The 57437-nt window shown below is 62.4% G+C and carries 51 protein-coding genes and 4 pseudogenes (1 of these 55 running past the window's edge); 19 read left to right on the forward strand and 36 right to left on the reverse strand.

Features of this window, described 5'->3' with window-relative positions:
* Positions 1 to 89: 89 nt before the first annotated feature.
* A pseudogene (locus IWX78_RS15315) lies at positions 90 to 326 on the forward strand (transposase); the annotation flags it as partial.
* 454 nt (positions 327 to 780) lie between these two features.
* On the opposite strand, the gene IWX78_RS15320 reads toward IWX78_RS15315, so the two are convergent.
* Together IWX78_RS15320 and IWX78_RS15325 are read right to left on the reverse strand one after the other, a co-directional pair.
* Positions 781 to 1512, reverse strand: coding sequence for a response regulator transcription factor (locus tag IWX78_RS15320; protein ID WP_196834510.1), 732 nt, complete (start codon positions 1510 to 1512; stop codon positions 781 to 783).
* Positions 1509 to 2258 (reverse strand): sensor histidine kinase, encoded by a 750-nt coding sequence (locus IWX78_RS15325; protein WP_196834511.1) that lies wholly within the window; start codon positions 2256 to 2258, stop codon positions 1509 to 1511. The genes IWX78_RS15320 and IWX78_RS15325 overlap by 4 nt, the downstream gene beginning before the upstream one ends.
* Positions 2259 to 3398: 1140 nt before the next feature.
* Between IWX78_RS15325 and IWX78_RS15330 the strand changes: the two genes are divergently transcribed.
* From IWX78_RS15330 to IWX78_RS15340, 3 genes are all read left to right on the forward strand, one after another.
* Complete coding sequence (locus IWX78_RS15330) at positions 3399 to 4043, forward strand: hypothetical protein (RefSeq protein WP_196834512.1); 645 nt, start codon at positions 3399 to 3401, stop codon at positions 4041 to 4043.
* Positions 4044 to 4169: 126 nt separating this feature from the next.
* Positions 4170 to 4493, forward strand: a complete 324-nt coding sequence (locus IWX78_RS15335; protein WP_196834513.1) for a hypothetical protein — start codon at positions 4170 to 4172, stop codon at positions 4491 to 4493.
* 179 nt (positions 4494 to 4672) lie between these two features.
* Entirely contained in the window at positions 4673 to 5554 is an 882-nt protein-coding gene (locus IWX78_RS15340) for a ParA family protein (protein WP_196834514.1), read from the forward strand.
* A 607-nt stretch (positions 5555 to 6161) separates the two neighbouring features.
* Here IWX78_RS15340 and istB read toward each other — a convergent pair.
* The 11 genes and pseudogenes from istB to IWX78_RS15395 form a co-directional block, all read right to left on the reverse strand.
* Positions 6162 to 6941: an IS21-like element helper ATPase IstB gene (istB, locus tag IWX78_RS15345; protein WP_196834515.1), complete on the reverse strand. Its 780-nt coding sequence runs from the start codon at positions 6939 to 6941 to the stop codon at positions 6162 to 6164.
* Positions 6941 to 8198, reverse strand: a pseudogene (gene istA, locus IWX78_RS15350) (IS21 family transposase). The gene istB and the pseudogene istA overlap by 1 nt, the downstream one beginning before the upstream one ends.
* Positions 8199 to 8407: 209 nt before the next feature.
* A pseudogene (locus IWX78_RS15355) lies at positions 8408 to 8859 on the reverse strand (IS1380 family transposase); the annotation flags it as partial.
* A 121-nt stretch (positions 8860 to 8980) separates the two neighbouring features.
* Positions 8981 to 10081 (reverse strand): Gfo/Idh/MocA family protein, encoded by a 1101-nt coding sequence (locus tag IWX78_RS15360; RefSeq protein ID WP_196834516.1) that lies wholly within the window; start codon positions 10079 to 10081, stop codon positions 8981 to 8983.
* On the reverse strand, positions 10068 to 11129 hold the full coding sequence (locus IWX78_RS15365; protein WP_196834517.1) for a Gfo/Idh/MocA family protein: 1062 nt from the start codon (positions 11127 to 11129) through the stop codon (positions 10068 to 10070). Before IWX78_RS15365 ends, IWX78_RS15360 begins: the two co-directional genes overlap by 14 nt.
* Positions 11126 to 12013 carry a sugar phosphate isomerase/epimerase family protein gene (locus IWX78_RS15370; protein ID WP_196834518.1) on the reverse strand — a complete coding sequence of 296 codons (888 nt, stop codon included), beginning with the start codon at positions 12011 to 12013 and terminating at the stop codon, positions 11126 to 11128. Before IWX78_RS15370 ends, IWX78_RS15365 begins: the two co-directional genes overlap by 4 nt.
* Positions 12014 to 12038: 25 nt before the next feature.
* Positions 12039 to 12890 (reverse strand): ATP-binding cassette domain-containing protein, encoded by an 852-nt coding sequence (locus IWX78_RS15375; RefSeq protein ID WP_196834519.1) that lies wholly within the window; start codon positions 12888 to 12890, stop codon positions 12039 to 12041.
* Positions 12883 to 14655 carry a dipeptide/oligopeptide/nickel ABC transporter permease/ATP-binding protein gene (locus tag IWX78_RS15380; protein WP_196834520.1) on the reverse strand — a complete coding sequence of 591 codons (1773 nt, stop codon included), beginning with the start codon at positions 14653 to 14655 and terminating at the stop codon, positions 12883 to 12885. The genes IWX78_RS15375 and IWX78_RS15380 overlap by 8 nt, the downstream gene beginning before the upstream one ends.
* Positions 14652 to 15593, reverse strand: a complete 942-nt coding sequence (locus tag IWX78_RS15385; RefSeq protein ID WP_196834521.1) for an ABC transporter permease — start codon at positions 15591 to 15593, stop codon at positions 14652 to 14654. Before IWX78_RS15385 ends, IWX78_RS15380 begins: the two co-directional genes overlap by 4 nt.
* An 81-nt stretch (positions 15594 to 15674) precedes the next feature.
* Positions 15675 to 17162: an ABC transporter substrate-binding protein gene (locus IWX78_RS15390; protein WP_196834522.1), complete on the reverse strand. Its 1488-nt coding sequence runs from the start codon at positions 17160 to 17162 to the stop codon at positions 15675 to 15677.
* A 78-nt stretch (positions 17163 to 17240) separates the two neighbouring features.
* Positions 17241 to 18446: an ROK family protein gene (locus IWX78_RS15395; protein WP_334684787.1), complete on the reverse strand. Its 1206-nt coding sequence runs from the start codon at positions 18444 to 18446 to the stop codon at positions 17241 to 17243.
* A gap of 584 nt (positions 18447 to 19030) precedes the next feature.
* On the opposite strand from IWX78_RS15395, the gene IWX78_RS15400 reads away from it, so the two are divergent.
* Positions 19031 to 19684, forward strand: a complete 654-nt coding sequence (locus IWX78_RS15400) for a Mu transposase domain-containing protein (protein ID WP_442929261.1) — start codon at positions 19031 to 19033, stop codon at positions 19682 to 19684.
* Positions 19684 to 20451 carry an ATP-binding protein gene (locus IWX78_RS15405; RefSeq protein WP_196834567.1) on the forward strand — a complete coding sequence of 256 codons (768 nt, stop codon included), beginning with the start codon at positions 19684 to 19686 and terminating at the stop codon, positions 20449 to 20451. Before IWX78_RS15400 ends, IWX78_RS15405 begins: the two co-directional genes overlap by 1 nt.
* Before the next feature lie 55 nt (positions 20452 to 20506).
* On the opposite strand, the gene IWX78_RS15410 is transcribed toward IWX78_RS15405, so the two are convergent.
* From IWX78_RS15410 to IWX78_RS15425, 4 genes are all read right to left on the reverse strand, one after another.
* The gene (locus IWX78_RS15410; RefSeq protein WP_196834524.1) at positions 20507 to 20740 is read right to left on the reverse strand and encodes a transposase; all 234 of its coding nucleotides are present in this window, start codon (positions 20738 to 20740) and stop codon (positions 20507 to 20509) included.
* Between the two features lie 338 nt (positions 20741 to 21078).
* A complete protein-coding gene (locus IWX78_RS15415; RefSeq protein WP_196834525.1) occupies positions 21079 to 22128 on the reverse strand; it encodes an ABC transporter ATP-binding protein in 1050 nt (349 codons plus the stop codon).
* Positions 22125 to 23612, reverse strand: coding sequence for an ABC transporter permease (locus IWX78_RS15420; RefSeq protein WP_334684788.1), 1488 nt, complete (start codon positions 23610 to 23612; stop codon positions 22125 to 22127). Before IWX78_RS15420 ends, IWX78_RS15415 begins: the two co-directional genes overlap by 4 nt.
* Positions 23613 to 23681: 69 nt before the next feature.
* Positions 23682 to 24698, reverse strand: coding sequence for an iron ABC transporter substrate-binding protein (locus IWX78_RS15425; RefSeq protein WP_196834526.1), 1017 nt, complete (start codon positions 24696 to 24698; stop codon positions 23682 to 23684).
* Between the two features lie 315 nt (positions 24699 to 25013).
* On the opposite strand from IWX78_RS15425, the gene IWX78_RS15430 reads away from it, so the two are divergent.
* The gene (locus IWX78_RS15430; protein ID WP_196834527.1) at positions 25014 to 25661 is read left to right on the forward strand and encodes a recombinase family protein; all 648 of its coding nucleotides are present in this window, start codon (positions 25014 to 25016) and stop codon (positions 25659 to 25661) included.
* Complete coding sequence (locus IWX78_RS15435) at positions 25658 to 25864, forward strand: hypothetical protein (protein ID WP_196834528.1); 207 nt, start codon at positions 25658 to 25660, stop codon at positions 25862 to 25864. The genes IWX78_RS15430 and IWX78_RS15435 overlap by 4 nt, the downstream gene beginning before the upstream one ends.
* A gap of 61 nt (positions 25865 to 25925) precedes the next feature.
* Here the strand turns inward: IWX78_RS15435 and IWX78_RS15440 are convergent, their stop codons facing one another.
* Complete coding sequence (locus IWX78_RS15440) at positions 25926 to 27044, reverse strand: ATP-binding protein (protein ID WP_334684789.1); 1119 nt, start codon at positions 27042 to 27044, stop codon at positions 25926 to 25928.
* 207 nt (positions 27045 to 27251) lie between these two features.
* Between IWX78_RS15440 and IWX78_RS16475 the strand changes: the two are divergent.
* Positions 27252 to 27473: pseudogene (locus tag IWX78_RS16475) on the forward strand (IS30 family transposase); the annotation flags it as partial.
* A 46-nt stretch (positions 27474 to 27519) separates the two neighbouring features.
* Here IWX78_RS16475 and IWX78_RS15445 read toward each other — a convergent pair.
* Positions 27520 to 28767 (reverse strand): IS256 family transposase, encoded by a 1248-nt coding sequence (locus IWX78_RS15445; protein WP_196834529.1) that lies wholly within the window; start codon positions 28765 to 28767, stop codon positions 27520 to 27522.
* 137 nt (positions 28768 to 28904) lie between these two features.
* Between IWX78_RS15445 and IWX78_RS15450 the strand changes: the two genes are divergently transcribed.
* Positions 28905 to 29471, forward strand: a complete 567-nt coding sequence (locus IWX78_RS15450) for a hypothetical protein (RefSeq protein ID WP_196834530.1) — start codon at positions 28905 to 28907, stop codon at positions 29469 to 29471.
* Positions 29472 to 29528: 57 nt separating this feature from the next.
* On the opposite strand, the gene IWX78_RS15455 is transcribed toward IWX78_RS15450, so the two are convergent.
* The gene (locus IWX78_RS15455; RefSeq protein ID WP_196834531.1) at positions 29529 to 29825 is read right to left on the reverse strand and encodes a hypothetical protein; all 297 of its coding nucleotides are present in this window, start codon (positions 29823 to 29825) and stop codon (positions 29529 to 29531) included.
* Between the two features lie 276 nt (positions 29826 to 30101).
* Between IWX78_RS15455 and IWX78_RS15460 the strand changes: the two genes are divergently transcribed.
* The 3 genes from IWX78_RS15460 to IWX78_RS15470 are packed head-to-tail and all read left to right on the forward strand — an operon-like array spanning position 30102 to position 33011.
* Positions 30102 to 30494: a plasmid mobilization protein gene (locus IWX78_RS15460; RefSeq protein WP_196834532.1), complete on the forward strand. Its 393-nt coding sequence runs from the start codon at positions 30102 to 30104 to the stop codon at positions 30492 to 30494.
* A 26-nt stretch (positions 30495 to 30520) separates the two neighbouring features.
* Positions 30521 to 32131, forward strand: coding sequence for a relaxase/mobilization nuclease domain-containing protein (locus tag IWX78_RS15465; protein WP_334684790.1), 1611 nt, complete (start codon positions 30521 to 30523; stop codon positions 32129 to 32131).
* Positions 32132 to 32141: 10 nt separating this feature from the next.
* On the forward strand, positions 32142 to 33011 hold the full coding sequence (locus tag IWX78_RS15470) for a hypothetical protein (protein ID WP_196834534.1): 870 nt from the start codon (positions 32142 to 32144) through the stop codon (positions 33009 to 33011).
* A gap of 481 nt (positions 33012 to 33492) precedes the next feature.
* Here IWX78_RS15470 and IWX78_RS15475 read toward each other — a convergent pair whose 3' ends face one another.
* From IWX78_RS15475 to xylA, 11 genes are all read right to left on the reverse strand, one after another.
* Positions 33493 to 34668 (reverse strand): AAA family ATPase, encoded by a 1176-nt coding sequence (locus IWX78_RS15475; protein WP_196834535.1) that lies wholly within the window; start codon positions 34666 to 34668, stop codon positions 33493 to 33495.
* A gap of 114 nt (positions 34669 to 34782) precedes the next feature.
* Positions 34783 to 35484 carry a cation transporter gene (locus IWX78_RS15480; RefSeq protein WP_196834536.1) on the reverse strand — a complete coding sequence of 234 codons (702 nt, stop codon included), beginning with the start codon at positions 35482 to 35484 and terminating at the stop codon, positions 34783 to 34785.
* The gene (gene cmtR, locus IWX78_RS15485; protein WP_196834537.1) at positions 35463 to 35816 is read right to left on the reverse strand and encodes a Cd(II)/Pb(II)-sensing metalloregulatory transcriptional regulator CmtR; all 354 of its coding nucleotides are present in this window, start codon (positions 35814 to 35816) and stop codon (positions 35463 to 35465) included. The genes IWX78_RS15480 and cmtR overlap by 22 nt, the downstream gene beginning before the upstream one ends.
* A 275-nt stretch (positions 35817 to 36091) precedes the next feature.
* Positions 36092 to 37318 (reverse strand): DUF6880 family protein, encoded by a 1227-nt coding sequence (locus IWX78_RS15490; RefSeq protein WP_196834538.1) that lies wholly within the window; start codon positions 37316 to 37318, stop codon positions 36092 to 36094.
* A gap of 4 nt (positions 37319 to 37322) precedes the next feature.
* Complete coding sequence (locus IWX78_RS15495; protein WP_196834539.1) at positions 37323 to 37535, reverse strand: hypothetical protein; 213 nt, start codon at positions 37533 to 37535, stop codon at positions 37323 to 37325.
* Entirely contained in the window at positions 37532 to 38647 is a 1116-nt protein-coding gene (locus tag IWX78_RS15500; RefSeq protein WP_196834540.1) for a hypothetical protein, read from the reverse strand. The genes IWX78_RS15495 and IWX78_RS15500 overlap by 4 nt, the downstream gene beginning before the upstream one ends.
* A 356-nt stretch (positions 38648 to 39003) precedes the next feature.
* A complete protein-coding gene (locus tag IWX78_RS15505; protein ID WP_334684799.1) occupies positions 39004 to 39336 on the reverse strand; it encodes a helix-turn-helix domain-containing protein in 333 nt (110 codons plus the stop codon).
* On the reverse strand, positions 39333 to 40442 hold the full coding sequence (locus IWX78_RS15510) for a tyrosine-type recombinase/integrase (RefSeq protein ID WP_334684791.1): 1110 nt from the start codon (positions 40440 to 40442) through the stop codon (positions 39333 to 39335). The genes IWX78_RS15505 and IWX78_RS15510 overlap by 4 nt, the downstream gene beginning before the upstream one ends.
* 763 nt (positions 40443 to 41205) lie before the next feature.
* The gene (locus tag IWX78_RS15515) at positions 41206 to 41565 is read right to left on the reverse strand and encodes a ThuA domain-containing protein (RefSeq protein ID WP_334684792.1); all 360 of its coding nucleotides are present in this window, start codon (positions 41563 to 41565) and stop codon (positions 41206 to 41208) included.
* Between the two features lie 286 nt (positions 41566 to 41851).
* A complete protein-coding gene (locus IWX78_RS15520; protein WP_196834542.1) occupies positions 41852 to 43363 on the reverse strand; it encodes a xylulokinase in 1512 nt (503 codons plus the stop codon).
* A 19-nt stretch (positions 43364 to 43382) separates the two neighbouring features.
* Entirely contained in the window at positions 43383 to 44573 is a 1191-nt protein-coding gene (gene xylA, locus IWX78_RS15525) for a xylose isomerase (RefSeq protein ID WP_196834543.1), read from the reverse strand.
* A 229-nt stretch (positions 44574 to 44802) separates the two neighbouring features.
* On the opposite strand from xylA, the gene IWX78_RS15530 reads away from it, so the two are divergent.
* The gene (locus IWX78_RS15530; RefSeq protein WP_196834571.1) at positions 44803 to 46062 is read left to right on the forward strand and encodes an FAD-binding protein; all 1260 of its coding nucleotides are present in this window, start codon (positions 44803 to 44805) and stop codon (positions 46060 to 46062) included.
* Between the two features lie 79 nt (positions 46063 to 46141).
* A complete protein-coding gene (locus tag IWX78_RS15535) occupies positions 46142 to 47302 on the forward strand; it encodes an ROK family transcriptional regulator (protein WP_334684793.1) in 1161 nt (386 codons plus the stop codon).
* 147 nt (positions 47303 to 47449) lie between these two features.
* On the opposite strand, the gene IWX78_RS15540 is transcribed toward IWX78_RS15535, so the two are convergent.
* From IWX78_RS15540 to IWX78_RS15560, 5 genes are all read right to left on the reverse strand, one after another.
* Positions 47450 to 48424, reverse strand: coding sequence for an acetylxylan esterase (locus IWX78_RS15540; protein WP_196834545.1), 975 nt, complete (start codon positions 48422 to 48424; stop codon positions 47450 to 47452).
* A 565-nt stretch (positions 48425 to 48989) separates the two neighbouring features.
* Positions 48990 to 49925 (reverse strand): aldo/keto reductase, encoded by a 936-nt coding sequence (locus IWX78_RS15545; protein WP_196834546.1) that lies wholly within the window; start codon positions 49923 to 49925, stop codon positions 48990 to 48992.
* Positions 49926 to 49965: 40 nt separating this feature from the next.
* Positions 49966 to 50829 (reverse strand): aldo/keto reductase, encoded by an 864-nt coding sequence (locus IWX78_RS15550; RefSeq protein ID WP_196834547.1) that lies wholly within the window; start codon positions 50827 to 50829, stop codon positions 49966 to 49968.
* Positions 50830 to 50920: 91 nt separating this feature from the next.
* On the reverse strand, positions 50921 to 51934 hold the full coding sequence (locus tag IWX78_RS15555; RefSeq protein WP_196834548.1) for an aldo/keto reductase: 1014 nt from the start codon (positions 51932 to 51934) through the stop codon (positions 50921 to 50923).
* Between the two features lie 31 nt (positions 51935 to 51965).
* On the reverse strand, positions 51966 to 52727 hold the full coding sequence (locus IWX78_RS15560) for a class II aldolase/adducin family protein (RefSeq protein WP_196834549.1): 762 nt from the start codon (positions 52725 to 52727) through the stop codon (positions 51966 to 51968).
* A gap of 142 nt (positions 52728 to 52869) precedes the next feature.
* Between IWX78_RS15560 and IWX78_RS15565 the strand changes: the two genes are divergently transcribed.
* The 4 genes from IWX78_RS15565 to IWX78_RS15580 form a co-directional block, all read left to right on the forward strand.
* Positions 52870 to 53628: a DeoR/GlpR family DNA-binding transcription regulator gene (locus tag IWX78_RS15565; protein WP_196834550.1), complete on the forward strand. Its 759-nt coding sequence runs from the start codon at positions 52870 to 52872 to the stop codon at positions 53626 to 53628.
* Positions 53629 to 53724: 96 nt separating this feature from the next.
* The gene (locus IWX78_RS15570; protein WP_196834551.1) at positions 53725 to 54615 is read left to right on the forward strand and encodes an NAD-dependent epimerase/dehydratase family protein; all 891 of its coding nucleotides are present in this window, start codon (positions 53725 to 53727) and stop codon (positions 54613 to 54615) included.
* A complete protein-coding gene (locus IWX78_RS15575; protein WP_196834552.1) occupies positions 54612 to 56744 on the forward strand; it encodes an ADP-ribosylglycohydrolase family protein in 2133 nt (710 codons plus the stop codon). The genes IWX78_RS15570 and IWX78_RS15575 overlap by 4 nt, the downstream gene beginning before the upstream one ends.
* Positions 56745 to 56773: 29 nt before the next feature.
* Positions 56774 to 57437 carry the start of a rhamnulokinase gene (locus IWX78_RS15580; protein ID WP_334684794.1) on the forward strand. 752 nt of this gene lie beyond the right edge of the window, so only the first 664 of its 1416 coding nucleotides appear in the window; the start codon lies at positions 56774 to 56776; its stop codon lies off the right edge, out of view.

Here is a 57437-nt window from a genome sequence, read left to right on the forward strand (position 1 = left end):
ACTCGCTCGGGTAGGGCTTAGGCACAATGCCATCCTTCCAGGCCGCCCTCCCGGGCAAGCCAGATCAGATGTCACCTTTCCGTGCAGCAGACCCGAACGAGCGTTTGAACCGGGAGATCCGCCGCCGCACCGACAGCGTTGGGATCTTCCCCCACCGCGACGCGATCACCCGCCTCGTCGGCGCCGTCCTCGCCGAGCAGACCGACGAGTGGGCTGAAGGGCGCCGCTACCTCGGCCTCGACATCCTTGCCAAGAGCCGCCTCACTCTCGTCTCCAAAACGAACGAGGAGGTGGCCGACCAGCTCACCCTCGAACTCAGCGCCTAACCCCACCGACCGAAGGAAACATGGCTACACCACTCCACGGGACTTGACCGGAAATGCAAATACCGCCAGCTAACGCAAAGGTGGTCTCCCAACTTGTTGGGACAGTGAGCTCTTGCCCTTCCGCCGACCGGAAGGTGCAGGACACGCCTAGAGGCAGGTAGGTGACCTCCCCGGTTGCCCCCGCTTCGACCGGTTCGATAACCGCTACAGGTGCCGGCGCCAGCGCTTGGCAATAGTAGTCAGGGTTTCGAGTATCGTTCACGAATGGCTGCAAAGAGGAGAGCAAGGACGATGCCGCCGAAAGCTAGCAACGCACCGACCAACCTCAAAGCTAACCGCCCTCTTTTAGTCGACGGCATGTTTCTCCCCTTGCATATTGAGCTACTGCGCAAGAAGTCGTTAAGTTTCCAAAGCAGTGGCACTGCGCAGCTTGTACAGATTCCCTCCGCGCAGGTTATGTCTGATTGAGGCTTGAAGAATATGTGTCTTTCGGCCCATCTTCCGGACGCTCCAACCTGCCGAGTTGGTCCTCGTTCCCATGAGGGACGGTCGCCCCAGCGGCTCTTGATCGCGGGGGCTCCCCAGTGAGTCCAATCCGGGTAGCCCTATTCAACGCATCTATCCGCGATGTAGCGCCAAGTTTTGAGTAGAGATTACTCACATGGCGTTTGACTGTTCCAACTTGTATTGACAAGCTCTCCGCTATTGCAGCATTTGTCATCGCCCTACCGAGCATTTGGAGTACTTGATCCTCCCTCGCAGAGAGAAGTCTCCGCCGCTCAGGTCTTTCCCTATTGCCGCCCCCCTCGGGTCGGCGAACCTGTCCCATGCGCTGCAACGCCAAGATGAGATCGGAGCTGCGAAGCGACTTTGTGAGGTAGGCGGAAGCGCCTGCTTCGACCAGTTCGGCCTCAAGCACGCGATCCGCGTGCATTGTAAGGATGACTACGTGGGTTGCGGGGCTTGTCCGTTTCAGAGCTCGCACCGTCGTGTAGGCCGATGGTCCCGGCATGTCGATGTCGAGGAGAACTACGTTTGGAGTTGTCGCTCGTGTCATCGGCACAGCATCCCAAGAGTTGTTGGCCTCACCAACTACGACGATCTCCGAGCTCTTTTCCAGGAGTGCCACCAGGCCTTCCCGGAAGAGATCGTGGTCGTCGAGAACGATCACCCGCAGAGAGGTCACGTCCCGTCCACCTTCGAAGACAGTGGCAGGTGAATGTGGACCGCTACTCCGGACTTGGTTGAATGCACGGACATATCGGCGCCTATGGCGCCGGCTCGCTCCTCCATCCCGATGATTCCGAGCGATTTGGCACTGGTCGCGTCTTTTGGGATTCCGGGACCGTCGTCGACCACGAACAAGCTCAAATCCGCATCTCGCCAGACAAGCGAGACCATCACCCTTGACGCGGGCCCCGCATGGCGGCGGGAGTTTCGGATCGCTTCGATAGCGATCATGAAGAGCTCTTCAGCTTGCGCAGAGGGTAAGAGGCGGGGTGAGCCCTCCGAGACGACCACTATTTCCGATTCTGTCCCGATGACGTTGTCGACATATTTCCTTATGGCGTCGTCGAGAAAGTCTGTCCCTACGCGTTGTCGCAGGTCAAAGGAGATCGACTGCACGTCGGTGAGTGCGGTCCGGATTATGCACGCCGCGGCGTCGAAATGTTGGGAGCCCTCAGCCCCATCCAAATCTAAGACACCGAGTTCGATTCGTTGGATCGAGGCTGCGAGGTTGTGAGCAACGCGGTCATGCAGCTCGCGCGCGACATAGTTGCGGCTCTCCTGATTCGCGGTGCTGATCTTCTGACGGAGAGCTTCCGTGTACGCGATCGCGCCGGGAGGGAATCGACGCCAAACTGCGTGATGGAGGATTTGAGCTACGGCTATGGTTGCGCTCTCGGTTTCTGTTTGTGCGTACGTGACCACGAGGGCAATGCAACTCCGAAAAGCGCCTCTGCAGCCATGAGGCTGTCCGCAGGATGACGGTTCTGAGTTGCTCGAAGCAATCCAGTGTTGGTCATGCTCGCGCGGTCACCATACTCGACCGACACCGGAGATGGGTTGAACCCGCCGGTCTTCAGGGCGAGTAGCGCCTCATCCAGGATGGACTCCGCTTGTCTCCGAAATTCGGAGTCAAGCCCAGTCGTTGTCGCCAAGGGGCTCGACCGTGCCCAGAGTAAAGCTTGAACCTCAATGAGGATCCGAGCAATCAGGGTGGCTTCGATGGTCCCCTGATGGGCGCCGCTTATGGGCTCGGCCATCGCATCTGCCCCCATCAGTCCGTCGCGGATGGTAACCGTGACGCACGCTCTACTAGTCCGCTTCGCTCCACCGTAGCGGGCGAGCGGCTCTCGCGTCGAATGGCGCTGGTCGCCGTCGCAGTGCTGAATGTTGGTGCGGTGGCTTGGTGCAGGAGTCACCCATCGTGGTGTGTCCGACTGGCCCTTCAAGATCTCACGAAAGTCTATCTGGAGGAGGAAGGCGTCGTTGGGCGTGCTCGGTACCCCCCACTGCGGTCTTCGGCAACGCTTTGGCTCTCGGTGTCTACACCGAAACCGGCGGAAGCCTCAGCCTCACCGACCACCAGGTGGCGCTGATCACCGCAGCAGCAAGCCGCAAACCCGAGCCCAAGATCCTGGACGAGGTGTGCCGTCCCGCTCCCCCGCGTCGTTGCCATGCTCCGCCGCCTATAGACCGGGCACGGCTGGCCTGGGACACGCTCAGGCCAGCCGTGAGGAGGCCGGCGCCCCCTCACACTCCCCCACCAGGCGACAGCCAGTCACCAGAGTCACGGTTCCACTCCGTTCTGGTTCGTTTCGCGGAGCAGCGGCGTAGCCGCTGCAAAGCCCAACCCGTCGGAGCCGCTGCACGGCGCTGTTTGCTGAGCCTTTGTGACCATTCCGGCCGGTCATCGTAGCTCCCTCCGCACCTGCGTCACCCACAATCTCGGACGCGGTCGCACGCTCCCTTATTTCGCCCGAGATTCCGGGCACTGCGGTACTCCCGGTCGCTATCGATTTCTCTCGCCGGAAGGCAAAAAAACAAGTTGTCCAAGGGGAGAGAGACATGACCACCACGACCACAGGCCACCTCACGTTGAGGACCAGCCAGGAAATCGCACAATCCCGAAAAGCAGCATCAGCGTTCTTCCACGGCCTCGCCACAGCCTCTACAACGCGGATCGAAAAAATCAGGGCAGAAGGAGCACGGTCCCCCAACCTTCACCTGCTGCTGTTCAATGTCTCCCAATGGCAGAACCCTGCCACGGCTTCGCGCGAAGCAGCCAGAAAGCGCTGGGAACGAGTGGAGGAGAACCTGAAACCGTACGTCGGCCGCGAGACCGCACGTCGCATGCCAGCTCACCGATTCCTCAGCCCGGAACCGGGCAACACGGCCGCACTTCGAAAGGAACGGAAAGCATGGGCCGCGAGGATGCACCGGCCGTCTCCGCGGCTGATCAGCAGACCGACCAGGGAACAGAACGCGCATTACAGGCTGTGGATCCTTGAGAACGAACGACTCAGCACCCCCGTTCTCGCTGGTGGGCTGAGCGTCGCCCGTTCAACCGAGAAAGCGCCGCTGACGACCCGCTACATTCCGGGGAAGGTCAACCCGGCAGGAATGACACCCGAGCGTGCCCTCGAAATCGCAATGGCCGCACTCGAACACCTATATCCGGCGGGGCGGGGCGGCCAGGGCGGCCCGCCGTGAGGGGTGATTCCCCTCACACTCCCCCGCCAACCAGAACTTCTCCACAGCTGGACGGGATCCGTCCGGCCGGAGTCGACAGAAAATTACGCTCAAGCCAACCCCCACAAGTCGGACAGGAGTGCACCCATGAGCAATTTCGTGAAACTCGTTATCACGGAATACGACAGCGATGGCAGACCGGCGATCGGCGCAGACGACCAATGGTTGAACATCGACGCCGTCACTCACGTCGAAGAACATCTTGGCAACAACCTGTTCAGTCGCGGCCCCGGCGAGCGAGAAGAGCACTATCCCTGCCTCCTCATCACCAGCGCGGACGGAAAAGATCGACTCGTGTCGCTCGGAGCCACTCCCGACCCCACGTCAGGGATGCAGCGCATCGAGAACTTCATGACTCTCTTGCAGACGCGGCCCATCCGCCCGCACTCAGATCTTGGCCTCAAGCGCTAAGAATCGCAAAATGCAATAAAAACAAGTCTTGTAAGACAAAGAAGTATTGTATTCATGGTATTTATTGCCTTCCGCGTGTCGATCAATGCAATAAACCATTGCAACGCAATACTTGATTTGCAAGTAATCCAGTAAACACAAACAAGTATTGTTTACCGGCTCGAAGAAAGGGTGCGCAGTTGGCACATACAACGGTTGTAGCGAATAACAAGGGCGGCGTGTCCAAGACAGAGCTGACTGTGCAACTCGCTGCGGCGCTTGCCCGCGCAAATTGGCAAGTACTTGTGGTTGATATGGATCCCCAGGCAAACGCCACTCGACGCCTAGGCGTGGATTGGGATCCAACCGAACCAATTGTCACGATGTCGGAAGTGATCAAGGCGGACCAGGTTGGTGTCGCAGAGGGTGCCGTGGTCGGATGCCGATGGACGCTCCCAGATGGAACACCGACGGTGGAAGCCGGAAATATCGACGTGCTCCCTTCACGGTTTGACCTAATCAACAGGGAGACCGAGGCTGGTGTTGTAGGCGCGGTACGAAGGCTTAAGAAGGCGCTCGAGGGCTGGAGTGAGGATTACGATGTCATCCTCGTTGACACCCGGCCTGACCTCGGGCATCTCGTCCAAATGTCGATGGCAGCTGCAGACACGATCATCATTCCTACCGACCCAAATTATGACTCCGTTGAGGCTGCAATCCGGGTGAATGACTTCGTCACTCGTCACGCAATGGATATTGGTAACCCAGACCTCAGTGTGGGCGGCGTCGTAGTAACGCGGAGGAAGGCGACCAGCGAACACGACTACCAAATCGAAGGGCTACGCGAGCAATTCGGCGATCTCGTCTGGAACCTCGGGGGAGTGGTGAAACTCCCGGACGGTTCCGATCTCCTGAACCCGCCCTATATACCCGAGTGGTCCCGTTTCGCAGAGGCGGACGCTGCCGCGGTTTCCCTATCGGACTGGCACGACAGGAACGGACGTAAGACCGTTGCCATCTACGACGCAGTCGCTCGCGCCTACCAAGCCCGGTTCCTCGCTCCTAAGGGAAAAGCAGCATGACTACACCAAGCCGCCGACGGCCAGGGAGCGCAAGCCCCATCAAACTCTCGCCCCAAGTAGAAGAAGTGCGCACCTCGACCACAATCGATCCTCCGGCTGTCGTCCCCTCGGTCGATAACGAACCAACGATCGCCCCAACTCCCCAGACTCGTGAATCGAATCGGCCGCGCAGAAGCCCAGTCGAGACCGACGAGAAAAGGCCTGTGACCTTCGGGCTCCGTGTCTCGCTCAAGAAGCGAGCCGAAACGGCTGTGCTTCGAACGGCCGGGTACGAAGGAGGGTACAGCTCGATGGCCGCGCTCGTTGATGGGGCTCTCGAGCGGGAACTCGAACGGCTCGCGGTCGAGTTCAACAACGGAGAACCATTCCCACGAAATCCCGGAGGATTCCGACAGGGACGACCGCTGGGAAGTTAACTGCCCCGATTGGAGCTGTTATGCGCCACATCTTGGATCCAAAAAGCCGGCACGGAGGCCGGCCACTGATCGAGCCGCTGCGCGGCGCCGTTGAACCCTTTCCTTTTTCACCTTTTGTCAACGTCGGCCGAAAAATGACCCTGTATCGTCATCTGAAAATTGACCCCCTCTGTTTGGTTTTGCTGTGTTGGTTAGTTGCCGTTGCCAGCGTTTGTCGCCGCGATAAGGTCGCGGCGGGCCCGGGTGCGGTAGGACTCTCCGGACAAGCTGAGGACCTCCGCGTGATGGACGAGACGGTCGATCATGGCCGCGGCGACGATGTCGTCGGAGAAGATCTCGCCCCACCGCCCGAAGGGCATGTTCGAAGTGACCAAGATCGAACCTTGCTCGTAACGAGACGCAACGAGTTGGAAGAACAGATTCGCTGCGTCCGCGTCGAACGGTAGATAGCCGACCTCGTCAATCAGCAGGAGCCGGTAACGTCGCAACCGTTTCAGCTCCGCGTCGAGCCGGCCCGCCGCGTGCGCAGCACCAAGCCGGGCCACCCACCCGGTCGCGGTGTCGAAGAACACCGGGTAACCGGCTTGGGCGGCCTTCACGCCCAGGCCGATCGCGAGGTGGGTCTTCCCGACCCCGGGCGGGCCGTGCAGGACCACGTTCTCTGCCTTCGCCACGAACGTTGTAGTGGCCAGGTGAGCGAGCACGTCGCGGCGCAGCGAGGGCTGATGGTCCAGAGTGAAGTCCTCCAACGTCTTCACCTGCGGGAAGTGTGCCCCCGCGATCCGCAGGCTCGTGCCGTTGGCCTCCCGGTCGGCGACCTGGCGTTGGAGGACCGCGGTGAGGTATTCCTCGTGGGACCAAGCCTCGTCGCGCGCCTGATCGGCCAACGATTCGCAGACGCGGCCGATCGTGGGCGTCTTCAACGCCCGCACTAGGTAACCCATCGTCGAGGCGATCTTCTCGGCAGCCATCAGTCGAGGACCTCTCCAGTGGCCAGGTTCACCGGGAAATCGATCCCGAACAGGGCGTCGTAGTCCGGTAACGCCCGGAAAACGACGGTGTGCTCCCGGGGTTTGGTGTGTGCTCTGTCCCGAGCACGCCGGTCATCGGCAAACGAGCGCCGCAGACTCTTCGCCGCGGCGACGTGGGCCGGGTCGGTGACGACGACCCGGTCCGCCCAACACCTTGCATGGTCGGCGACGACTTGACCGCCGCAGGTGACGAGGACCCGGGTCAGGGTCGCGGTCACGTCCACCAGGCGGCCAATCACTCGCGGGTCGACCAAGTAGTCGACCGAATCGATACGCACGTAGTAGTCGCGGGCCAGACGCACCCGGCTACGGAGCCCGGTCACTGGCGGCATCGGCGGCAACGCGGTCATCGCGGCCCGGTCCCGCTCGAGCACGTCCACCGGCCGCCCGGCCAACGACCGCACCGTCCTGGTGTTAGCCCTCGGTAACCAAGCCGCCAGTTGTGTGTTGAAGTCCTCCGGTGAGGCGAAGCTGCGCCCGGGAAGGAACGAAGTCTCCAGGAACCCGTTATTGCGTTCAACCATGCCCTGAACTCTGGATCTCGCGGCGGCGCCAACACGATCCTGGTCGCTAACGTGCCCGCGAACGACGCTGCCGGCACCGTCACTTTCCCGGTCCCACCGATCGCGGATTCCCGATCCCACACCAACGTTTTCGAGACTGCGCCGATACCCGCGATCAGCTGCCACATGCCCGCCAGAATGTCCCCGGCCTGCCGGGAAGGGATCATCACCGCGGTGAGCATCTTCGAGAACGTCAACGTCATCACCAACACCGGCAGCATCAACGACTGCCCGTGCCCGACCGGAATCTTTGGCTCGGGAAACCACAGATCGCACTGCGTCGCGGCCCCGGGCTCGTGCACGATCCGGTCCGCTGGATCGACGCCCGCATACTCGGGTCGGATCTGGCGGATGCGGTCTTTCAAGGTCGTGATCGAGTGCTCCCAACCGATGCGCTCCGCGATGACCGTCGCTGGCATTCGCGGGAAATCACGCAGCAGCTTGCGCACCTCGCCCTCGACAGCGTCGACCAACGACCCTTTCGACGAACGCGAGTACCCCGGTGGCTCGTCCGACGCCAGCGCTGCGCGCACCGTGTTACGTGCCACCCCCACCGGCGCACGATCTCCTTGATCGGAACCTGCTCGGCCCGATGCAAACGACGAATCTCTGCCCAATCTTCCACTGAAATCACCCTCCAAGGATGTCGGAGGGGTCAATATTCATCCGACGCTATGGGGTCAGTATTCACCCGTCGTCGACAGGAGTAGACCGCCCTCACCAGCGCTTAACAATCGGGCCGAGAGCCAGTGGCTCCCCACCACACCACCACTGGCTCTCTTCCGCACGATCGCTGGCTCTAAACCGCACGATCGGGTGGCTCTCAAGGCACCAAATACTCATCTGATAACCGTGGACTTCCTTGATGGTGTCATCGATATCGACGATGGCGTACTCGTCAACACCCGTCGTGATCGGAGTCGCGGCCGCTAACCGTTGGAGCCAGCGGGAAGCGACCGCGTCGAGTTGGCGGACGTGACCGAAGGTGAAGGCTCGCAGGAACGAACCCAGGGTCGAGGGTGCGTAAGCACCGATAAAAAGCTCATCCCGCCGTGGCGCAGCACTGCCATATCGTCAATCGAATCGGCTCCGGCGACCATCCCAGCCACCAAGGCGGTGACCTTCAAACCTGCGTTCGCGCCGAAGTACCCTGGCAGGCTCAACCGCTGATCAGTCAGGTCACCCAAACCGGTTCTCACCGCCAACGCAATCGCGGGCACCAGCCCGGCGGCCGACACGAGATTCGATTCATCGAACGTTGCTGACAGCGCCGCGGAGGTGTGAGAAAGTTGCATCTACGAGATGCCTTCCTTTTCGGTGAAACAGAACTCTAGACAAGCTCTATTTTTCCCGATCAGTAAGGCATTCTCGGTTTAACTCGCCGTCAGACTCACAACCGAACCGGTGGATTGAGGCTTAGACGGCGCCAGTCGATACTTCTTCCGTCGTGGAAGTGACATCGATCAGTACTCCGCCTCTGCGGGCTGATTCCGAGATAGCTGTAAGAACCTCCAACACGTGGAATCCTCGCGTCCCGCTCGCCTGGTGAGGTCGACATTCAACGATACTTGCGGCCAGATCGACAAGCCCCATCCCCATATACCCATGCTCGGCGTCCGCGCTAAGAGGCACCTCAACGAAACTCGCATTCTCTCCAGTAGAGATGAAGATCGGACCACCCCATGAATTGGCTTGTGGAGCCGAAATCGTCCCCTGTACGCCATAAATTTCGAGGTTGGGCATCCCGGTCTGCACAACGTCGAAACTGGTCGTTAGCGTCGCGGTACTCCCGTGCCGAAACTGCAAGATTGCGGTGACGTGGGTCGGAGTCTCCACCTCGAAGCGTTCTCCGGTGCGTGGCCCTGTGAGTATCTCGCGTTCCTTACGCCCCGACACTGCGAACGCCGCGGCACGCGCCACTGGCCCGAGCATTGCTGTGAGGACGGTTACGTAGTACGGGCCAATATCAAAAAGCGGGCCGGCTCCGTTCTGATAGAGAAAATCGGGATGCGGGTGAAACCGCTCCGGCCCGGCGTTCAGTACGGCAGCGCTGACAGAGATTGGGGTCCCAATCGCGCCGTCTTCAAGCAACCGGATATTTCTCTGGGTTCCGGCGCCAAGGAACGTGTCCGGGGCGACCCCGATCCGAAGCCTCGCCACCTCGGCCTCCCTTACGAGCGCGCGCGCATCGTCGAGAGTCGTGGCCAGGGGTTTCTCCGAGTACACGTGCTTACCGGCTCGGAGAACAGCCATGCTGACGTCGAAGTGCGCCGCCGGAGCGGTCAGATTCAGAACGAGATCGATATCACTCGCGAAGAGGAGCTCCTCGACGTTGCACGCCCTCATTCCCGGATATTGCGAAGCCAGGGTCTCTGCACGTGTCCGGTCAGTGTCGGCGCAGGCAACAATCCGGATGCTCGGACGGCCAATAAGATTCTTGAGGTACTTCGTGCTCACATTTCCGCAGCCAATGACGCCGACCCGCACGACGACGCCGTCTGCGTCATGCCAGGTCAACTTCAACACCCATTCGCGCCGAATCGTAGATTCCGCTGAGAATGCGCATCATTTCGACACCGTGTTCAATAGGAGCGATGTCAAGGGCGTCGCCCTGACAAAGCTTCACAAAATGAGCGATCTCGTTGGCAAACCCCTCCGCGAAGTCGAACGTCGAGTGATCGATCTGAGGAACGATATTCAGGACGGTATCGAGATCCTCGGTAACGAGACGCAGTTCAGGTTCAAGCTCCGCTCCACCTCGGTCTCCAAATACCGAGACTGAGAGCTGGTCGGACGAGGCATGCAGTGAGTAGCTCGTGTCCAGCGTCAGCGATGCACCATTCTCGAAGCGGATGAGAGCGGTGACGAAATCTTCCACATCGTTAAGCGCAGGATCGTAGTCGGCCACCTTGTAGCGCGAGAGTGACGTAACGTTCGCACGGTTGCCGAGAACGCTGTGCGAGACAGCGCTCACCGTCGTAGCACGTGGGCAGCCCATCAGAAACCAGCACAGGTCGAGCACGTGTATCCCGATGTCGATCAGCGGGCCGCCACCGGACCGGCTGCTGTCCGCGAACCAGCCACCTGGATTGCCGAGCCGTCGGATATTGACGGCGCGAGCGTGATAAATCGTTCCCAGTCGACCGGCATCGATGAACGATTTCAGGGTTACGGCGTTGCCGCCGAACCGACGCACGAAACCTACCTGAATCCGCTTGTCGCTGCGCTTGGCTGCGTCGGCAATAGCTTCAGCCTCGTGGTATTCGCGACTGAGCGGCTTCTCGACAAGAACGTGCTTGCCCGCCTCCAACGCCGCAATGGAGATGGCTGCGTGGCTGTCGTTCCACGTGCAGACGCTGATCGCGTCGATTCGCGGGTCAGCGAGCATCTCCTCCAAGCTGTCGAAACTGTACTCCGCACCGAAGCTCGCTGCTTTTTGCGCGGCACGCTCGCGGTTCTGGTCATAGACACCGACGAGCTGCACGTTTGGGTTTGCCGCGTAGGCACCGAGATGCATCTCTGCGATGCTGCCAACCCCAACTACTCCGACTCCAAGTTTCGTCATTTCGCGGCCACCGCCTCAGCCATGAGGCGTTTGGCGTTGGCGAGTCCGATAGGAGCCGCCGTCAAGCACTCTTCTATCCCCTCGAATTCGATCGAGATGAAGCCGTCGAATCCGGAATCCACGATGCCACGCATGATCCCCCGCATGTCCAGGTCGCCGAAACCGACGATCGACCCGAGCAGGTAAGACCCACCGGGGGTATGGTGCCACCCGTCACCCGGGAATTGACTGCGAACGTAGAAGTCCTTCAGGTGAATGATCGATGCAAACGGAGCGTTGGCAGCGACCGCCACGACGGGATTTTCATCGACAGACATGAAATTACCGACGTCGAGAGTCGTCTTGAAGTTGGGGGCGTCGACCAGGTGGATCAGCCGACGTACCCGCTCGCTGCCGTTCATCCATAGACCGTGGTTTTCCACACTGGTTGTTATGCCGTATTGCGCCGCGTACTGAGCCAGTTCGCGGCATGCGTCGGCGGCGCGCAACAGCAGGGCCTCGTGCTCTGCAATGCTCGCGACGGTGAAGCCCCACTTGGCAACGTCGTGTCTGAAAAGGCAAATCCCCAATTCTGCGGCTACGTCGATATGCCGCTTGAGCCGTTCGAAGTCGGCGCTGCGATTCTCGCCGACCAGGTCAGCGGGAACGACCAGGTTCGACAGAACCACGCCGTTATCGGCGGCCCGCTGCTTGATCGCACGGACGAGGTCAGGCGAACGGTCGAGGGCCGAGGTGTCGTTGGATATCTCTGGAGACAGTGACACGGTCGCAATTTCCAGATGAGTCGCGTCGCTTGCGGATACCCAGTCGATGACATCGAGAAGGGTCATATTGCCTGCCCTGAGCTGCTGGTAGAAGGAGTACGAACTGAAACCAAAATGCATTGAGAACACCTTTGCTTTGTCTGAGTTAGAAGGTAGGAAGGGCGAGGTACTGGTTCCGCCGTTCCGCTTGGAGCGCGGGATCCGGAATCGGGGAGGCAAGCAACAACTTTTGGGTGTACGGGTGCGAAGGCTGAGAGGTAACGACCTCGCCCTCGCCTGACTCGACGATCTCGCCGCGGAGCATGACAGCGACCCGATGACTGATATAGCGAACGACCGAGAGATCATGGGAGATGAAAAGGTAGGCCACCCCGGTTCGTCGTTGTACGTCGATCAGGAGATCGAGCACGCGAGCTTGCGTTGAGAGGTCGAGTGCGCTCACGGGCTCGTCACACACAATGAGCTTGGGATCGAGCGCAAGCGCCCGAGCGATCGCGATGCGCTGTCGTTGCCCACCGGAGAAATCACGCGGGTACCGCACGCCGCTGTCGGCTGGCAGTCCGATGCGTTCCAGAAGGTCATCGATTCGGGCGGCTGCTTTCACGCGAGAGACGCCTTGAGCGGAAAGCGGCTCGCCAAGAATATCCGCGACGGTCATCGCCGGGTTCAGCGACGAGTATGGGTCCTGGAAGATCACTTGGATGTCACGGCTCAGATTGCCTCGGGTGCGGCGGTTGGCGTTCGAGATGTCGACATCGTTGAAGCGAATGGATCCGCTTTGCACCTCGGTCAGGCCGAGCACTGCGCGCCCGAGAGTGGTCTTTCCTGAGCCAGACTCGCCGACGAGGCCGAGCGTCTCGCCCGGTGCGATCTGCAATGACACGTCGTGGAGGGCGTGAAAGCCAGGGCGACGCCAGCCATGGCCGGGATAGACGACGTTGAGCCCATCAACTTCCAGGAGCGGCGCACTTGTGATTGCGGCAGCAGAATCAGCCACGGGTTACCTCCGTTTCGACACGCGTGGCCCGCGCGGGCAGGCCTTCCAACGAGGCTCCGAGCAGAGCCTTCGTGTAGCTGTGTTGGGGAGTGGCGAAGAGGCCGACGGCATCCTGCTGTTCGACAATCACCCCGGAGCGCATGACAGCGACCCTGTCGCAAATATCAGCTACCACGCCGAGGTTGTGGGTGACAAGAATCATTCCCATCTCGCGTTCCTGCTGGAGGCTGCGCAAGAGCGACAGGACCTCAGCCTGAACAGTCACATCGAGTGCCGTCGTTGGCTCGTCCGCTATCAACACGTCGGGGTCACACGACACCGCGCCGGCGATGAGTACTCGCTGGGCCATCCCCCCACTGATCTCATGCGGGTAAGACGCGAGCATGCGAGCCGGGTCCTGTATCCCTACCCGCTTCAGCAGCTGGATCGCTTTCGCTGTCGCTTCCTTCTTCGTCAGCCCCAACGAGTTCCGCATCGGACGGGTGAGTTGGGTGCCGATCGTGAACGACGGATCGAGGTTGGACATCGGTTCCTGCGGCACATACGCGATCCGTTTCCCGCGGAATGCCTGCATCTGCTTTTCCGACGCTCCAGCGATATTGTGTCCGTCGAACGTGAGCGCACTCGCGACGGTCTGTGCTCCACTCGGCAGGAGACCGAGGAGCGCGAAGACCGTCTGGGTCTTACCGGAGCCCGACTCTCCAACGAGACCGAGCACCTCACCGCGGGAGACCTGCAGGGACACGTCGTCCACCACCGTGGTGAAGGTCCCGTCCTCTTGGGGGTAACCCACAGTGAGGCCCTCGACGCTCAGCAAGGCCTCGCCACGACGAGCATCCTCTGCACGCGGTCCTCGCCGGTCTGCAGGGGCGACAACCGGGCGGACGGGTGTGCTCCTCTTCTCCCGTCTGACCGACTTTCGGCCGACCCCCAGGGTGTCCGCGAGTGCTGTGCCGAAGAGAGCAAGCGACATCACGGTGAGCCCGATGACCAAACCGGGGTAAATCACCAGTTGCGGTGCTCGTTGGAAGCTCTGGAAAGCCGTACTCAGTTCACCGCCCCAGCTGGGCCGGGAAGCATCGCCGAAACCCAGGAACTCCAGCCCTGACTGCACGATGATCGCCATTCCGAAGATGAACGAGATGCGCACGACAACCGGTCCGAGGACGACCGACAGAACATGACGGAATATGATGCGGAAGTCACTCAGCCCGGCAACGCGGGCGGCGTCGATGTACAGATCGTTGCGCACACCGACAACCGTGCTGCGCGTGAGCCGGAAAAGGTCAGGAGACGCCAGGACGCCAAGAGTGATCATGGTGGGTGCAAGACCACTGCCGAGGGAACTGATCACGACGATGATGATGAGTATCTCGGGCAGCGACATGAGCATGTTCGAGAACCAATTGGCGACATTGTCGAACCAGCGCGAGTAATAGCCCGCGATGAGACCGCTGGGGACGCCGACGAGAACTGCGGTCGTCACCATGATGAGGCCCGCCTGCAGGCTCACCTGCCCACCCCACAGAAGACGGCTGAGGATGTCACGGCCGTTGCCGTCGGTCCCCATGGGGTGATTGCCACTCGGGGGGCTGAGGGACTCGGAGAGGACAACCAAATTCGGGTCGTGCGGCGAGATGAATGGCGCGAAGACGCTTGCAAAAACGATCAGCACAAGCACCGAGCCGGAAACCACCCCGAGCGGGTTCCGGAGCACGGCGCGCCATGGCCGTACGCGCTGGCCGCGCAGAGACAGTGGGGTCATGAGATTCGCACCTTCGGGTTGATTGCCGCATAGAGGATGTCGATGGCCAGGTTGACAATGACGACGATGAGCACGGTGAAGAGCAACACGCCCATGATGACCTGGACATCGCTATTCCCTGACGCGTTGATGGCGACAGCGCCGATGCCCTGCAGGCCGAAAACGCGTTCGATGATGGCGGCGCCACTCATCGCTGCGATGAATTGCAACGAGAGCATCGTCAACGCCGGCGGAGATGCATTGCGGAGCACATGGCTGAGCACGATTGTGCGCGCGGGGAGACCGCGGCTTCGAAGTGTTCGGACGTAGTCCTGGCTCATCGTCGTGATCACCGAGTTTCGGAGCTGCTGGGCGATCGCCGCGATCGAACCTATGGAGAGTGATATGACAGGCAGCGTGATCGACAGCAGCCATCGAGACGGTGAATCGGTGATGTGGACGTACCCGGTTGCCGGGAACCATCCAAGGTTGACGGCGAAGAGGAGCGCCAGGATGATCGCCACCCAGAAGTTGGGGAGACTGAAGCCAAGCATGATTGCGATCTGCAAGCCGCGATCGAAGATGCCCGGCTTGAGGGCGGCAAGGAGACCGACGACCACTCCGAGAGTCGCGGCGACGAGGACCGCACCGAGGGCCAACGAAACCGTTACGGGAAGTCGCGTGACGATGAGGTCAATAACATTCACGTTCTGCGCGGACGATATCCCGAGATCGCCACGCAGGGCATTCGAGAGCCAGTCGAGGTATTGCTCGACGACGGGGCGGTTCAAGCCGAGTTGGATGCGTTTCGTCGCGACCTGGTCCGCCGTCGCGTAGAGGCCCAAAGCTCCGCGTGCGGGGTCCGACCCGGTCAACATCAGAAAAAAGAACATTCCCGTTACCACGGAGAGGGCGAGCAGCAACCCAACTGTGAGCCGACGCGCGATGTAGCTGATCATCGATGATCCGTCCCTATATAGGTGAGAGTGCAAGCTGGTGGACGGACCAAAATCGGTGCCGCCCACCAACTCGCACGAGCGCTAGTCTGCCGGTGCGAAGTTGCGAAGGCTCGGGAAGAGCTGAGCCTGCTGCATTGTCACGGCAATCTCCGGTGCCGACAGGTAGATGTTCTCCAGTGTTGCGATTGGAGCGAACCAGGCGTCTTCAACGAGGTGCGTGTTCAGTTCCTGATAAAGGTCAGCCTGCTCCTCGCCGTCAGTCTGCGGGATTTCTGCGATCAGACGTTCGACCGTTTCATCCGTATAACCGAAGTGGTTCCAGAGCGCGTCGGGAGTCAGCTTGTTGAGCACGTCCGTCCACGCCGGGATGTTGGTGGCGAACGAGAGCATGAACGCCGGCTGACCTGAGAGGGTCTCGAGGCCCCCGTTCGCGAACCCGTTCACGGGCACTTCTTCAACGGTGATTCCGACGTCGGAGAGATACTGAACCACGATCGGCACGAGTGGAGACATGAATCCTTCCGAGTATGAGATCGGGATAGAGAAGCCATCCGCGTAGCCGGCCTCTGCCAGGAGCTCTCGCGCCTTCACCGGGTCATACGGGTAACGCTTGTTGAGGTCGTCTACCCACGCCTGGCTCCCAGGGTTGAACGTCTGTGTCGAGACCTGCCCAAACCCGCCGTAGTGCGTTTCGAGGATGGCCTCGCGGTCGAGCGCATAGTTGATGGCCTGTCGCACCCTCTTGTCGCCGACCGCGGGAGACATTTCCCCTCCGCGATCCTGCAGGATGATGCCCTGCCATTCGCCCGGCACGGATTGCACCGTGAGACCCGCAGACTCCGCCTGGGGAACCATATCGGGGGTTCCGTACATGAACTGGATCTGGCCGGTCGTGAGTGCGTTATAGCGCGCGGTGAACTCCTCGTACGGTCGAATCTCGACGCTTTCGAACGGGTAGGCGTCGCTGTTCCAGTAATCTTCGCGCGCCGTGAATTTGTAGCTGACACCCTTCTCCGACGCCCCACTGTCGAGCAGGTAGGGGCCGGATCCAATCGGCTTGGTGGCGACGTCGCCAGACTCGATCGACCCCGGGCACACCATGAAGCCAAGGTACGTTGCGAGAGCCGCGAGAAGACCAGGGCTCGGCCTGTTCAGGAGGAGATTGACGTGCGTCGGATCAACGACCTCAACCTCCTCGATTGCTTTCGCGGCCTCTGAGGCGCTCCCAGCGCCTGCCTTGCGTGCTTCGAGGTTGACTTTCACAGCATCGGCGTCGAATTTTTCACCGTCGCTGAATGTCACGCCCTCTTTGAGGGTCAAACTCAACTCGGTAAGATCCTCGTTGTACGTGAATTCAGTGGCCAGATTTCCCTCGATCGCGGCATCCGGGGTCAGCCTGAGCAGAGGATCGTATACCGCCTCCGCATAGTGGATGACGGCCCCCTCTTTCATCTCACCCGGGTCCCAGGTCAAGACATCGCCGTTGTTGCCTACGACCAGCGATTCATCGGTCGCCTCTGATGGAGGCGTCCCGGCGCTACTACACCCGGTTAACACGAGCGCAGACACGATTGATACCGCGATGAGAGCGTCTTTGATGTGCACGATATTCCTTTCCACTTCGTCTTCCTCAGTCCCTAGACCGTTCTAGGAAATTCCAAGTTGTTCCCGCATGACCTGTGTCGCAGCGCCGCGCAACACGATGTCGTCTCCGAGAACTGTCATTCGTACAGGTACGTCGGGGGCCGCGATTGGGAGGGCGCGGCTGCGAACTGTCAGTCGCACTGCTTCGGAAAGCGGGCCATCGAGAATAAGATGCGGTCCGCTCAGGACAATCTCGGAGAGCTCAAGCGCAACGACGAGGGGAGCGAGGACGTTCCCGAGCGCTTTCCCTGCGTCGACAAGAACCTGATGGCGCGCCTCCGCGGTGGAGCTTGATTTGAGCGCCGTGTCGAGACGCGCGCTCGCGAGCACTGTTTCGAGGCAACCCTTCTTGCCGCATGTGCAGAGCAACGGTGTGCCGACCCCGCAGGCCACGTGGCCGATCTCACCGGCCGCTGAGCGGCTCCCGAAGAGCTGGGCGCCTCCGAGCAGCAGACCGGCGCCGACCTCATGACCGATGCGAACGAGGATCATGTCGTCGCTGCCGGATGCGTGGCTTCGTTCGGCCTGGACGGCGAGATTGGCGTCGTTCGCCACGCTCACGTGACAGGAGAAGCAGGCACCGAGAACGGCTTTGATATCAATGCCTTCCCAGCCAAGGCTCTGCGCGCGGATAACGGTGCCTGAAAACGTGACGGCACCCGGCGATCCGACGCCAATACCAAGCACAGGCGCGCTCAGCTGGCCGAAAAGAGTCTGAAGCAACTCAACCACGAGTGCGAGTGCTTCCTGTCCGCGTCGCCCCTCGATGGCAACGTCCGTACGATGGAGCACAGTCCCATTTGGGCCCATGACTGCGCCTCGAAACAGCGTCGAGTGACTAAGGTCGACGCAGATAATCTGGAAGGCTTCGATGTTGAACTCCAACATCATGGGCGGTTTTCCGCGTCTCGCCAGTTCTGGCGTACCCACCTCACAAAGCATTTCTTCCGAGAGCAGGTCCTCAACCACATGAGAGACAGAGACTTTGGTCAGCCCTGTAACGCGCGCCAGATCGGCGCGACTGTGCTTGCCCTCGCGAAAAAGAGTCTGGAGGATCAATGAGCGGTTGTGCAGGCGGGCCTCTTCGGGCAGCACCTTTGCATCAATCCTCCCACGGCCACGGGAGTCGCTCATGGGCAGCCAATCACGGCGCTCCGGTTCCACAACGCCCCTCGGACCGTCCGGCATCTTCGCCGATGTATTGCTCATCGCTTTAGTAAACAGCAATTACTAAAGCCATGAATAAAAAGTACACACTAGTTACATAACCGTTATGTAGCGCGTAACTCGGGCCATCGGAGACAGGTCCGCGGACGCCCCTGATCCTCGCCCTCGCCCTACACATGCCCCTTCGTGGACGGCCTCACCAGGTCACCGCCTGGTGCTAGCGATCCCGAGACGGTTGCCTGCCTGCGAGTGCGTAGTTCCTCGCCGAGTATCTGACGCGGGACTCCACTTCCGGACAACCCGACGACCTCGACCCATCAGACCCATAGGGGCGATGCGGAGCGGGTCGTGAACGCCAGATATCAGCAGCTTGCCGACCACTACCAGTGCGCGATCGTGCCAGCACGCGTGAAGCGTCCGCGAGATAAGGCGGCTGCCGAAAACGCGGTGAACGTCGTGAACAAACGCGTCATCGGTTACCTCGAGGACGATGTCTTCACGACCCTCGCCGAGTTGAATGCTGCAATCGAGGAGCGGGTGCGGGAGATCAACACGACATCCGCCGCGCGGACGATACGACCCGGTGGGAGAGGTTCGAAACCGAAGAGCGGGAGTTCCTCGAGCCGTTGCCGGACGCTGGGTTCGAGGACGTCTCGTGGAAGGAACTGAAGGCCGGCCGCAATTACCATGTCACCGCTGACACGCAACGGTATTCGGTGCCGTTCGCTCTGGCGGGCAGGCTGTTGCGGGTGAGGCTGACGTCGTCTCGGGTGACGGTCTTCGACGGGCACGAGAGCATCTGCGAACACCCCCGGCTGACCGGCCGCAAAGGCCAGTACTCGACCTTGCCGGAACACGTCCCGCCGCAGCACCGCAATATCGACGGGCTGTGGTCGAGGCGGTGGTTCACCGACCGGGCGCGCAGCGTCGGGCCGGCAACCGTCACGGTGATCGAGCAGATCCTCGATGGACAGGTGGTTGAGGCGCAGGGCTACCTGTCCTGCCAGAACATCCTGGACGGGCTCGGCAAAAACAACCGGGAACGGTTGGAGGCGGCCTGCCAGGAGCTCGTGAACCGCAGCGCCCATCCGACCTATACGACCTATACGACCCTGAAACGGTTGATGGCGGCGATCGATAGTGATGCGAAGAAGCCCCGGCCGCAGGTCCCGGCGGCCTCGACACGCAAACGCGTCAGCACCGTCGTTTTCCGCGAGACCATGCCAGACGTCTATGTTCGCGACGCCTCCCACTACGCACGCGACGAGGAGGGGAAGTGATGTTCACCAGCATCGATTACGACAAGTTCCGGTCCCTGCGCGTGACCCACGTCGCGACCCGGCTGGAAGAGCTCATCCAGGACGAAGCCAACGACACCCTCACCCCCGAGCAGCTGTTCCTCACCGCCGTCGACGACGCGTTGGAGTCCCGACGCATCAACAAGGTCGACAAACTCATCCGCCAGGCCGCCTTCCCGATCCCAGGAGCGACCGTCGCCGAGGTCGACTACCGCGACGGACGCGGGATCACCCCGGTCAGAAAGCGACGCTATGCCGCACATGACTGGCGCTCCGATGCGACGAACCTGCTCATCATCTCGCCCACCGGAGGCGGGAAAACCTACCTTGCCTGCGCGCTGGCCATCGGCGCCTGCCAGAGTGAGCACTCGGTTCTTTACTTCCGAATGGACGACCTCGCCCGAAGGCTCGTCATCGCCCGCGGCGACGGCATCGCCCACCAGAAACTGTTGAACGAGCTTTCCAACATCGACCTGCTCATCATCGATGACTTCCTCACCGTCGGCATCGACAGCGACGCCGCCAACGACCTGTTCGCGATCCTTGCGAACCGCGAACACCGGCTGCCAACGATGATTGCCTCGCAGACCGGGCCGACGCACTGGGTTGCCGAACTGCCCGACCGTGTCGCGGCGGACTCGATCGTGAACCGCCTCGCCAACAACGCCCGGATCATCAACCTCGGCCAGATCGACATGCGCCGACACCGCAACGACCAAGCCCGCGCCGCTGAGGCCTACTGGGAATAACACCGGAGCGGCCCGGGAACAAAGCCCGGGTCGCTACCACCTCGTCAGAACCGCGCTACCAACTACGTGGACTGGCGCTACCATCAAGCGCTACTCGCCACGTGACCCCAGGCTTCACGCCGGCGTCGACCTCGAACCGGCGTTGCCACAGCCGCAACGTCTCCGGGCTCATCCCGAGCATCCCCGCGACGTGACGGATCGCGGCCATCAGCGTCGGATGCTCCGGCCTGGCCTCCGCGAGCATCCGCAACGCCCGCTCACGCATCTCCGGCGAATACTTCCTGTTCATGATGTTCCATCCTTACTTTGAAGAACGGAACGAAAGTCAGGCCGATTCACCCTCGACGGCGGCTCCTACCGGCTCCGCAACCACGCCGCCCAATCCAACGAGCTCCGCCGCGTGACAACGGGCACAAACTTCCGCTAACCTAACCCCGCGACCTGGGGAGCTTCGATGAGCAAGACTGGGGAATTTCGCTGAGCGCCGTTACTGGGTTGAGACCGGCACCTACAACATGAGGGAGCACACGGCGCTGGCCAGCGCCTAATGGTCGGAAGAGTGCCCGTGGTGCTGAACCGCACGATTAGGTGGTGCTCAAAGCCTCAAAGCCTCAAAGCCTCAAAGCCTCAAATACTCGGATAAGCGACGCCGCCGCCAAGGACCGAGACGGTGACCTGGTCGCGGGGTGCCAGGCCTGCGGCGGTCGTCGCCGGAACGGGGACAACGATCCGCGTCCCGTCCGAGAGGCGCAGGGTGACCCGGGCGTACTGACCGGCCGGAAGAAAGGAGACGATCTCGGCGTTTGGCGCGTCTTGGTGTACGTTCACTGTTAGCTGGCTCGGGCGCAGCATGAGCGTGCGCCCACCCGTCGCTCCGGCAGTTCGGTCGTGCCACACGGGGACAACTCCAAGTGCGGTAAGTACGGAGGCCGGATGCGCACCGGCCTGCGCGTCGAGCAGCAGGGCATTACCGAGAAACGTTGCAAGCTCACGCGTGTCCGGTGCGTCAAAGACCAGGGACGGCGTTCCGAGCTGTTCGAGGTGCCCGGCCACGATAACGCCGACGCTGTCGCCGAAGGTGAGAGCCTCCTCGTGGTCATGAGTGACGAGGATGGTCGTGGTACCGGCCAGTTGAAGCGTATCGATCACAGCTTGCCGAGTCCGGGTCCGAAGCCCGGTGTCGAGGGCGCTGAAGGGTTCGTCGAGCAGGATCAATCGGGGCTGAGGCGCGAGTGCTCTCGCCAGGGAGACGCGCTGCTGTTGGCCGCCAGAGAGTTCGTGCGGGTAACGGTCGAGCAGGTCCGGGTTCAGGGCAGCAAGCTCAGCGACTTCGGTCACCCGTCCGTCGCGGGCAGCGCTGCGGGGGAGGCCGAAACGGATGTTCTGACGTGCGGTCAGGTGGGGAAAGAGGGCGCCGTCTTGGGCAACGTAGCCGATGCCGCGGCGATGGGCCGGTAGGTGCTCGGACGGGCTCGATAGCAAGGTGTTGCCCAGGCTGATGCTGCCCGCGTCGATGGTTGCGAATCCGGCGATGAGGCGCAGGAGGGTGCTTTTTCCACTTCCGGACGCGCCGACGAGCGCGAGCCGGGTGCCGGGCTGCAGGCTGAAGTTGATGTTGTGCAGTATCGGCTGGTTGCCGAGGGATTTACTTACGCCACTGAGCGTCAGGCTCGTCATGTCGGGAGCTTCTTCCGGGTGTTGGCGAACAGGATGGTGACCGCCGGGATTGAGAGCGCGATGAGGAGCACCGCATATGGGGCCGCATTCGAGTAGGCGGCGGAGGAGCTGACTGACCAGAACTGGGTGGCGAGCGTGCGCGTTCCGTTCGGCGCGAGTAGGAGGGTTGCGGTGAGCTCGTTGGCGCAGCCGAGGCCGACCAGCGCGGCCGCCGCGCCGATCGAGGGGGCCATGAGGGGGAAAGTGACGCGCATCCGTGACGTGAAGGGGCTCTTGCCCAGCGACTGGGCGGCTTGCTCGAGTTCCACGGGTACCTGCGCGAGTCCGCTGCGCATACTGACTAACGCCCGAGGGAGGAAGACAATGACATACGCAATGATCACCGTGGCCGGGGTCTGGTAGAGCGCCGGCACGAGGCGCAAGGTCACGGTTACTAGGGCCAGCGCGACGATGATCGTGGGCAAACTGCTCGCCAGATACATTGCGCCCTCAAGCACCCGGCTCAGGCGTCCCGAATGTCGCACGCTCAGCCACACCACGGGGAGGGCAATCAGGGTCGTGGCCACGGCGCCGCCGAGAGCGAAGAGGATGGTCTGCCCCAGCGCACCCGGCAGTTCGGGCTGAGCCCACGGCTGGCCGCGGCTGAGCCAGTGAATCAGGCTTGCGCCGGGTACGCCGAGCGCCGTGATGGCGAGCCCGGCAAGGGCGATCAGGGCTGGGACGGTGAATACGCCGAGGCTGGCGCGCGGAGCCGGCCGGGCGGCACCCGAGCCGACTCTCGCGTAGCGGCGGTGGCCGCGGGTGGAGGCCTCGGAGATGAGGAAGACCAGGCAGAGGCCGGTCAAGACGACTCCCAGGGCGCTGGCGGCCGGGCCGGCGAAGGTTGATTGGAACTGGGCGACGATCGCGGTGGTGAATGTGTCGAACCGGATCAGAGCGAACGCCCCGTATTCGGCCAAGAGATGTAGGACGACGATGAGAGCGCCGCCTGATATCGCGAGCCACAGCTGCGGTAACACGACCCGGACGAACACGACGAATGGGGAGAGACCGAGTGCCCTGGCCGACTCCTCGAGCGCGGGATCGAGGGTGCGCAGGGTGGCCAGGGCCGGGAGGTAGACCAGCGGGTAGTAGGCCAACACGGCGATCAGCACCCCACCGGCGAGACCCCCGATCGAAGGGATCGCGCTCACCCAGCCATAGCTGCTGACGAACGCAGGCACGGCGAGAGGCGCTGCCAGCACGATCGCCCATACCCGGCGGCCCGGCACGGTTGTGCGCTCCACCAGCCAGGCGCCGCCCACACCGAGCACCACGCAGATCGGAACGCCGATTAGAACCAGTAGCAGAGTGTTGGTGAGCAGTTCCAGCACCTTGGGCCGGAAGATCAGTGGTGCGAGGGCCGACCAGCCCACGTCGAATCCGACGGAGACGATGAAACCGACAGGCACGAGCATCCCGACGGCGATGATGCTTATGAGCACGGCCAACGCCACAGGGGGGCGCGACCTGTCGGTCGCACCCCCAAGCAGCGGGCGGATGGTGGTGCTCAGCTAGATCAGGCCTGCCTGCGTCATGAGGTCTGTGACTACCTTGTTGTTTAGTTTGCTGGGGTCGATTTTCGGGGCCTCGAGCGAGTCGAGGGTGGGCAGGGCTACGTTAGGGGCGACGTCACTGGCGATCGGGTACTCAAAGCTCGTGCCCGTTTGTAGGATGTCCTGACCGTTCTTGCTGGTGATGAATTTCAGAAACTCCTGGGCTGCAGCTTGTCTCTTGCTCGACTTGAGGACGCCGCCGCCGGAGATGCTGACGAACGCTCCCGGATCCTGGTTTTTGAAGTACGCGAGCTTGGTCTCGGCGCTGTTCTCCTGGGTGCCGGCCTGGTCGATGAACCAGTAATAGTGGTAAGTGATGCCCAGAGGAATCTCGCCGGCATTCACCGCCTTCATCACTGTGCTGTTGCTCTTGTAGGCAACCGAGTTATCCTTCATCGCCTTCAGCCACGCGAGAGTTTTGTCCTTACCCTCCTGCTCCAGCAGCGCCGAAACGATCGCCTGGAAGTCGGCGCCAGCAGGGGAGGCCGCCCAGCGGCCCATCCACTCCGGGTTCTGCAGGTCCAGCAACGACTGGGGCAACTGATCGGCAGCGATCTTGGCCGGATTGTAGACCATCACCGATGATCGAGCTGCGATGCCGGTCCACGTGCCCGTGGAGGGCTTGTATGCCTCGGGCACCTGCGCAAGCGTCCCAGCATCCACTTTCGCGAGGAGGCCGGCATTGTCGACGAGTGACATAGCCGGCGAGTTCTCGGTGAGGAATACGTCGGCGGGTGAAACGGTACCCTCCTGCACGAGCTGGTTTCCGAGCTCGGAGTCGTCGCCGTTGCGGAGGGTGACCGTGACGCCCGACTCCTTAGTGAAGGCGTCGGCCCAAGCCTGGGTGAGTTCTTCGTGCTGAGCATTATAAACGGTGATATTCGTTCCCGTGAGGGTGCCGCCCGTCGCGGAGGGTGATTGCGGAGCGGCGGCGGAGCATCCGGAGAGCGCGAGAGCGGCGGCGACAGCGGCCACGGCGAAAGTCAGTCGTCTCAAGGGGTTCTTTCGGTCGAGGTAAATGAACAAAGGTAAGGCTAACCTATTTTACCCGTCCAGACCTGAGCCGCCCCTGATTTCTTGCCGCCTTCTTTCTGCTGATTCGGATGTTCCCAAGAAACACCCAAGTCATTTGCTTCTCGTAACGGAGCCGTCCCAGTTCCTTGGTAGTGGAACGCTCTGTTATGGGTTTTGAGAATTCTGTGCCGGGTGGACCTTTGATATTCCAAAAGTCGGGTTCACGATGGTGTTTCATGGACCGGGTACGGATGTGACTTCCGGTACGTTCGGGTGATGGACATCGGTTACGCGCGCGTCTCGACGGCAAAGCAAGATCTCGATCGGCAGCTCGACGCCCTGGGCGCGATCGGAATCCCGTCGGGCCGGATCTATGTCGACAAGAAATCTGGAGCCACGACGAAGCGCCCGGGGCTGACGGCTGCGCTCGACTACGCGCGTGACGGTGACGTCATCGTTGTACACACCCTGGACCGTCTGGGTCGTACTGTGCGCGACACGCTGAACATGATCTACGAGCTGAAAGAGCGGGGCGTGGGGGTTCGGAACCTGGCTGATCCGATTCGGGTGGATTCGGCCAACCCGGAGGATCCTATGTCGCAACTCGCGGTGGTGATGCTTGCGTTGTTCGGTCAGATGGAACGCACTTATGCGATCGAACGCGCCGCCCATGCCCGAGCCGTTGCCGTCAGCAAGGGCCGGCAGGTGGGCAGGCCTTCCGTAGTCGACCCGACCAAGCTCGCCTATGCGGCGCACCTGCGGGACACCGGTCTGACGATGTCTGAGATCGTGGCCAAATCCGGTATCACACGGTCAAGCCTGTACCGGTATTTGCCTCCGCGTCCGCTTGATCAGCTGACAGCAGGGTTCGATGAGATCGGCGCTGAAGACTCAGCTCCAGAAGGAAGGAACATTGAATCGTGAACAGCGCCGATGACGCCATTTGGCCAGGAAAGTTGCCCCCTGAGGTCGAAGCTCTCGTCCTCGAAACTGTCGATATTGTGCGCGCACTTGATGACACCAGCCCCCGCGATATGACCCCGTTCTTTTATCAAAACGGATATGAACAGGTGAAGATGTCACTCGCTGAGCTGCTCAAAATCCTCGGACACAACCCGGAGAAGTGACTTCGTTTTGCCCGTCGGAGCATTTCAGCCTGCTCACCCATACGTGACCCAGTGCAGAGGACTACGGGAGGTTCGATTGACTCATCGAATCAGTGTGTTCCCGGAGGTATTCGCGCAGATGTGGGACTGCGAAGTCGGTCAGTCCACGGCCGGCGTCAACGATGATTCCGGCATCCAGTAGCCGGCGGCGGTATACACCGGCGTATTTGGTGGTTTCGCCCAGCCGGCGTGCGATGTCAGCGATTCGGGAGGGTCCTTCGTCTTCGGACATCTTCAGGAGGACGCTCCGGTCAACCGGGGAGAGGTCGGCCAATGCCGCTTGGAGCACTGTCGCGCCCAGGCGGCGGCGTGCTGCGTCGACACCGGCGGCTAGAGACTTGTCTGTCACGGTGTCTTCGACGGCGCGGCGCCACACGTGGTAGCCCACGAGTTGGATTAGAAATGGATATCCACCGGTGGCTTCTGCTGCCAGGTCGACCTGTGCCGGTTCGATTGTGACGCCCGTGTCTGCGAAGGTCCGGGCGAGAGCTTCGCGGACATCCTGCAGAGGAACTCCGGTGAGGTCGATCCGGTCCGCGCGCCGGAGAAAAGTGGACACGTCTTCGTTGAGCAGGTCGGCGACGGCTTTGGGAATTCCGGCCATGAGTAGGCCGATCGGCAAGTCTTCACGGATGAGGTGCTGCACGATTGCAGCGAGTTCGGTGAGGTCTTCGCGGTCAACAGCGTGGATCTCATCGACCGTGATCAGAAGTCCGGTGTCGTGGCCGGCAAGGCGGAAGAGTAGCGCGGTGGCACGCTCACGTAAACCGGTGGGACGAGTCGGCGGCAGTTGGGTGGTGACTCCGAACCCGGCGGCTGCGACGGCCGTGACGCGGCGGGAGGGTTTGCCGTCGCCGAGCTCCTCAAGGCGGCCTTGGATGGAGTCGGCCAGCCGGCTGATGAGGCCTTTGGTGGCTGTTTCGGAGATAACGACCCAGCCCTGTTCGCGCGCCAGCGCTTCGGCTTCGGTCAGCATGACTGTCTTGCCCACGCCTCGGGGGCCCGTGAAGATGGTCAGTAGGCCAGGCGAGCCGGGGCCGTCCTCGAGCCCCTCACGGAAGCTATCCAGAGCATCATTGCGGCCAACAAGCAGGGGTGGTCTTGCCCCGGCGGTCGGTTTGAACGGGTTCCGCATGACCATCCCTTTATCCTCGTTTAGCTTCTTTATCCTTTATAGCCAGAGTACAAGGCGGACGGGGACGCAGCCCCGTTTATCTTCTTTATCCATGACGACAGGTGGCCAGCCGCCACAACCCACGCCAGCCAGCCGATTTCAAGTGTCTCGAAACTAACGACCGGCGAGTTCAGGTGGTGAGCGCAACACTCTGAGTTCTGTGGGGTGTTATCAATGGGTCGACCGTGGTCGCCGTTGGGTGTTCGTTTGGCGTTCTGGGAAGGGCTCGACGCAGGGCTATCGGTAGCCGCATCGGCGCGGGCCGCGGGGGTGTCGCGTCCAACTGCGTATCGATGGCTGAGCGACCATCGGAAAGTGCTATCGCCTCCAGTTCAGGATTTCAGTGTTCCCCGCGCGGGTCTCTTATCGTTGCGTGAGCGGGAAGAGATCGGCTGGTCAAGTCCCTGTTAGTGGTGTAGCGGTGTCTCCTTCGATTTGAGGGTTAGGCGCTGAGTTCGAGGGCGGTTTCGGTGATCACCTCGGTTCCGATGTTCGGGACGAGTGTGAGTCGGGACTTGGCGAGGATGTCGAGTCCGAGGTAGCGGCGTCCTTCGGTCCATTCGTCGGTTTGCTCTGCCAGGACCGCGCCGACGAGGCGGATGATGGTGTCCCGGTTGGGGAAGATCCCGACGGAGTCAGTGCGGCGGCGGATCTCGCGGTTCAGTCGTTCGTTCGGGTTGTTCGACCAGATCTGCTGCCAGAGTCCTTCCGGGAACCCGGTGAAGGCGAGGATGTCACCGCGAGCAGCATCGAGGTGTTCATGGGCTTCGGGGAGTTTGCCGTCGACGTAGTCCAGGAGCCGGTCGAACTGGGCGTTCACCGCTTCAGCGTCGGGTTGGTCGTAAACACTGTGGGGCATCGCCTTCACGGCCGGCCACATGGTTTTCGGTGTCACCGGCATTAAGTTCGCTGCGTAGTGGGTGCGGCATCTTTGCCAGTTCGCTCCGGGCAGGTTCGCGGCGATCGCTTCGACCAAGCCTTGGTGGGCGTCTGAGGTGACGAGTCGAACACCGGTGAGGCCGCGGGCGACGAGGTCAGCGAAGAACGAGTTCCAGGCAGCTCCGGTCTCCGATGTTGCGACCCGGACACCGAGGACTTCGCGGCGCCCATCAGCGTTGACGCCGGTCGCGACGAGCACGACAGCGTTAATGACCCGGCCTCCTTCGCGGACCTTCATGGTGAGGGCATCGGCTGCGACGAAGGTGAACGGCCCGGCATCTCCGAGAGGGCGGTGACGGAACTCGTTGACGTTCTCGTCGAGGTCAGCTGCCATCCGAGACACCTGCGACTTCGACAAACTGTTGATGCCGAGGGTCTTCACGAGCTTGTCCATCCGACGTGTGGAAACACCGGCGAGATAGCAGTCGGCAACCACCGTGATCATCGCCGCCTCGGATCGTTTCCGGCGTTCCAGCAACCATTCTGGGAAATAGGTTCCCGAGCGCAGCTTCGGGACCGCGACATCGATGCTGCCGACACGGGTATCGAGCTGTCGGTGGCGGTAACCATTTCGTTGCGTCACCCGATCTGGGGAAGGCTGGCCCCATTCGGCGCCGGCGACCGCATCAGCGTCAGCCGAGAGGAGAGCGTTGATCATGGTCTGCAGCAGACTGCGCATCAAATCCGGCGACGCATCGCCAAGAGCTTCGGTAAGGAGTCCGGCAGGGTCGACAATATGTGGAGCGGTCATCGTGTTGATGCCTTTCGAGTGGGATGTCAGATATTCCTCGAAGGATCACACGGTGACCGCGCCCACGTCGTCACCGACGCGGCAGGTCACCATGCGTTACACCACTATGCGGGACTCCACTGTTCCTCGAACGGATCTTGCCGGAAGTACTGGCAGAACAAGATCCTCAATTCACGCAACTGCCCGGTGCCGAACAGCTCCTGCGAGATCTTGGCATAGCCGCTATGGCATGGTCGGTTCTGGGCTCCGAGAACGACCCCGCGATCCGCTCCTATCCAGGGAGAGAAGATGCGTACGTCGAAGTCTTTGGTGAATTCACTTGGAACGTCTTGCGCTTCCCTGGGGGCTCCCTCGTGCTCGGTGACCGTCTCGTCGGCACCTACGGTCAAAGCCAACACGCGACCGGTGAAACCAATGTCGCCGCTAGCCGTTACGGCAGCGAAGGACTCTATACATGCGACCGAGTGACCGTGCCCCTTACTTCCCGAACCGGGCTGCTGCTTTCGCGCGCAGGACGCACCCAGTCGCTGAACCCGATCGCCTTTAACCGCGCCACAATTCTGAACAGTAAGACGTTCATCGCCCGGCACCCGTCGTGGCAGGACAATGCCGGCGACCTCGTTGTTGCTGCCGCGAAAAAACAGATTGCGCAAGTAGAGGCAAACCTCGGACTACGCAGATCCGCGTCGAGGGAGCGGGCATAGAAAAGAGGCGGCACATTTCAGATTGCTGCCGCCTCTAACACTCCCCTACGCCGACGGTTACTCGTCGTTGCGAGCACCGCCCGCTGACGATTGCGAGGCGGACTTGGTTCGTCGCGTTCTGGGCTTCTTTTCCGCGTCGGAGAATCCGATTTTGCGCAGCTCATCAACTGTCCATCCGGCGGCTACCGCTGCTCCATGAACACGCGTGTACTCGCGCTCCGCGTCCGCTGCCCGCTCGCGTGCATCGCTCACTTCCTGATTGGACTGTGCGAGAACCCGAACCGCCTCAATCTTGCTGTCCTGCAATGCCCGTGCGCGTTCAATTGCTTCTTCCGCGGTTGGATTTTTCGCCATCGTATTTCCCCTCGTCGTGGCTTCCTTGGTCTATCAGCTGATGTTTCATCGCTAGCCCCAGTTTTGCATCTAGCGGAGGATCGAACAGGGTTCGATCCCATCCCGACAATTTCAAGTTGTGAGTATCAAAGTACCAGCGCTCTGCGGAGCAAGCTATAGAGTTAGGTGTCCTAACTCGCTTGTGCTCCTAGACGCGCCGCGTCGTTGTCGGCATACTTGACGTATGGTCCCCGAGTTCTCGGGTTCGCTGCGCTGGGCTAGGAGGGGCGGGACGACGTGACAGACAAGAACGAACGGCGTCTGTTCGGTCGCCAGAGGCGCGCGAATTCGGACGAGCCGCGGGAGCGTCGTTACAACGTGAGGGTGAGTGCGGAAGAGGACGTCCAGTTGCGTGCTCGGGCGGTTGTTGCGCGGGTGACTGTTCCGCGGCTGTTGGTTGAGTCTGCGATGAACGCACACATTGAGACCGACACCGATCGCAAGGAAGTTATCGCGGAGGTGTTTGCGATTCGTCGGCTGATGGCGAACGTTGCGAACAACGTGAACCAGCTCGCACGGTTTGCCAATACGGAGAGTACGTTTCCTGCCGAGGCGGAAGCGATCGTGCAGGAGTACCGCGCACTCGTCCCACGGCTCAGCGCGGCACTGGACAGGCTCGATCAGTCATGATGCCGAACGTTACGCGCGGGAACGAGATGACCGGTCTTATGGTCTACCTCGCTGGCGAGGGGCGACACAACGAGCACCAGGAGCAGCACTTGGTGGCGGGCGATTCGGCCATCGTGACGATGTACGGATTCGACCAGTTGGATAAGGCAACGGCGCTCAAGATCGCTCACGACCTCGATGAGCCGCGGACACGGCTTGGGGTCAACGTGACCAGGACGGCACGCCTCACTGACCCGGAAACCGGTGTCGTGTCAACGACGCGGGTAGACGCCAATGTGTGGCATTGCTCGCTCTCACTGCGCGCCGAGGAAGGCCAGCTGAGTGACGAGAAGTGGGGCGCGATCGCCCAGGGCTTCGCGGACCGGATGGGCTTCACCGAAGACAGCGGAAAGGCACCGTGCCGATGGGTCGCGGTTCGTCACGGACTGTCCACGAACGGCAATGACCACGTGCACATCGCGGTGTCTCTGGTACGCGAGGACGGCACCAAGGCGACAACCCACAACGACTTCGCCAAGGCGCAGAAGGTTTGCCGCGATCTTGAGCGTGACTACGGGCTGGAGCAGCTGGAGAGCCGGGAAACAGGTTTGGGGGAGCGGGGTGTGAAGCCCGCGGAGCGTGCTCGCCAGGAGCGCACCGGGGCCGTCGAGGTCGACGCCCACCGGCTCGAACGCACCGTCCGCGCCGCCGCTACTGCGTCGGTCGACGAGGGCGAGTTTGTTCGCCGGCTACGACGCGGCGGGGTACTGATCCGACCCCGTTTCGCCGCTGGACGCGACGATGTTGTGGCCGGCTATTCGGTCGCTCTCCGACCCCCTCAGGGCGCCACGCCGATCTGGTACGGCGGCGGTCGACTCGCCCGTGACCTCACGTTGCCACGACTGCGCGAGGGATGGCCGGACGCACCCGCCACAGCACAGGCGGCGGCCGATGAGTGGCGCGCCACCAGCAAGAACCCATGGCAGTACCGACCGGTTGCACCGGGCCGCGAGGAAACCACCCCGGACCCGCAACTGTGGAAGCAGTACACCGACGAGCTGGCGCAGCTCCGCAAGCAGCTGAGGGACGTTCCAGTTACCGACCGGGCGACGTGGGCCCACGTTGCCCGCGAGACTTCTGGAGCGTTCGCGGCATGGTCACAGCGGGTGGAGGTGACGCCTGGACCTCTCGCTGAGACTTCCCGCGAGCTGGCACGCAGCGCACACCTCAGGGCTCACCAGTCGAAGCCGAAACCAGCGCAGCTCGGCTCCGCAGCGAACGCCGCAATGATTCTCATGCAGGCTGCCAGTGGCGGGCGCGGAACCATGGCGGAAGCCATCATGCTCCGCCAGCTCGGCCGTGTCACCGTCGCGATCCTCGACGCTCACACCGCAGCCGGCGACGCGCGCCGAGCCGAACAGCTGACGGCGATGATGCACAGCAAGTTCGCTCAGGTGCAGCAGAGCTTGCCGGAGATCCCGTCGACAACGACCCGGGCCGACGGTCGCGTGATGACTTCCGAGAACGAGGCCATGCGCCGCGCGACGGACGGACTTGCAGCGCCCGGCACCGGCTCACCGCTGCCAAACAAGCTGCACCCGAACAAACACAAGACACCAGCCACGCCACGCGAGCGTGACGGTCACGGAAGAGAATAGGGGACCAAACATGGCCGACGAAACAGACGGAGTGGGTGAAACGTTCGACGACTCGCTGCGCATCGCTCTCACAGTGGCATCGCAGTTCGGAGGGCGAATCTCCCGACTGCGCGAGCAGATGAGTCACACGCGAGAGGCCGCCGCACAGCAGGAGTACCGCGAGCTCGAGAACCGGTTTGAGGCAGAACGCGGCGCAGCCCGGGCAAGCCTCGAACCGGTGCGGCGCGCCGAGTGGTGGGACAGCGCGAAGGTCGACGATATTGCCCTGGTCCACGAGACAGCGACCGTGTGGCGTGACCACGACGACGTCGCACGGGACGCCGGCGACACGATCCGTCGGGAGGTGCAGGACCGCTACGGCATCGACGTCGACGCACCGGGCGGAGATCCCGCTCAGGTAGCCGCGGCGTTGCGCGAAGCCGAGCAGGCCCGCGCTGACGCCCGCGCCGAGCGAGAGCGTTCAGCGGAAGAACTCACTGCCAGCCAGATCCTCTTCGCCAACGCTGAAAGGCGAGAGCGCGAGGCTCAGGAACAGTCGGAGAGGGCTTGGAACTCCGGCGACGTCGACGGTGCCGATATCGCAGACTTCAATGAGTTCGCGGAGCGGGAGGCCGACTGGAAGCAAGCCGGCGACGGAGTCAACGAGCGCAGCGCCAGCGCTCAGGAGTACGACAGCTCCGAACGCCGTCAGAAGTTCGCTAGCAGTCTTGAAGAAAAGGGCATCGCGGAAGAATCGATTGCTGCCCGTATCCTCGCCGACGGTGAGAACGCGAAACACCCCCGGGAAGCAGTGACGACGACGCCGAGAAAAACGTCGAAACACCGGTGGAGTGCTCCGTCAGCTGTGCAGCACCGCGAGCGCGGCGGCCTCAGCCGCTGATGGCCACACAGAAGCGGTGGAAAACCGCTCGCCGGGCTCGTCGAGAGCTGAACGCGGCTACGACGTTCGGGAGCCTCGTTCCTTGGATGCCCGCCGAGCTGCCCGCTGACGCGCAACCGTACTGGCCGGCTAAGTCGGAGTGGCCAACAGTAGAAGAGGTAGAGAGCTTTGTTCGGGCAACGCGGAAGAAGCCTCACGTGCGTCTCGCCATACTGACGGGATTGCGACGCTACTCAGAACCTGGGACCGCACAGATGCTCGTTGCGATCGGCTCCGTCGTCGTATCCATCATCGCAGTCGTTTTAGGAGTCGCGGCCCTCAACCCGCTACTTCACGCAGGAGCAATCGGTGCAGCCTTGCTGTACGTCGTCATGGTGGCCTTTGGGATAGGTCTCGCGCTTCGAGTCGACGAGCGCCGCAAGGCTGCCTCTGTTTGGCTCACGGCTTTCGAGCGCAGAATTCGTTAGCTTCCTGGCCGAGGTCAGTCTTGGAGTTGGCGTCGAACGAAGTCATCCATGTTGGGGACGGTGAACGAAACCAGCCCTCGGTCCGGTACATAGATGATTCCCTTTTCGATGAGCGATTGACGGACGGGGCTCAGGCTTTGCGGCTTGGTCTTGAGGCGGCTCGCGAGTTCGGAAGTTTGTGACGGTTTGCCGGCGTCCTGCGCCATGGCGGCCAGGTAGTTGCGTTCACCGGGCGTAGCCCGGTCCCAGCGAGCGGGAAAGAACCCCATGTCGAGTTCCTCGTTCCCGCGTTGTATTGCAGCTGTCGCGTCATCTTCGGTGATCCGTCGATCAAGGGCGAGTTCCCACGCAGCTTGCCCGTACGTCTGTAGGTAGTACGGATACCCCCCGGAAGAACGGACAATCATTTCAGCGGCTTCAACGTCGTACTCCGCACCTTGTCTTTTGGCGGGCACTACGAGCGCATCGGTGGCGGACTTCTCATCAAGGGCGCCGATCTCCCGGTAGCTGAACAGCCGTTCCGCATAGGAACGGGCTGCGCTTAACGTGGACGGCAAGTTGGGAAGACCAGCGCCGATAACAAAGAAAGGCCATCCGCGCTGGCCGGCACGGTGCTGCGCTGACAGAAGCGCTGTGAGCAGTTCGGGCTCCAGATCTTGCATTTCATCGATGAAGAGACCGAACGCTGAATCCTTCTCTTTCAGCGCTGGCACAAGGTCCTCGATCAGCTCTTCGAAGTCGACCTCGATACGGCCTGAATCGGCACGCCCCACAGCAGGTTCGATACCCAACTCCAAAGAAGCGCCACCAAAAGAGATCCCAAACGAACGGATGGTCGACAGTGCCTGTTTGACCTTTTCTGTCATGCCCCTGCCGCGGTATAGCCGTCGTGCCGCAAGGGCAAGCTCGCGCGCTAGCTTGCGGCGAACGGCCTCTTGCCCGGACTCAGACGCCTGACCTTCAAGATCCACTATCAGCCACTCGGCACGGTCGGCCTGATCGCGGAACTGATTCAACAGAACAGTCTTGCCCACACCCCGAAGGCCGTGAAGCACGATCGCTCGAGAATGGCGTCCTCCTCGATTCCTTGCAACAAGGAGGTCGAACGCATCGATCTCGTCCTGGCGTCCCACGAGATGCGGGGGAATGAGCCCGGAGCCCGGAGAATAGGGGTTGAGTTCAGACAACATATTGGGAAGTCTACCCGCATATTATCAAATTCGAATACTTCGGTAGACAAAGCTAGAGTCTAGGACTTCCGGTCCACTGGCCTCGCTGATGTCGTTCCGTCGGTCTCGTCGTCGTTAGCCGTGGTGATGCGGATGTTCGTCAACGTGGTCCTCGTCGTCGAGAAGCATGCCAACTGACGTGGCGCAGGCGTCGCCTTTCCAAGCTTCGAGGCCTTCCCGGATAGCGAAGACGACGATGACCATGGCGGCGATGGGGTCGGCCCACCACCAACCGAACAGAGTGTTCAGCAGCAGGCCAATGAGCACGGCGGCTGAGAGGTAGGTGCAGATCAGTGTCTGTTTCGAGTCCGCGACGGCGGTCGCGGAGCCGAGCTCGCGCCCGCTGCGTCGTTCCGCGAGGGAGAGGAACGGCATGATCACCACGCTTAGCGCGGTGAGGACGGTTCCGACGGTGCTGTGCTCGATGTCGACCGCCCTGGTGAGGGTCAGGACAGCGCTGGCGCCGACATAGAGAGCGAGCGCGAAGAACGCGAGAGCGATGACGCGGAGGGTGCCTTTCTCCCAGCGTTCGGGTTCTTTTCGGGTGAATTGCCATGCGACGGCGGCGGCGGAGAGGACCTCGATGGTGGAGTCGAGGCCGAAGCCGATGAGGGCGCCGGATGAGGCGGCGGTGCCAGCTGCGATCGCGATGACGGCTTCGATCAGGTTGTAGCCGATCGTGATGGCGACGATCAGGCGGATGCGCTTCTGCAGGAGCGCTTTTCGCTCGTGGTTCGGGCGTTCTGTTGTGGTGGTCACTGGCCGGCCTCGCAGCATCCGGGGATGGTGCAGGCGGTGTCGTTGCAGGGGGCGGAGGCATCGACGGCGAGCACGACTCCGACCAGGTCGTTGAGCGCTTTCGCGAGGTGCGCGTCGGCGATCTCGTAGCGGTTCTGCCGGCCCTCGGGTTCGGCGACGACGATGCCGCAGTCGCGCAGGCAGGTGAGGTGGTTCGAGACGTTCTGCCGGGTGAGCTCAAGCTTCTCGGCGATCACTGCGGGGTAGGCGGGTTCGTCTAGCAGCATCATCAGGATGCGGGAGCGGGTCGGGTCGGCCATGGCGCGGCCGAGTCGGTTCATGACGTCAAGTCGGGTGCTTATCGTGAGCATGACCCCGATAATACAGTGTCGGCTGTATTAAGAAGTGGGGGGGGGGGGGGCACCGTAGTGGGTAGAGCGTCGGGAGAAGTAGTGCCAGATCAGACCGGATTTCCCTCGCGCACGGGCTGCGATCCCCGGAGGTATCGCCTGCTCAAAAGGGACCTGACGGGGGCGTCGGATCGCACGCAGGGGAGCGCTGTTCTGCAAATTCTGCAATAGGCGCATTACATGTGGTGCCCCGGCGGATTCATCACCGGCGAGTTCGGGGCTGTGGTGGGGGAGAGTCAGGGTAGCTTTGCGCGGTCGAATTCCTGTTGGAGGCGTGGGCGACGGCGGTGTGTGTCGCGCAACTGACGAATGAACGCGTCGATGTCTTCTGCCTCGTCGGTGCCGCTGGCGAGGCGGCGCATGTTAGCCAGGCGCCGGGCGGCGTCACGGTAATTGGCAGCGCCGGCTTCGGTGAGGGTGTTTTCGACGAGTCGACGGTGCGTGGGGAGCACGGCGATCGGATCGATGGTTTCGTAGGTTTTGATGAGGTGGTCCCAGGTGTGATCGCTGGTTAGGTCGAGGTCGTGGGCGAGTTTCCAGGCTTGGCGTGGGTCGTTGAGGGTTCCGAGGGCGAATGTGACTGCGTCGGCTGGATTGGCGACGAGTGCTTGTGCGACAAGGGTTTCATGTTCGGGCCATGCTGCTCCCGCGGCGGTGTGGAGTCGTGACGCGTTTAGCGCTGTCGGCCATCTGTGGAATACGTATGTCCGGGTATCGAGCAACTGGTTTGGGCGATTGATCTGGATGAGGGTGCACCAGTATTCGGCTGCGCGTTGCGATTGGTGTCCGTAGTCGAAGTCAGTGGCCTGTTTTGCCCAGTCGAGAGCCAGATCGATGTCACCGATCTCATCGAAGGCTTTCGCGGTGTCGTGCAGCCAGGCTGTGACCTTGCGGTCCCGGGCGTGGGTGCGAATGATGGCGTCGATGTCCCGGTCGAGGACCGCGAGGCGACGGTCGTTCCAGTCGAGCACCCAGCGTTCGTGGCGGTCGGGGTCTTGCCAGGTATCCGCGTCTGGCGACGGACCGAGTCGATTCCGGATCATGTCCAGACGGGTCCGGTAGTCCTGCAGGCCTCTGTTGCCGAGAGCGGGTGCGTAGGCGACCGGATCGAGTTCGAAGTAGTCCACGTCGCTGTCGAATTGGAATGTCATCATCCAGGGGACGAGCCGCGCAGGCGGAATCCCGGCGGCAGCCGCGAGTTGGGGGTGGAGGGCGAGGAGCCTCAGGCATGCGTCGCCGATGATGCCGCCGGAGTCATCCGCTCGGCCGATCACTTTGAGAGCACTGGTGAGTGCCTTATGGGTGACGGTGTAGGCCTCGGCCGGTTCAGTCGTGGGGATCGCTGCTTCGAGGAGGTCTATCGCTTCGTGCATTTGGCGGCCGTGCTCGTTCGCGGATTCCCATCGGTGCAGGTCGATGCGGGAGCGGATAAGTGGGAGCACGGTGTTGGAAAGTGCGGCCATGAGTTCATTCTCTCGTCACCGCGGACCGGCGCTCGGAGGGACTATTCCGAAATGGGCCAGTTCGAGGCCCCGGATTGCCTCGTCGGTGGCGTGTGCCGGATTCGGGGAAGTCGGTGTTCAAGCGGTCCTGTGTCATCACGATGCGGCCTTGTTCGTGCAGGATCAGGAGTTCGCGGATGTTGTTGCGGATGTCGTTCGCGCTGACGGCTTCGCTCATGTGTTTAGTTTCCCAATCTTCGGGTCGGAGCGCCGCTCTGCGTAGTCCAGGAACATGGCGCCGGCATTTCGGCGGTGCTTGTCGGTGACTTGGTAGCTGTAGTTGAGCGAGTCGGCGACGACGGGTGCGGGCAGTTCGAGGACGAGGGCCCGGAGCGAGGCGTTGCGGGCGCCGCGGAGGTCGATGCCGGCGTCGCGGAGCTTGTTCATGAGGGTGCTTTGGTGAAGGTGTTGGCCGGGGCGCCGCCCGGAGAACAGCCATTGGTTCTCGTGGTGAGCCGAGGTGGTCTGGTTCGGCAGCGCGGCGACGTGGTCGCGGATGACCTGGTCGAAGGGCGGCGGGATGGTCAGGGTGTCGTCGGTGAATGAGATCGTGACGGCCGCTTCGGTCGCGGCGAGCTGCTGCAGTCGCATTCGGGCGATGCGGACGAGTGGTTGCCCATAGAGCAGGAGAAGCAGTGACGCGGCGCGTGCGTCGGCGTCGAGATCGGTTGCGGGCGCGAGGAGCCGGGTGATGTGTTCGAGTCGTTGCTGCTGGGTGATGATGGGCTCTGACTTTGCGACTCGGTAGGGGAATTCGAGCGACGAGATGTGTCGGTGGCTGATCGCCCATCGGACGAATCCGCGGGCCAGGCTTCGGGTCGTGGGGCCGGTGGCGAGCCAGTTGTCGACATCGGCTTGGGTGCAGGTCGTGGGGGAGTGGCCTTGTTCTCGGATGTACTCGAGGAACTCGAGTGCGACCGAGGTCGATTGCTTTGCGGAGAGGAAGGCGCCCTTCTTCAGCTGGCCGGTGGCGGCGAGGTGGTGCATGCGGTTCAGGTGAACCCAGCGGGCATATTGCTTCAGCAGACGCGCGTCGTCTGCATTGGTGTGGTGCAGTTTGCTATCGAGCCAGTTCTGGAAACGCTCGATGTCGAGATGAACGGGATCGAGGAGCCCGTGTTCGATGCAGAGCTCGCGGAGGAACGCGACTTTGCTCGGGTGGCTGTGGTCCGTGAATGTGGGGTGCTCAAGCGGGACGATTCCTCGGGCGAGGTCGCGGATGAGTTTCGTGGTGTGCGGGTTGACGATCAACCAGACCCGGACGCTGCGCGCGTGTGTCTGCTGCGTCATCGCGGTGAAGAGCGGCAGCAGGTTGGGGTTGGTTCGGCCGGTGGAGTCGTCGAAAAGGCTCGTGAGGTCATCGGTCAGGCAGCAGTGTGCGCAGAGCCCTGTGCGGGCGGGTTCGTCTTCGAGGCCGCAGCGGGTGCAGTGAAAGTCTCTCGGGATGCCGGCGCAATCGACGCAACACGGTTCCCCGTCGATCAGTCCCGGCAGTAGTCGGTTCTCGCCGCAACCCGGGCAGCTCCCGTGGATGCGGGTGGCCCGTTGGTAGCAGCGTCGACAAACGCGCCCTTCTGGTCACGTGGTCGCGAATCGAACCCCCGTGCGGCCGCAGCGGGCGCATTCGGTCGGGGAGCGGTGCCCGCTCATTCCGGCCGGCGGACCCGTGCTCGAGCGGGACGGAACGCATCCTTCTTCGCGGAGGTGTCGAGGGTGCCGGTCGCCCGGTCGGGAACGGCTTGGACGGTGATCGGGCAGAGTTGTTCGAAGGTGCAGTCGAGTGTGTCGAGGATCGCGCCGAGCAAGGCCAGGTTCATTCGCTCGGGAGTGCCGCCGACGAGGCGATAGATCTGCGAGTTGGAGAGATGGATGCCGCGGTCACTGAGATGCGGGATGAGGTCGGAGATCGTGTTCATCCCGCGGGTGGCCATCAGTTCTCTGAGCCGCCAACCGTGTTCGATCCGTCGTTGTATGGTCAGGTCTCCTTCGTGCTGAGCTTGGTGGCCATCCGGGCGATCGCGTCATCGACGACGCGGGCGCGGTAATCGGGGGAGAGGCCGGTGTAGATGGACGTGGTCGACGCGTGCTCGTGGCCGACCTGCTGCTGGATGAAGAACGCGTCGTAACCGTCCTCGACCAGGTGCGTGACGTAGGAGCGGCGCAGCGAATGGAAGTCGAGATCCTCCTCGAGTCCTGCTTCGCGTCGGACCTCGGTGAACGCCCGGCTGACAGAATCGGCGGCGAGCATTCCGCTGCGTTCACTCGGCCAAAGTGCTGTCGACCCCGGCGGCGCCAGCAGCGGCCGGACTTCGTCCTTCCATTGCCGCATGCACTCGACGATCCAGTCGAACTCCGGCAAAGTCAGAACGGTGCGGCGTTTCGGGGGAGAGCCGCGCATCGCCTTCCCGAACCGGACATAGATGATCCCGACGTCGCCGAAATGCCGGGCCCGAGGATTCGACGCCAGGTCCACATGATCGAGTTGACGGACCTCGTTCCGGCGAAGCCCCCAGGCGTAGGGGGCCTTCATGATCGTCGCGATCCGGAACGCCGGTATCCATCCCTTCGACCCTGCTCGGCGGATGCGGAGCACCCGGTCGTCCGCGCAGTCGAAGAGGTCCTGGATCTCGTCACGCGTGTAAGGACGCTTCCCGGGCGCACCAATCGCCGCTTGAGAGTGTCGGGCCGTGTTCCACTCGTGGAACACCTGAGCCGGATGATCACCGAACCGCTCCCAGCACTGCTCGCTCCAGCCATAGGCCGGGTCGGTCAAGTACTCCAGGAACATCCGCAGAGCGTTCTGGTAGCCCAGCACCGTCGAGTGCGACGCGCCCTTCAGCCCGCGGAGTTCGAGGAAGAACTCATCGACCATCGACGCTGACCATGACCACGGGTAGCACTCCGCAAACGCCAGGAACCGCAGCGCGACCGAGCGGCGCTTCTCGATCGTCGACGCCGACAGATTCCGGGCGGTCTGTGCTACCCACCCGTCCAGCATCGCCACCCAGACGCTTTCCTCAGCGTTCAGAACCGCGACATGCGCACGAAGGTGGCTGGGAACCACACCGGCTGTCGCTGAATCCAATGTCCGCATAATATGCGAAATGTTCGCATTAAACGCGAATGACTGTCAAGAGACCCCATGCAATGCCAGATCAGACGCCATTTCGCTCGCGCACGGCTGTGCTTCCCGGACGCTATGCCTGTTCAGAAGGAACCTGACGGGACCGTCGGATCGGCGTCAGGGAGGGGAGGTCGCGGTGACCGGCCAGTTCGCATCCAATGCGAAGGTATCGTCTTCCTCTTGACATAATACAGGTTATCGGCGCAATAAAACGCCTAGTCAGAAGGGGTTTAACCTTCTTCAGCCTCAGGCGTTACCCCTCAACGTGGAGCATGCGCCTAAGCCTATGTGAAATTGTGAGTTCAACGGCCCCTGCAGGTCAGCGCCTTTTGCGCTGACGAGCTTCTACCGATCATTCCATCGTTAAGCTTGCCGGCCTTGTCGGTGCGGCAGGCCTTGTTCTGCCACAACTTTGACTTTCTCGAGGAAGGCTTGCGCAGCGAGAACATAGGAGGCCCGGATCTGGTCCATCTCTTTGGCCTGGGTGCCACGAACAGCGAAACTGTGCAGTTGCTCTAGACGAGTTCCAGAAGATGTTGCGCTCAACCTGTAACCGGTACATGCCGCCTCATCCTGGCCTCCAACGTGACGCACGAGCGCCCACCTCTCCGGGGTTCCCTTCATCACTTCCTGGGAATAGCAACTTCATTTGGACCCGGGTTTGCCGTTTGATTTGGCCCCACCCCGGGTAGGGGATTTCCTTGTTTGCCGCTGGTTGCGGGGGTCAGCCTTTCTGTGCTTGACGTGTGGTTTTGAGGCGGTAGAAATCGGTTCCGGTGGTGATGATGTGGCCTCGGGAATCGGCGATTCCGCCGTGCCACCCGGCGAGGCCGGTGCCGTTTTCGACGGCGGTCCGGAGCCCCTCGAACTCGTCCTTTTCGATGGTGGACATCGTCATGCACTGCGTGACCAGGTCCACGCCCGCCATGTAGTCGGTGTCGGCATAGATCTTGGGCGATTCCTCCACGCGTACCTCGAAGCCGCTGGCTTTCAGGTACGGGATGAATAGCTCCGTGGCTTCAACGGGCTGGTGCCCGTCCCAGCCGCCGCGTACCACGAGAGCGGTCTTGTGGTCGTTTGTCATTGGGTTCCTCTGTTTTTGTCTTGTCGTAGCTGGGGCGGGTTCAGCGGGAGGCGGAGGCCGCGTCCAACGCAGCCGCGGGCGGCATGATGGCGGCAAGTTCCTTGACCAGCGCGAGGGCCTGGGGTGCGCCGACCAAGTGGTCCATGCCGAGCAGGGCCAGGTCGCTGGCGGCGATGGACGCGATCCTGCCCCCCTGGCAACAACGCCCCAGCGGACAGGCTTGCCGGATGCCCGGAGCGGGTCCTGGTGACCGGTGGCAATCAACGGCGTTCCGGCAAGCAGCGGCTCAGTTTCCGGGGTCAATGTGACCGCTCGCCCTCATGTAGTTCTCCCTGATGACCGGCCGGAAGTCGGGCGCCGGCGCGGCGTCCACCGCAACGGGCCATGCGGGGCGCTGGCCGCTGCGAGCCCAGGCTGCCTGGACGGCCGCGCCCCGGGCCACGTACTCCCCGGGGCTGGGGATGACCACGGGCAGCTCGAAGACCTGCGCCGCGATGGCCTGCACAGCGGGGTTCTGCACGGCGCCGCCTATCAGAAGGAGGCGCATTGCCGGACCGCCTTCGGCACGGAGGGCATCCAGTCCCCCGGACAGTCCGCACAGCATGCCCTCGATGGCGGCCCGGGCAATGTTGCTCCGGGTGCTGGAGGCAATGCTGAGCCCGTGGAAGCTGGCTTTGGCGTGCGGCAGGTTGGGCGTGCGCTCACCTTCGAAGTACGGCACCAGTACCACGCCCCCGGCGCCAGGTTCAGCATCAAGGGCAAGCCGCGAAAGTTCATCGAAATCCACGCCCAGGATGCCGGCCACGGAGCTCAGCACCCGCGCGGCGTTCAGCGTGACTGCGATGGGCAGGTACTCCCCGCTGGCGTCCGCGAAACCTGCCACCGTTCCGCTGGGATCGGCAACGGCCCGCGATGCCGCCGAAAACACCGTGCCGCTGGTGCCCACGGACACCACAACGTCGCCAGGCTCCGCGCCCAGCCCCAGAGCGGCGGCCGCGTTGTCCCCGGCACCGGCACCCAGCAGGATCCGGAGCCCGGGACCGGCTTGGCCTGGGAGTTCAGCCGGGGAACCGAAGCAGTCCGGGTGGATCCCTCCGGCAGCTTCCCCGGGGCCGAGGACCCGGGGCAGAACCACGGTTCCCGGTTCCTCCGGCACGGCTTTCCCAGCGGCCTCCCTGGCGTCCCGACCGAAGGCCACCTCGAACAGGTCAAGATCGTACGCACCGGCCGAGGGGCTCCAATAGCCTGTTCCGCTGGCATCCGAGCGATCCGTGGTGAGCTGTTCCAGGTCCGGGCCCAGGGGGCTGGACCCTGTCGGGCCGTAACCGCGGAGCCGCCATGTCAGCCAGTCATGGGGCAGCGCAACGGCCGCCACCCGGTCCGCCAGCTCCGGTTCGTGGTCCCGGACCCAGCGGACCTTCGTGATGGTAAACGATGCCACGGGGACCAGACCGGTCCGTCGGGCAAAATCCTCCGCCCCCACTTCCTCGGTGAGTGCGGCCGCTGCCCCCGCCGATCGGGTGTCATTCCACAGCAGTGCCGGCCGCACCACGTGGCCGGCGTGGTCCAGCAGCACCATGCCGTGTTGCTGGCCCCCCACCGATAGCGCGCTGTCGTCCGCCAGCCCGCCAGCGTCGTCGAACGCTGCCGACAAAGCCTGCCACCAGTGGTCCGGGTGGACTTCCGTTCCGTCCGGATGGCCGGCCCGGCCCTCGCGGACGAGCGTGCCGCTGCCGGCGTCCAGGACCACCACCTTGCAGCTTTGGGTAGAGGAGTCGACGCCGGCAACAAGTGTCATGGGAGCGGCCGTCACGGTATCAGCGGGCGCCGAGCAGGTGTTCGATGAAGAGCTGCTGCAGCTTCACGAATCCGAAGCCCTTGCCGCCGAAGTAGGCGTCGGCATCGAAGTCCTCGTAGGAAGAGCGGTCCGCGCGCAACTGCTCGTACCCTTCGCCCGGGTTGAGCGTGGGATCGCTGATTTCTGCAACCCGCGACGCCTGCAGGGCGGCCTGGACCTCGGGGTCGGCGCGGAAGGCCTCGGCGCGTTCCTTGAGCAGCAGGTAGGTCTGCATGTTGGCGGCGGCGGAGTCCCACACACCGTCGATGTCCTCAGTGCGGCTGGGCTTGTAGTCGAAGTGGCGCGGACCGTCGTAGGCGGGGCCGCCGTCGGGGCCCCCGTTTTCGAGCAGATCCACCAGGGAGAACGCGTTCTGCAGGTCGCCGTGGCCGAACACCAGGTCCTGGTCGAACTTGATGCTGCGCTGACCGTTGAGGTCGATGTGGAACAGCTTGCCCTGGTAGAGCGCCTGGGCGATGCCGTGGGTGAAGTTCAGCCCGGCCATCTGCTCGTGCCCGGTTTCGGGGTTGATGCCCACGAGTTCGGGGCGCTCCAGCGTTTCGATGAACGCCAGGGCGTGGCCCAGGGTGGGGAGGAGGATGTCGCCGCGGGGTTCATTGGGCTTAGGCTCGATGGCGAACCGGATGTTGTAGCCCTTGTCCGTGACGTAGTCGCCCAGGAGGTTCACGGCTTCGCGGTAGCGTTCCAGGGCGCCGCGGATGTCCTTGGCGACGTCGTATTCGCTGCCCTCGCGGCCACCCCACATGACGAAGGTTTCTGCACCGAGTTCGGCGGCGAGGTCGATGTTGTCCAGTACCTTGCGCAGGGCGAAGCGCCGGACGCCGCGGTCGTTGCTGGTGAAGCCGCCGTCCTTGAAGACGGGGTGGCTGAAGAGGTTGGTGGTGACCATCGGGACAACCATCCCGGTGGCCTTTAGCGCGCCGGTCAGACGGGCGATTTCGCGCTGGCGGTCTGCGGCGGAGCAGCCGAAGGGAAAGAGGTCGTTGTCGTGGAAGGTGATGCCGTACGCGCCGAGGTCGCTGAGCCTGTTGATGGCCTCGATCGTGTCCAGCGGCGGGCGGGTGGCGGAGCCGAACTGGTCCTGGGCCTCCCAGCCCACTGTCCAGAGACCGAAGGAAAACTTGTCATCACGGGTGGGCTGAATCGCCATTGAATGCTCCGAAGGTAGGTGCGGGTGTTGGGGGGGGGAAACGGAATGAATTGTTCTAGACACAAACATATTATGGATTTCCATGATGTCAACCGCTCATTCAGAAGCGAGTGGGCAGAATATCCCGCACTTTCTAGCGGAATACTGATATGTTGTGCAAAACAGCAAATTGGACATCGAAATCAGACCGCGAGACCCCGGAGTGAAGGATTCAATCGTGATTGATCAGATGGTGACGGAACGCAATTGGGCGGGAAACTACAGCTACCAGGCACCGCGGATGGCCCGTCCGTCCAGCGTGGCGGAACTGCAGGATTTGGTGGCCAGCGCCGGGAAGATCCGAGCGCTGGGGTCCCGTCATTCATTTAACGACATTGCAGACACTTCGGGGACCTTGGTGGTGCTGGACGGGCTCGACGCCGGCATCAGCGTCGACAGGCAGAACATGACAGTCACCGTCAGCGGCGGTACGCGCTACGGTACGCTCGCGGCAGAGCTCCAGTGCCAGGGCTTTGCCCTCCACAACCTCGCCTCGCTGCCGCACATCTCAGTGGCGGGGGCGGTCGCCACCGCCACGCATGGCTCCGGCGATAGCAACGGCAATCTCGCAACCGCCGTGGCGGCGCTTGAGCTGGCCACCGCCGACGGCAGCGTCCTCACGACCCGCCGCGGCGACGCCGACTTTGCCGGAATGGTGGTGGGACTGGGCGCACTGGGCATCGTCAGCCGCCTGACCCTGGACATTGAACCCAGCTTCGACATTGCCCAGAGTGTCTTTGAAGGCCTCGACTGGGAACAGGTCCTGGAGCGCTTCGACGAAGTGATGTCCTCAGCCTACAGCGTGAGCCTGTTCACCAACTGGAGCGGGGAAACGGTGGGCCAGGCATGGCTCAAGCGCCGGACCGACGAGGCGGTACGGCACACCGGATGGCCGGAATTCCTCTCCGGGACGCCGGCCACAGACGCTCGGCACCCGCTTCCCGGAGTGTCCGGAAGCAACTGCACCCAGCAACTCGGCGTTCCCGGGCCCTGGTCCGGCCGGCTCGCCCACTTCCGGATGGAATTCACACCCAGCAAGGGCGACGAGCTTCAGAGCGAATACCTGATACCCCGGGAGCATGCCGTGGAGGCCATCCGCACGATGCGGAGCCTCTCCGAGATCGTCACTCCCCTGCTTCTGGTCGGGGAAATCCGCACGATAGCGGCGGACCAGCTGTGGCTGAGCCCTAACTACGGCCGTGACGGGATCGGCCTGCACTTCACCTGGCGCCAGAACGAGCCGGCGGTCAAGGCCATCCTGCCCCGTCTTGAAGCGGAGCTGGCCCCGTTCAGCGCCAGGCCGCATTGGGGCAAGCTGTTCCACGGCTGCGCCGACAGCCTCGCCCCGCTGTATCCCCGCTTTGCCGACTTCACCGCATTGGCCGGGCGGCTAGACCCGTCCGAAAAATTCCGCAACGCATTCCTGGACCGCAGGGTGTTCGGCCGCTGATAGTGTCACGATGATGCCTCCACGTACTCCTTCCGCGTCGGCGAGCGAGCCAGACCCATCGCGCCGAAACAACTTGTCGTTGCTGACCTCCCTCGTCCATCACCACGGCGTCCTCAGCCGCGCCCAACTGACCCGGCAAACGGGGCTGAACCGTTCCACCGTCGGAACCTTGATCGGACAACTCATCTCCTTGGGGCTGGTCTATGAAACGGCGCCCGCCGGCGAGGGTCAGGTGGGCCGGCCCAGTCCGGATGTCCATCCCAGCCCGTCGATTGCGGCGCTGGCCGTCAATCCGGAAATCGACGCTGTCACCATAGGCCTGGTAGGCCTATGCGGGAAGGTGCAGAAGAAGATCCGCTTTGAAACGGAACGGATTCCGAGCGCCCGAGAAGCCGTGAATATCGCTTCCACGGTGATCGCCGGGATGCGGTCCGAGCTGGATGCCTCCTACCGGATTACCGGCATCGGCATGGCCGTGCCCGGTTTGGTGAACCGCGACGACGGCGTGGTGCGGCACGCACCACATCTGGGCTGGCGCAACGAGCCGGTTGCCCGGATGCTCAGTGAGGCAACCGGCTACCGGTGCCAGGCCGCCAACGACGCCTCCCTGAGTGCCGAAGCAGAGCTTATTTTCGGTGCCGGCGCCAGGCAGGGGAATCTGATCTATCTCAACGGCGGCGCCAGCGGCATCGGCGCCGGCATCATCGCCGACGGGCATCTGCTCAAGGGGGCCTCCGGCTACGCGGGCGAACTCGGACACACCTTTGTCCGCACCGCCGGCAAGACCTGTCACTGCGGGGCCACGGGCTGCCTGGAAACCGAAGTCTCCCAGTCCCGCCTCCTCGAACTGGCCGGCCTGAGCAGCGGCGACACCGCCGACCTCGAACAGGCACTCAGTAGCGGCAACAGCGCCGAGGTGAACGAGGAAGTCACACGCCAGCTCACTTTCCTGGGTATCGCCCTGCGCAATGCTGTGAACATTTTCAACCCCGAGGTGATCGTCCTCGACGGTTTCCTGGGCACGCTGCATGCGCTCGCCCCGGCATCACTGGACGGAATGCTTATATCCCAGGCAATGGACGGCCCCGCGGGCCAGGTGAAGATCTACCGCGCAGCGCTCGGTTCCGACCTGATGATGATCGGGGCCGCGGAGCTGGCGTTCACACAGTTCCTGGCCGATCCTGCAGACATCGGCGCAACACCCGGCACCCTGCCGGCACCCACGTCACAGACAGGCTAACCATGCAGAACCAGACCATTTCACCCATGGGTGACCACCTCCAATTTCAGTCAACGCTCGAAGGCCGCCGCCAAAAGGCCGTCGTGACGGAAACTGCCGCCAGCCTGGGCGCCCTCGAAATCGACGGTGTCGCGCCGCGCGCACGTGTCAGGCGCCAACGAATCTTTGGCGGACCCAGTCGACCTGCTGCAGCCAGTGCGCCGTCATGCCGCCCTCGTGGCCGTTGAATTCGTAGACCTCGATGTCGCGGTCGGGGCTTTTATAGGCGTTGAATGCGGCGAAGATGCTCGAGGGAAGCACGGTGTTATCCATGAGGCCCACCGAGAACAGCGCGGGAATACGTGCTCGCCGTGCGAAGTTCACGCCGTCAAAGTACGACAGGGTGCGGAAGGTACGATCGACCGCATCGCGATGCACCGAGAGATAGCGGGTGATTTCGGTGAAGGGCTCGAACGGGGTTCGGCCCACTGAGTTGCGAAAGTCGCACAAGAACGGAACGTCAGGCATGACGCCGACGGGAATATCTGAGAGCGCCGCGGCGGCAAGAGCAATTCCCCCGCCCTGGCTGGCGCCGGTGAGAACGATCTGACTGCTCACGACACCCTCGAGCGAGGCCACGTCGTCGATGAGTCGGACAGCATCAGCGAACACGCGACGAAAATAGTAGGTGTCAGGGTCAGCGATGCCGCGGGTCATGTAACCGGAGGTTGCCGGGCCAGATCCGTGGGGGTCGGGAGTCGCACCACCAGTGCCCCAGGCGCTTCCTTGCCCACGCGTGTCCATGATGACGTGCACGAACCCCGCAGCCGCCCACTTCAAGTGGTCGCCGGGCAGTCCGCGGCCCCCGCCGTAAGGCTGAAACTCGATGATCGCGGTGCGCGGAACAGTGTCGCGCGGGCGAACTATCCACGCGCGCACCGGCTCACCGTCGAATCCGCTGAAGGTCGCGTCGATGATCTCGAGTTCGGTGATCGGGCTGTCAATGAAACCGAGTTGCAGGGGCCCGGCGGCAGCGCGCGTTGACCTCAGCGTTCCCGCCCAGAACAGGTCAAAGTCATCAGGTTCGTGCACCAATGGCCGGTATCGTCGAAGGTCGTCGAGATCTCGATCAGTGTAGGGCATCGGTGAGGACTCTCGACTCTGTAGCGGCGCGCCGGCCATCGTTCCCGTGCGCGTGACTACCTGAATCTACTCGGTTCATCCCATAAAGTAGGGGGTTCCGCGGGGGCGTCCCAGTTCGACATATACGCCGCCGCACGACGCAGGACCTCGTTCTCCTGCTCCAGAAACCGGATCCGCTTCCGCGCTTCACGCAGCTCGGCGGACTCCACGATTGTGAAACTGGGGCGGTTGCCATCTTCGACATCGGCTTGATTGTCACTCCCCTCTCACGACGCCGCGCAACAGCGACCACGTCGTCTCGGAACCCTTTCGGACAGTTACTTACCATGGTGAACATCCCTCCAGCAGCACCATCCGGCACTCCACGTAACTTGTCGATAATCCGTTCAGCAGTCCTGACTCCTCGAATGCCATTCTGGCTCTAAGCCATCTCCTTGATCTAATTTCAGGTGAGCTGCGAGTTCATGCTTGACATGGGGTAGGCACCCGTGCAGCCCTGCCTTCGGGCGACTGACTCGTCAGCGCGCGGCGCTATCCGACGAGGCATGAGTGCGTGCGCCATGCGCTACGGAACGCGGTAGCCTGCCGCGCGGAACAGTTCGTACCATTCGGCGCGGGTGAGAGGGACGTCCGATCCCTGCGCAGCATCCGCGACCCGCTGCGGTGTAGTCGTGCCGAGGACGACCTGAATCTGCGCGGGGTGACGTGTGATCCACGCGGTGGCGATCGCGATCGGGGGCACGTCGTAGTGTGCCGCGAGTCGGTCGATGACGGCGTTGAGTTCCGCATACTCGGGCGAGCCGAGGAACACGCCGGTGAAGAAGCCGGCCTGAAACGGCGACCAGGCCTGCACTGTGATGCGGTTGATGCGGCAGTAGTCGAGGATGCCGCCGCCATCCAGGGTCGCGGACTGGTCCAGCCCGTGCATGTTGGCCGCCACGCCCTGGGCGATGGTCGGCGCGTGGGTGACCGACAGTTGGAGTTGGTTCGCGACAATTGGCTGATTCACCGCGGTCTTGAGCAGGTCGATCTGGCGTGGGGTGTGGTTGGACACGCCGAACGCACGTACTTTGCCGGCGGCCTCGAGCTCATCGAATGCTCGAGCGACCTCGTCCGGTTCGACTAGGGCATCGGGCCGGTGAAGCAGGAGGATGTCGATGTAGTCGGTTTGAAGAGCACGCAGCGACCCCTCGACGCTCGACACGATGCGCTCGTAAGAGAAGTCGAAGTACGGGCCCTCCCGCACGATGCCTGCCTTTGTTTGGATCGTGATCTCAGCGCGCTCCGCGGCTGAGATACGCACCGCGTTGGCGAAGCGCTCCTCGCATTCGTGCATTCGTGTGCCGTAAACATCGGCGTGGTCGAAGAAGTTGATGCCGGCGTCGCGTGCCGTGGAGACGAGTGCGCGGATCTCGTCGTCGCTCTTGTCAGCGATCCGCATCAGGCCGAGGACGACGTTGGGGGCGGTCAGTCCCGCAGGGCCGACAGGAATGGATTTCATGGGATGTTCTTTCTGTGTGGGAGGGTGGGGTGCTTAGGGCTCAGGCGTCGTTTGATAGGGCAGTCAGTTCATCGTCGTCGAGAACGAGATCCACTGCCTGGATCGAGTCGAGGATGCTCTCTGGTCGGGAGGCGCCGGGGATCGGGATGACGACGGGCGCGAGCGCGAACTCCCACGCGAGTGCGACCTGCTGCGGACTCACGCCGTGCGCATCAGCGATCTGCTGGAATACGCCGTGTCGGGCGCCGATCTGCCCCGCATGGGTGATGCCGCCCAGCGGTGACCATGGCAGGAATGCGATGCCGAGGTTGGCGCAGTGCGCGAGCTCGGTGAAGCTCGAGCGGAACGCCGGCGAGAACTGATTCTGGACGGAAGACAGCCTGCCGTCCAGTACCTCGTTCGCCTGATCGATCTGCGCGACGGTGGCGTTGGAAATACCCGCGAGTTGGATGACGCCCTCGTCGAGGAGGTCCCGGATCGCGCCGATCGAGTCGGCGTAGGGCACGAGGGGGTCGGGACGGTGGAACTGGTAGAGACCGATCGTCTCGACTCCCAGCCGGTGGGCGGAGGCCTTTGCGGCCTGCTTCAAGTACTCGGGGCGGCCGTCCTGTGTCCAGGAGCCGTCACCGGGGCGCAGATGTCCGCCCTTAGTCGCCACGAGGACATCAGATGTGTCGCCACCGTAGGCGCGCAGGGCGCGTGCGATGAGGTCCTCGTTGTGGCCGACTTCGCCGGCGTCGCGATGGTACGAATCGGCGGTGTCGATGAGCGTGATGCCGGCATCGAGAGCGGCGTGGATCGTCGCGATCGAGCGATTTGCGTCCGGGCGGCCCTCGATCGATATGGGCATGCCGCCGAGTCCGATCGCTGAGACGGAACGGGGGCCAAGGTTTCGCTGCTGCATAGTGGGGTCCTTCCTGCTGGGGTTGCGCCTGCGGGGTGAGCGAGGCCCTGCAGCGCCGGGCGGTCACCGCTTTCCTTCTGAGCAGCGCTCGCTAACGCTCGTGCTGCTCTCGCCCGCGAGTACCATAGGGGTAGTCGGCCGCCGTTGGCTCGCTCACCGCGCTCAGCACCGCGAGGGCGTCCGGCGATAGGGTGCTCCGCACGGCCTTGAGGCTCTCGGCCAACTGTGTCCGGTCACGAGCACCGACGATGACACTGCTGACCCCGGGCTGATTCAGGAGCCACGCCAGCGCCACGGAGGCGATCGGGATGCCAGACTCCAGCGAGGTTGCGCGCACGGCATCGAGAATCTTCCACGAGTGTTCGGCAACAGTTGCCGACTTTGTGCCGGTTGAGTCTGAGGCGAGGTGTCCGAGACGCCCGGTCGGGGGGATGGGCGAGTCTCGGTCATATTTGCCGGTCAGTAGCCCTCCGCCCAGTGGGCTCCAGGGCAGAATGCCGAGCCCTGAATCCCTCGCAGCTGGGAGGATCTCCCATTCAACCTCCCGGGCCACAAGGCTGTACTGAGGCTGCATACTTACGGGCGGAGGTCCGCCTTGGAGCAGGGAAGTCATCACTACTTTGGAGATCTGCCACCCGTCGAAGTTTGAGAGTCCGTAGTACTGGATCTTCCCAGAGTCGGTGGCGCGCTCGAGAGCCGATAGTGTCTCGTCTAGTTCGGTGCGAGGATCCCAGGCATGAAGTTGGAAGAGGTCGATCGTCTCCACCTTTAGTCTTCGCAGGGAAGCCTCGATCGCTCGGGTCAGATGCCTGCGTGATGCGCCCTTGTCGTTGACATCCGAACTCATTGGGAAGCGCGCTTTTGTGGCGATAATCATTCGATCAGCCAGTGCTCCACGATGGCTGCGCAGCCACGACCCTATGATCTCCTCACTGACCCCCGAACTGTAGGCGTTTGCGGTGTCGATGAAGTTCCCGCCGGCCTCCACGAACGAGTCCATCATTGAATGCGCCTCCCGCTCAGTTGTCTCGGCGCCAAAGGTCATGGTCCCGAGGCACATCTCGCTGACGAAAAGCCCGGATCGACCAAGCCGTCGGTGCTGCATATATCTCACTCGCTCTCGGAGCTGGGGCTGGTCACAGCCGCGCCCTCAGAAGTTCGGCGCGCCTTGCAACTTCATCCTCACGAGAGTCGATCCGTTCCGCAGCATGGTCCGACAGGTAAGCGGGACCGCCAGCAGCGAGTGTCCCGAGCGTGACTCGGGCGACCTTGCGAGCCATCACGGTGATATTGAACGCCTCATTCGCGCTTTGTCCGAGTGCGAACATCCCGTGGTTCTGTAGGTAGATTACTTTGGGATTGGTGCGATGTGTTGCGACATGATCCTTAATGAGTTGGCGAGCAATCCTGGCCAATGGGAGGCCAGGGTCGGCATATGGCACCAAAAGCTGATGGCTGCCGAGCACCACCACTTGATCGGGAAACAGTGTCCCGTCGACAAGGGCGGTCGGCTGGACTGAGCACAAGAGGGCATTCACGTCGACGGGGTGGGTGTGGGCGACAAAGCGTACGTTGTCAAGTTGCTGACAGACCAGGTGCAAGAGGGTTTCCACTGAAGGCATCGGAGCGTCAGGCTTCATCTTCGCCTCCGCAAGAGCTGCCGCCACGGTCGCGTCATCGGCGCTCGCGTCGTCGAGCAGCGCGAGAAGGGGGTCCATGCTCAGCTCGACCATGTCGCGTTCGTCCGCGTTGGCCATGCTGCGACCTGAAGCCTTGACGGCGAACGTCGACTCACCCGTCCGTTCCGACACGTTGCCCTCCGCGAGCACCACGAGATCGAGAGAACTATCTCCGAGGGCGCGCGCGAGTTCAACGAGTGCAGGGTATTTTGGTGGCATGAGTGCCTCCGCGCTAGAAGAAGATAACTTCTGTGAAAAGTAGCATTCAATCGCAGATTGGGCAATCGACTTATGTGCGTGAGGAAATGAACCGGAGTGAGCTGTAGGCTGCCTGACGACGGCAGCGCGAAGCATGGAGGCCATGAAAATGACTGCGACATTGTCGGTTGAAGTACGTCGAAAAGAGTTGACTGCACTGCTCAGCGATATGGGTTTTCTCACCTATGAACACGCATCGGAACTGCTCGAGGTGCATCCGATGACGATCAGGCGTGACCTTCTCGTGCTCGAGAGCGACGGAGTCGCGCGTCGAGTGCGTGGCGGGGTGATGTTCGTCGGCCCCGAGGACTTCCGACAGCGTCAAGGCAGGAATCTCCAAGCGAAGAGGAGAATTGCCCAAAAACTACTGCCGCTGATGCGGGAGTCCACATCGATCGCAATAGACGGTTCCACCACCATTTTTCAGTTCGCAGAAATACTGCGAGATGTCGAGCGTCTATTCGTGGTGACAAATGGCCTCGCCGCTTTTGAAGAAATCAAGGGCCGTCGGGGAATCCGGGCATTCCTGTCGGGAGGCGAGTCGGAGGAGCAGAACGTCAGCCTGGTGGGGCCTATCGCTGTGGCGGCGATCCAAGGCTTCGCCTACGACACGTGCTTCATGTCAGCGATGAGCCTCGATATCGTGGGCGGCTCGAGTGAATCCACGGTCGCCGAAGTCGAGATCAAGAGAGCGATGGCCGGCGCATCTAGAAAGGTCGTGCTAGCGGTGGACTCGACGAAGGTTGGTGCGAAAGCGATGGTTAGAGCGCTGCCGCTCTCGTCAATAGACGTGATCGTGACCGAGCTTGATCCTGATGATCCTCGACTCACGGAACTTCGTGCCCACGCGGAAGTGTTGTAACGGAGACTTGTCAATCCGGTCATAATCCGTTATTTTTCACAGGAGATAACAAAGAAGTGCAGGTTGCCCTGCGCGAAACATAACGGAAGGACAAGAATGTCTCGAGTCGCGGTGACCGGAGCAAGTGGCGGACTGGGCAGGTTCTGCGTGGAGGCGCTGCTCGATGCAGGATGGGATGTCGTCGCCATCGATCGAGTGCGTGGTCACGAATCCCGCGCCCATTATGTCGACATCGATGTCACCGACTTCGGCCAAACCCTTGAGGCTCTCAGCGGTGTCGACGGGCTCTACGATGGCGTTGACGCAATCGTGCACCTCGCGGCCATTCCCGCGCCGGGGATCACGACCAGTAGCCGTACCTTCCAGAACAACATCGTGGCGACCCATAACGTGTTCCTCGCCGCCAAGGTTCTCGGCATTGATCGCGTCGTGTTCGCCTCGAGCGAGACCGTGCTGGGCCTCCCTTTCACCACCCCTCCGCTCGGAATCCCGGTGACGGAGGAGTTCGCGCCCCGCCCTGAGTCGACGTATGGGATGGTGAAGGTCCTCGAAGAGACTATGGCGACGATATTCTGCCAATGGAATCCAGCACTGACGATGACGGCCCTGCGCTTGTCCAATGTCATCAATCCCGATTGGTACCCCGAGTTTCCTAGCTATGACGCCGACCCTCAGCTGCGTCGATGGAACCTCTGGGGCTATGTTGACGCGCGAGACGCAGCCTCTGCTGTGGTCCTTGCGCTCGGTCGATCAGATCGCGGATTCGACGTGTTCATCGTGGCAGCGTCTGACACGGTCATGAGCCGACCCAACTCCGAGCTCATTGCCGCGGAGTTCTCGGAGACCCCCGTCGCCGAGGGGCTCGGCGACCACGACACGCTCCTCTCGATTGACAAAGCACGCCGAGTTCTCAACTACCGGCCTCAGTATTCGTGGAGAGACCTTGAGAGCGAAGCCACCGACACGGAAAAAGAGGGATCGGAATGAGTGACTCTGAGCTGCCTGCGGACTACGACGAACGAGTTTACGCAGGAGTGCTGGGCAAAATCATTGGGGTCTATCTCGGACGCCCAGTGGAGGGCTGGCTCAACGAAAGAATCGAGCGCGAGCTCGGTGACATCGACTACTACGTCCATGATCGTGTCGGAGTGCCGCTCATCGTTGTTGATGACGACATCTCGGGAACGTTCGCCTTCCTTGAGGCGCTGCCCGACAACGGGAACACACTGGCACTCACATCGGCGATGGTGGGCGAAACGTGGATGAACTGTCTCGTAGAGGAGAAGAACATCCTCTGGTGGGGCGGCATGGGCAACTCGACCGAACACACCGCCTTCCTCCGGCTGAAAGATGGAGTCCCGGCACCACTGAGCGGATCGATTGAACTAAACGGCCCCGTCGTGGCGGAGCAGATCGGTGCACAGATCTTCATCGACGGCTGGGCGATGGTGCTGCCCGGCCAGCCGGACAAAGCCGCCGAACTCGCCGCCCAGGCGGCACGCGTGAGCCACGACGGCGAAGCTGTCATCGCGGCCCAAGCACTCGCCGCTATGGAAGCTCAGGCGTTCCTCACGGCGGACATCGGCGAGCTTCTCGAAACTGCGCTCGCAGTTATCCCCGAAGATTCCACGATCGCTCAGTTGATCCGAGACATTCGCGAGTGGCACGCGGCTGAGCCGGATTGGAGGCGCGGATTCGCACTTCTCGAAGAGAAGTACGGCTACCACACCTACGGCGGAAACGTTCACGTGGTTCCGAATCACGGCCTCATCATCCTTGCGCTCTTGTACGGAGCCGGGTCCTGGGACACCTCGATGATGATCGTGAACACAGCTGGCTGGGATACGGACTGCAACTCAGGCAATCTCGGATGCCTGCTGGGGATCATGCTCGGTCTCGGCGCCTTCGCCAGCGCCCGCGACTGGCGCGGCCCAATTGCTGATCGGATGTTCGTGCCCACAGCCGAGGGTGGTCGCTGCGTCACCGACGCGGTAAGGGAGGCTGTCATCGTCGCCAACATCGGCCGCGCGATGGCGGGTCAATCTGCCTGGCATCCGAAGGGTGGGGCACGGTTCCACTTCAGCTTCCCTGGGGCCGTCCAGGGGTTCGAGATCCGACGCGGTACAGGAGAACTACGCAATGTGGCCGACGAGGACTCTGAACTGTCCCGGATGCTGCGCCTCTCGTTCTCTCCGGAGGGAGGTGAGATGATCGTCACCACGCCCACCTTCATTCCCCCTGAGCTCTTGAGTCAGCCCGGGTATGGACTCATTGCCTCACCGACGCTCTACTCCGGTCAGGCGATCACGGCATCCCTCGTGGCACCGTCGACTAATCCTGTTTCCGTTCGTGCCAAGATCGTGATCGCGCGATACGGACCGGACGACGAGCTTGTCATGGTCGAGGGTCCGAGCGTGTCGATCGAACCGGGCCGCACGGTGTCGTCGAGTTGGGTGGTGCCCGGATCAGGGAGCGAGCCGATCGCCTATGTCGGTGTCGCGATTAACGCGGACCGGCCGGCGGAGCTCGACGTGGACTCCCTGGGGTGGAGCGGTGATCCGCTGATCGAACTCACGCGCCCGTCGCCTGCGGCGAGTGTCTGGCGACGCGCGTGGGTCAGTTCGATGGATGAATTCACCGAGGGATGGGGTCCCGGCTGGCCAGAGCCGATGCGCCTCATTCAGAACACGGGTCGGGGTTACATTTCGCAGGGCACTCGCGAGTGGACCGACATTGAGGTCACTGCCACACTCACCCCGCACCTTGCCCGCTCGACCGGTCTTGCGGTTCGGTACCAGGGACTTCGGCGACACTACTTGTTGCGGTGGGCAGATGACGGCACCGTGAGCCTCATCCGTGTCAAGAACGGCGAAACGGTACTTGGTACAGCATCGCTTCCGTGGAAGCTGTACGAGTCTCAGACCTTGGGGGTTCGCGCTGCCGGATCCATGATCACCGCGACTGCGGGCGACCGGGTACTGCTCTCCATCGACGACGTCGGTGGGGGTCTCGATAACGGCGGTGTAGCAGTGATGTGCGAGGAGGGACGAATCGGACTGGACAGTGTTCGAGTTGTCGGCGGGCCGTACCTCATCGGCGCAGAATCACAACCGTAGAAGACCGGCGGCGGCGAGGTGCTGGATCCATGAGAGTCGCATACGGGGCGGTGGATCTTGGGGCGGGTTCGGGTCGCGTCATCCGAGTGGAGTTTTCTCCACAGTCGATCTCGACAACCGAGTGCCGACGGTTCGCCAACGAGCCCATCACCACTGCCACCGGGCTCCGCTGGAACTCGCACGTCCTGGTCAACGAAGTCAGGGTTGGCTTGCGGCATCTGGCAGCCGTCGATCCCGAGGTGAGGAGCGTGGGAATCGACACGTGGGGGGCAGACTACGGTCTGCTGAGCGATGGCGAGCTGCTCGAGCTTCCTTTCTGCTACCGCGACCCGAGGACGGTCGAGGCACAGGCCGAGGTTCATGCGGCCATCACCCCGGCAGACCTCTATGCACGCAACGGCCTCCAAGCACTTCCCTTCAACACCGTCTACCAATTGGTCGCGGATCGTCAGTCCGGTCTGCTCGAGAGGGCGGATCGTCTCCTCTTTACTCCGGATCTCATTGGATACTGGCTGACCGGCCAGATCGGCACCGAGCGCACCATCGCATCAACGAGCGGCCTGCTCGACGCGAACAGTGGGGAGTGGAGTTCTTCGATTATCGGCGAGATCGGCCTCCCACCGGAAATACTCCCGCCGCTCAAGAGCGCTGGCGATGAACTCGGCCTGCTTGATCCGTCAGCGGGAGCGTTCA

The organism is Mycetocola sp. CAN_C7, assembly GCF_015752285.1.
In the GTDB taxonomy this organism is placed as follows: domain Bacteria; phylum Actinomycetota; class Actinomycetes; order Actinomycetales; family Microbacteriaceae; genus Mycetocola_A.

What these genes read in the sequence shown, in the direction of transcription:
- IWX78_RS15330 (WP_196834512.1), top strand. Translation starts at nt 3,399, where the DNA reads ATGACCACCACGACCACAGGCCACCTCACGTTGAGGACCAGCCAGGAA.
- IWX78_RS15335 (WP_196834513.1), top strand. Translation starts at nt 4,170, where the DNA reads ATGAGCAATTTCGTGAAACTCGTTATCACGGAATACGACAGCGATGGC.
- istB (WP_196834515.1), bottom strand. Translation starts at nt 6,941, where the DNA reads ATGGCTGCCGAGAAGATCGCCTCGACGATGGGTTACCTAGTGCGGGCG.
- IWX78_RS15365 (WP_196834517.1), bottom strand. Translation starts at nt 11,129, where the DNA reads ATGACGAAACTTGGAGTCGGAGTAGTTGGGGTTGGCAGCATCGCAGAG.
- IWX78_RS15370 (WP_196834518.1), bottom strand. Translation starts at nt 12,013, where the DNA reads ATGCATTTTGGTTTCAGTTCGTACTCCTTCTACCAGCAGCTCAGGGCA.
- IWX78_RS15380 (WP_196834520.1), bottom strand. Translation starts at nt 14,655, where the DNA reads ATGACCCCACTGTCTCTGCGCGGCCAGCGCGTACGGCCATGGCGCGCC.
- IWX78_RS15385 (WP_196834521.1), bottom strand. Translation starts at nt 15,593, where the DNA reads ATGATCAGCTACATCGCGCGTCGGCTCACAGTTGGGTTGCTGCTCGCC.
- IWX78_RS15395 (WP_334684787.1), bottom strand. Translation starts at nt 18,446, where the DNA reads ATGAGCAATACATCGGCGAAGATGCCGGACGGTCCGAGGGGCGTTGTG.
- IWX78_RS15405 (WP_196834567.1), top strand. Translation starts at nt 19,684, where the DNA reads ATGTTCACCAGCATCGATTACGACAAGTTCCGGTCCCTGCGCGTGACC.
- IWX78_RS15410 (WP_196834524.1), bottom strand. Translation starts at nt 20,740, where the DNA reads ATGAACAGGAAGTATTCGCCGGAGATGCGTGAGCGGGCGTTGCGGATG.
- IWX78_RS15415 (WP_196834525.1), bottom strand. Translation starts at nt 22,128, where the DNA reads ATGACGAGCCTGACGCTCAGTGGCGTAAGTAAATCCCTCGGCAACCAG.
- IWX78_RS15430 (WP_196834527.1), top strand. Translation starts at nt 25,014, where the DNA reads ATGGACATCGGTTACGCGCGCGTCTCGACGGCAAAGCAAGATCTCGAT.
- IWX78_RS15440 (WP_334684789.1), bottom strand. Translation starts at nt 27,044, where the DNA reads ATGGTCATGCGGAACCCGTTCAAACCGACCGCCGGGGCAAGACCACCC.
- IWX78_RS15445 (WP_196834529.1), bottom strand. Translation starts at nt 28,767, where the DNA reads ATGACCGCTCCACATATTGTCGACCCTGCCGGACTCCTTACCGAAGCT.
- IWX78_RS15455 (WP_196834531.1), bottom strand. Translation starts at nt 29,825, where the DNA reads ATGGCGAAAAATCCAACCGCGGAAGAAGCAATTGAACGCGCACGGGCA.
- IWX78_RS15465 (WP_334684790.1), top strand. Translation starts at nt 30,521, where the DNA reads ATGACCGGTCTTATGGTCTACCTCGCTGGCGAGGGGCGACACAACGAG.
- IWX78_RS15470 (WP_196834534.1), top strand. Translation starts at nt 32,142, where the DNA reads ATGGCCGACGAAACAGACGGAGTGGGTGAAACGTTCGACGACTCGCTG.
- IWX78_RS15475 (WP_196834535.1), bottom strand. Translation starts at nt 34,668, where the DNA reads ATGTTGTCTGAACTCAACCCCTATTCTCCGGGCTCCGGGCTCATTCCC.
- IWX78_RS15480 (WP_196834536.1), bottom strand. Translation starts at nt 35,484, where the DNA reads ATGCTGCGAGGCCGGCCAGTGACCACCACAACAGAACGCCCGAACCAC.
- cmtR (WP_196834537.1), bottom strand. Translation starts at nt 35,816, where the DNA reads ATGCTCACGATAAGCACCCGACTTGACGTCATGAACCGACTCGGCCGC.
- IWX78_RS15490 (WP_196834538.1), bottom strand. Translation starts at nt 37,318, where the DNA reads ATGGCCGCACTTTCCAACACCGTGCTCCCACTTATCCGCTCCCGCATC.
- IWX78_RS15495 (WP_196834539.1), bottom strand. Translation starts at nt 37,535, where the DNA reads ATGAGCGAAGCCGTCAGCGCGAACGACATCCGCAACAACATCCGCGAA.
- IWX78_RS15500 (WP_196834540.1), bottom strand. Translation starts at nt 38,647, where the DNA reads ATGACGCAGCAGACACACGCGCGCAGCGTCCGGGTCTGGTTGATCGTC.
- IWX78_RS15515 (WP_334684792.1), bottom strand. Translation starts at nt 41,565, where the DNA reads ATGACAAACGACCACAAGACCGCTCTCGTGGTACGCGGCGGCTGGGAC.
- IWX78_RS15520 (WP_196834542.1), bottom strand. Translation starts at nt 43,363, where the DNA reads ATGACACTTGTTGCCGGCGTCGACTCCTCTACCCAAAGCTGCAAGGTG.
- xylA (WP_196834543.1), bottom strand. Translation starts at nt 44,573, where the DNA reads ATGGCGATTCAGCCCACCCGTGATGACAAGTTTTCCTTCGGTCTCTGG.
- IWX78_RS15530 (WP_196834571.1), top strand. Translation starts at nt 44,803, where the DNA reads ATGGTGACGGAACGCAATTGGGCGGGAAACTACAGCTACCAGGCACCG.
- IWX78_RS15540 (WP_196834545.1), bottom strand. Translation starts at nt 48,424, where the DNA reads ATGCCCTACACTGATCGAGATCTCGACGACCTTCGACGATACCGGCCA.
- IWX78_RS15545 (WP_196834546.1), bottom strand. Translation starts at nt 49,925, where the DNA reads ATGAAATCCATTCCTGTCGGCCCTGCGGGACTGACCGCCCCCAACGTC.
- IWX78_RS15550 (WP_196834547.1), bottom strand. Translation starts at nt 50,829, where the DNA reads ATGCAGCAGCGAAACCTTGGCCCCCGTTCCGTCTCAGCGATCGGACTC.
- IWX78_RS15555 (WP_196834548.1), bottom strand. Translation starts at nt 51,934, where the DNA reads ATGCAGCACCGACGGCTTGGTCGATCCGGGCTTTTCGTCAGCGAGATG.
- IWX78_RS15560 (WP_196834549.1), bottom strand. Translation starts at nt 52,727, where the DNA reads ATGCCACCAAAATACCCTGCACTCGTTGAACTCGCGCGCGCCCTCGGA.
- IWX78_RS15565 (WP_196834550.1), top strand. Translation starts at nt 52,870, where the DNA reads ATGAAAATGACTGCGACATTGTCGGTTGAAGTACGTCGAAAAGAGTTG.
- IWX78_RS15570 (WP_196834551.1), top strand. Translation starts at nt 53,725, where the DNA reads ATGTCTCGAGTCGCGGTGACCGGAGCAAGTGGCGGACTGGGCAGGTTC.
- IWX78_RS15575 (WP_196834552.1), top strand. Translation starts at nt 54,612, where the DNA reads ATGAGTGACTCTGAGCTGCCTGCGGACTACGACGAACGAGTTTACGCA.